The sequence below is a fragment of the uncultured Tenacibaculum sp. genome (genome assembly GCF_947502995.1).
GTDB lineage: Bacteria > Bacteroidota > Bacteroidia > Flavobacteriales > Flavobacteriaceae > Polaribacter.
The window spans coordinates 1-57,671 of sequence record NZ_CANNBW010000026.1; the positions used below are offsets into that span (position 1 = coordinate 1).

Here is a 57,671-nt window from a genome sequence, read left to right on the forward strand (position 1 = left end):
AGTAACTGCAAACTTTGGTCCAATTCAAAGAACATTGACTTTAAATGCAACTAACGGAAGCGTTACTGCGGCTCCAGATCCAGGCACAGGATCTTATGACGATGGGAGTGTTGTAACTTTAACAGCTACACCAGATGCAGGATATGAATTTACAGGATGGAGTGGAGACGCTTCAGGAACAACAAATCCACTAACTATTACTATGGATGCAGACAAAACAGTTACTGCAATGTTCCAGGTAATCCAGTATAGACTAATTCTTGGTTCAACTAATGGAAATATCTCTGTAGATACTGCACCAGATTTTGTTGATCCTGCTACAGGTGTTGGTTCTTATAATGTTGGAACGGTGGTACAGCTTACAGCTACACCTATTTCTGGATATAAGTTTGATGATTGGAGTGGAGATGTTTCTGGAACTAGTAATCCTGTAACTATAACTATGGATGCTGATAAAACTGTTACAGCTAACTTCTCAGTTAATACATTAAGTGTTAACGAAGAAGAGTTTCCAGTACGTTTTAAGTTATATCCAAACCCAGTAACTGATTTCTTAAAGATTGAATCAAAAGAAGATGTTAAAGCAATAAAGCTATACTCTATGCTTGGGAAAGAGATTGAAGTAAAAGATTTTTCTTCAAATGGAATAGAAGTATCTAGCTTAAGTAAAGGAATTTATTTCTTAATGATAAGAACTGATTCAGGAAAAGGAATCAGAAGATTTATCAAGAAGTAGTCAATGAAAAGGAGTAAAGATAAATACCGATTTGAAATAACTTTGGTCGTTTTGTATAGTTTCATTCTGTATCTATTAACAAAGTTATAATCAAAGGGAATTAATTTAACAAAGAGCTTATATTTTATAAGCTCTTTTTTTGATAAACTATGTTTTGTGTTAATTTTTAGTATCTTGATTTTAAATCTGATATATTTGCGAACTGTAAATGTTGCAAATGAATTTTAAAGCCCAAATACTAGCAATAACTTTATTATTTTTAGACGTTGTCTCTTATGGACAAGAAACACTTCCTATTTACCAAGACTATCTTTCTGATAATGTATATTTAGTACATCCGGCTGCTGCAGGAATTGGTGAATGTGGTAAAATTCGTTTAACTGCTAGAGGTCAATGGCTTGGAATTAACAATGCACCGCAATTACAAACTTTAAGTTTTCATGCAAAATTTAAAGAAGATTCTAAAGCAGCTTTTGGAGCTATATTATTTAATGATAGAAATGGTTTTCATTCTCAAAAAGCAGTTCAAGGAACTTATGCTTATCATTTAAATATGAGTAAAGGAAGTGTGTTTAATCAGTTATCTTTCGGTTTGTCTTTATCAGCTGTTCAAAATGAAGTAGACCAAAGTACTTTCAGTGGAGATCCTCAGGTACAGCAAATTATTGAAAGTGATTTTTATTTTAATTCCGATTTTGGATTAGCTTATCATTATGGAGGTTTTTCTAGTTATTTAACGGTGAAGAATATCTTCCTAACAGCAAAGAATAGTCTAAATTCTGAGTTTGATGCTTTAAATCTTAGAAATTATATCATAGGAGCAGGATATTATTTTAGTAAAAGTGAAAAGTTACAGTTTGAACCTTCTTTTATGTTTCAGTTTAAAGAACAAACAGGAGAAAAAGTTGTTGATTTAAATGTTAAGGCATATAAGAAATTAAAAGGTTCCTTACTTTGGGCAGGTATTTCTTATCGTTCTTCTTTTGATGGAAACACTTTTGAAAACGCTCAATATTTTTCTCCTTTATTAGGAATAAATTTCAAGCGATTCATGTTTGCTTATACCTTTACAAAACAATCTGGAGATATAGTTTTTTCTGAAGGAGGCTTTCATCAATTATCTGTAGGAATGAACTTGTTGTGTGCTAAAAGACGATTAGCTGCTTGTCCTAATATCAACGGACAATTATTTTAGAAATTCAATTCTTCAATTAAAGTGTACTTAGAGCCTCTCAATATGTTTTCTAATACAGTTTTATCCTTATTTGTGTAAAATATATTAGAAGCATTGTGTTCAGTTCTATTAAGTAGGTTTTTACTAGCTAAAATCCTTTTCGTTTGTTTAGCAACAGCTTCACCAGAATCAATAATATTTATAGAATCCTTAGTGATTTTTTTAATCGCATCTATTAAATATGGATAATGTGTACACCCTAAAACCAAACAATCTATATTCTCTTCTAACATAGGATTAATATATGTTCTTAAAAGTAGATCCATTTCTGTAGAATCAATTTTACCTTGTTCAATTAACTCTACTAAGCCTTCTCCAATCTGCTCAATAATTTTAATATCATTATCAATTAAAGATGATGTTTTTTCAAATAATTCACTATTTAAGGTTCCTTTAGTAGCAAGAATTCCTATGGTTTTTGTTTTTGTTTGAAGTGATGCAGGTTTTATAGCAGGCTCTATTCCTATAAAAGAAACTGAATAATTAGCTCTTAAATATTTTATAGCATTAGTAGTTGCTGTATTACAAGCAACAATAATAAGTTTACAGTTTTTGTTAATTAAAAACTCTACATTTTTTATTGAAAGATTGATAATGTCTTCTTTAGATTTTTGTCCATAAGGTGCATATAAACTATCAGCTAAATAAATAGTGTCTTCATTTGGTAATAGTTGTTGAACTTCTTTCCAAATAGAAGTTCCTCCAATACCAGAATCAAATATACCAATGGGTTGACTAGAGTTTTCAATCATAATATAAAAACAAAAATAAAAATCCTGCTTAATTTTAAGCAGGATTTTTAATATGATTTGAACTTAAATTAAATAAGCCTTAGAATCCTAATTTAGCTTTTACAGCGTTGAAAATATCTTCTCCTTTTTCAAAAACGATTAATCCTTTACCTGGAGCAGAATCTATTACATAAATAATACCTTTTTCAGCAGCTACAGCTTTAATTGCATCTTCTGCTTTCTTTAAAATAGGAGCTGTTTTCTCTCTATATTTTTTAGCCATCTCTTGGTTCATAGTTTGTTCAGCTTGAGCTATCTTTTGTCTATCTTGTTGAACTTCTTGACCTCTTTGAGCATTTACTTCTTTCGTTTGATTTTTACCATCAGCTTCGTATTTTTTAAACTTAGCTTCTAACGCTTTATACATTCCTTCTATATCAGCTCTATATGTTTTTTGTAATTTTTCTAATTCAGCTTTTAATGCCTTAGTTTCTGGCATTTCAGCTAATAATTTATCGGTATTAATATGTGCAGTTTTTTGTGCATTCACCGCTCCACCTAAACCAATCGTAAAAATTGCAACTAATAATAACGTTTTTAAATGTTTCATGTTTGTTTTAATTTAAAATTTTTGTTCTCTTTTCTGTTGTATAATTAGTTTTTGTCTTTGTTATCGCTCTCTTCTTGTTTTTTCTTTTCTTCTTTGGCTTTCTTTAAAGCTTCTTTCTTCTCTCTTAATAGTCTTCTTTTCTCTTCTCTAGCTTTTAAACGTGCTTGTCTTTTTTCTTCAATTGCTTTTAATTTAGCTTCACGTTCTGTAAGCTTCTTTTGTTTTATAGCTTCTTTTCTAGCTGCTCTTTTTTTAGCTTCATCAGATAATTCATCATTAGCCAATAATTTCTTTTTTGCAGCTATTTTATCACGTTTATCTTGTCTTTTAACATCTATTTTAATTAGCTTCAAAACTAGTGAGCTAATATCGTGCTTTTTATTAGAATATAACATCACTAACTCGCTAGACTTATCAAAGACAAAATCATATTTTTTTCTTGATGCAATAGTTTGTACTGCATTATATACTTGATCTTGAATCGGCTGTATTAATTTCTTACGAAGAATATACATATCACCATCAGGCCCAAAATATAGAGACTCAAGTTTTCTTAATGCGTCTTGCTTTACTTGAATATCTTCTTCACGTTCTTCAATTAAGTCTTGAGTTAAGATAGCTTTCTCATTAGCTAAATCAGTTTTCATGACTTCGATTTGTCTCGCTTCTTTATCAAGATTAGATCTCCATTTTGCTACTTTATCATTTAAAGCATTTTGAGCCTCTATATACTGTGGTATACTCTGAAGAATATAATCCATATCTATATAGGCAATTCTCTGATTTTTTTGTGCAACACTTACACTTACTGCAAAAAGTAAAAGAACGAACGTAAGATTTATTTTTTTCATTGTTTATAGTGTATTTAGAAAAAACCGTGCCAAAAAACCGAAACGTTACAAATGTAGTATTTTAGAACTGTCTTCCAATAATAAAATGTGTTTGCCAACCAGATTTTTGTGTGAAACCAGGTAATGGATCAAACCCGTGAGCAAAATCAATTCCTAGTAATCCAAAAGCAGGCATAAATATACGTACTCCTAATCCAGCTGAACGCTTTAATTCAAACGGGTTAAATGTACTAAAATTGTCGTAAGCATTACCAGCTTCTAAAAATCCTAATGTATAAATAGATGCAGAAGGCTTATCTGTTATCGAATATCTTAATTCTAGTTGGAATTTATTATAAATAGACCCCCCATCTACTGAAGATAAACTATTGTTTTCGTAACCACGTAAACCTACAATTTCTCTACCATCTAATTGTCCTTGAGCAATTCCATCTCCACCTACAAAATAACGTTCAACAGGAGTCAAACCAAGTTCGTCGTTATAAGAACCTAAGTAACCAATCTCAAAATTAGACATTAATACTAATTTCTTAGCTAGTGCAGTGTACCATTTTCCTTTTGCAGATAATTTATAATATTCTAACCACTTAAAACGATCTGCTAAGAAGTCTTGTTGTTCTGTAGGAGTTAATCCGTCAGGCTGATCAGATAAATCTTTTCCATTAATTAAAGAGTAAGGAAGAGTTGCTTTAGCTCTAATAGAAAATTCAGATCCATACGTAGGGAAAATTAAACTTGGTCCAGCAGAGTTTCTACTTAAAACAGCAGTATATGATAAATTATTTAAGTTACCATTGTTTAAAATAGCATTAGAAGAACCAACTCTGTATGGGAAGTCATTTAATCCAATTCTTTGATAACTTATACTTTGAGATAACGAGAAGAAATCATCTGGCCATCTTAAACGCTTTCCTAAACCAATCGTTGCTCCAAAAATATCTAAACTTTGACTTCTATCAACTTCATTAGTTTGGAAGTTAAATCTAAATTGATTTGAATAAAAAATAGAGAACGATAATGATTGAGGTTTTTTACCACCTAACCAAGGTTCTGTAAATGAAAAGCTATATGTACTATTTGTTCTACTTGCTTGTAAACGTAAAGATAAACTTTGTCCGTCTCCCATTGGAAGAGGTTTATAAGCATCTTTATTCAAAATATTTCGGATAGAGAAGTTGTTAAATGATAATCCTAATGTACCGATGAAAGATCCTCCACCAAATCCACCTTGAAGTTCTATTTGACTTCCTCCTTTTTCTACTACAGAGAATTCGATATCAGCAGTTTTATTAGCATAATCAGGTTTTACATCTGGAGTAACATTAGTGTCAAAGAAACCTAATTGCCCAATTTCACGAATAGATCGGATAATGTTTTGTCTACTAAATAAATCTCCAGGTTTTACTCTAAGTTCCCTGTAAATTACATGATCATTTGTTTTATCATTTCCAACAACAGTAACTTTTCCTATTGTAGCTGGTTCATCTTCTCTAATTCTGATTTCAACAGTAATAGAATCATTTTTTACTTTAGTTTCTACAGCATTAACAGAAGAGAATAAATAACCATTGTTGTGATATAATGACTGAATATCTTGAGAATCTGGAGTACCATCACCAGAAATTCTTTCTTTTAATACTTTACCATTATAAACATCACCTTTTTCAATCTTTAAAAATTGATTTAAGAACTCATCATTATATTTCTTATTTCCTACAAAAATGATATCAGCAAATCTATATTGTCTACCTTCTTCAAGTTCTATTTCTAAGTTGATTGTATTATCGTCATTCCAGATTAAGCGATCATTTAAGATTCTAGCATCTCTGTAACCTAATTCGCTATATGTATCTAATATAGTTTCTAAATCTTCTTTGAAATCATCTTCGATATATTTAGAAGATTTCCAAAAACGCCCTAAGAACTTACGCTTTGTGTTTTTCATAGCTCCTCTTAACTTTCCGTCAGATAAAGCTTCGTTTCCAACAAAATCGATGTTTTTAATTTTGATACGGTCACCTTTGTCAATATGAATAAACATATCAACTACATTGGTATCTGTAGTGTCTTTTTTAGTAGTTAAAGAAACTTTTGTTTTAAGAAAACCTTTATCAGTATATTTTTTCTTGAAATAGTTTCTGGTAGTTACAATTAAGTTATCTGTAACTTGAGTTCCTTTTCTAAGTTCAGCTTCTTTTTGAAGATCCTTAGCTTTAGACTTACTAATTCCAGTAATTTTGATATTATTTAACTTAGGTAGTTCGACAACATCAAATTGAAGATATACAGTTTCACCATTAATTTTAGACAGATAAACATCTACTTCACTAAACTGCTTACTTTCATAAAGTTTTTTAATAGCACTAGTTAATTTATCTCCTGGTAATTTAATTGGTTGTCCAATTAAAAGTCCTGTATATACTTTTACAGTTTCTTCACTAAATTTTTGTAATCCAGTAACTGTAATACCACCAAGAATATAATCTCTTCCCCTTTCGTAATCTATTTTACCTTTAGTGTCCTTTGTTGTAGTAGGACTGATCGTATCTTTTGGTGATTCTTGAGCGTTAGCAATTGCCGTTATAGCAATAAAAAAAACTGTAAAAAATAAATTTTTATACATTGGTATCAATCTGTTCACTTGTCTTTCCAAATCTTCGTTCTCTGTTTTGATAGTCTATTATAGCATCGAATAAATGATCTTTTCTAAAGTCAGGCCAAAGAGTTTCAGTGAAATATAATTCCGCATAGGCCATTTGCCATAACAAAAAGTTACTGATTCTTTGTTCCCCACTTGTACGTATCATTAAATCAACGTCGGGCAAATTAAATGTATATAAATGACTATTTATAATTTTTTCATCAATTTTTTTTATGTCAATTTCGTTATTAACAACTTTTTTAGATATGTTTTTGATAGCATTAACAATTTCTTCTCTACTACCGTAACTTAGTGCAAACGTTAGTGTTATTTTAGAATTAGAGCTTGTTTCTGCTATAACTTCTTGAAGTACTTTTTGTGCTTTTTTGGGGAGTTGTTCTGTGGCACCAATGCTATTTACTCGAATACCATTTTTGTGAAAATCTGGTAATTCTTTCTTTAATGAAGTGATTAATAAACTCATTAAAGCATCTACTTCTAATTTTGGTCTATTCCAATTTTCAGTAGAAAAAGCATAAAGTGTAATGTATTTAGAGCCTATTTCGCTTGCAGCAGCTACAGCTTCTCTAACAGCTGTTAAGGCATTTCGATGTCCAAAAACACGTTGCATTCCCTTGTTCTTAGCCCAACGTCCATTACCATCCATAATAATGGCGATATGATTAGGAACTTTATTCAGGTTTATACGTTGTAGTTTTTCACTCATAAATTATTCTGATCGGTCGGCATAACACGCAGGTCTTCCAAAAGTATAAACAATAGAAAAACCTGTAAATGTGTAAAAATCGTTACCATTCCCTCCAAAATCTAGGGCTGGTATTGCATTGGTTGTATAATCTATATCGTCATCAAAAGTTAAACGAACAGCAACTTCTAGTCCGTAAGCTAAATGATCTGATATTCTTCCTTTTATTCCAACTCCTAAAGGAACGGCTAAAGAGAATTTATTTGTCAATAATATATTAGCACCTTCTTGTCTTTTAGGTGTTTGATAAGTATTACCAGCAACTTGTGCTAGAATGTAAGGTGTAAATGATTGTTCTCTTACTCTGATATTGTAATCAAAAAAATTGAACTCAAGTCCTACAGCTAGCTCATGTATAGTATTTGAAGTAGTAAAGTTTCTTTGCTGCCTAAATAAATTATCAGAATCAGCGTCAACTGCTACAGCTGGTAAATAATTATAATTTCCCCTTAGAGCAATTCTAGGGTTTAAATTATACTTATAAACAAGTCCACCAGCAAGTCGATTCGGATACACGTAATTCGTCGCCCCAACGTCTCCAATAATATTAGATCCACCTAGGAAGAAGCCAATTTCGTGAATTTGCGAAAATGAAATACTTGAAATACAAGTTACTAATAATGTTAAAATATACCTTTTCATCTCTTGAAAGCGTGCAAATATATGGAATTGAATTTGCTTTAAAAAGTTAATAATCTGTCTTTTTTGATTAACTTACTTTTTAGAGATTTATTGTGAAAGTTAATGTTAAACAACTTACTTATTTCGAGTGTCTTCTCCCCAAAGTAATTTTTGACGAAGTGTCTTTAAATAAGATTGATTTTCTAATAAAATGGTTTTTACTGTAAAAGGTGCTTTTTGAATTTGAACGATAGTTTCCTGAGGTACAGTAGTTATTCTAGAGTCTAAAGAGATTAAAAAGTCTTTTTCTCTAGCACTTACTTCTAGTTTAATATTTGTTTTTTCAGGAATAATTATAGGTCTAGCATTTAAATTATGAGGAGCAATTGGAGTAATAACTAAACTTGTTGAGTCTGGTAAAATTACAGGTCCACCACAACTTAAAGAATATCCAGTGGAACCTGTTGGTGTAGAAATAATTAATCCATCGGCCCAATAATTAGTTAAATATTCTTCATCTAAATATGTTTTAATACCAATCATAGAAGTAGTATTTCTTCTAGCTATGGTAACTTCATTTAACGCAAAGTTTAATTCAGAAAAAGTTTCAGTTTCTGGATTTGTTCTTATTTCTAATAAAGATCTTTCTTGTAAGCTATATTTTCCTTCAACTATAGAAGCAACAGCTTCTTTAATTTCTTTTTTTTGTACAGTAGCTAAAAAACCTAAACGACCAGTATTAATTCCTAATATAGGAATATTTAAGTTTCTTATATATGTAACAGCTCTTAAAATTGTACCGTCTCCACCAACCGTAAAAAGCATATCAAAAGAATCCGATAAATCATTAAAATGAGCGAAAACAGGATATTTTTTAGATAAAACATCATTTTCAGTAAGAAGATTGTAATATTCTTCTTCAATAAAAATTACAATATTGTGTTTTTCAAGACATTTTATAAGTGTTTTAACCTCTTTTTCTGCATTCAACGAATACGATTGCGCGTATATTGCTACTTTTTTCAATAGTTCTAATGTTATTGTTAGTTTGGGAATTACATATCTAAGTATTTCCTTAGATAATTAGCTCTATCTTTTAATTCTTCTAAATAAGAGTCGTCTTCATGTTGTGAAATAACGTTGTAGTCATACCTTCTAAATGTTTGAATAATTTCATTCATTTCTTCGGAAGATAATTTTATTGTGATTTCAACATCATCTGCACTTTCTTTAGAAACATATAAACCTAATAACTTTGCTTTGTTACTTTCTACAATTTGAGAAACTTGACTCATAGAAAAATCTGATTTTGATTTGGCTACAATTAAAGTTTCATTGTCCTGATGCATAAAAGGACTGTCTGTAAAAACATCTAAAATATCACGTAAATCGTAATAACCTATATAGTTTTGATCTTCATCTAAAACCGGAATAATATTACAGTCATTTTCTGCAAATAAAGTAATTAGTTCTAATAGAGTTGTTTTAGTGTTCGTGTGAAACTGGTGAAGTAAATGTGTGTATTCAGAAAGTACAACGTCTTTATTTTCTATAGTTTGAATATCATCTTCAGCAAAACATCCAATTAATTTGTTGTTTACAACTATTGGAATGTGTGTAATAGGTAAATCTTTACACAAATCATGAGCATTAAACACAGAATCTTCTAGTGAAAGTGCCTTAATTTCTTTGAGGATATAATCGTTTATATTCATTAATACGAATATAGTTTAAAAACTTTTAATACGTTATTTTTGTACTCTTAAAATACAATAATGACAAAGTTAAGCGTAAATATTAATAAAATTGCTACGTTACGTAACTCTAGGGGAGGTGATATTCCTAATTTGTTAAAAGTAGCATCAGATATTCAAGATTTTGGAGCAGATGGAATAACAATCCATCCAAGACCAGACGAACGTCATATTCGATATCAAGATGCTTATGATTTAAAACCTGTAGTTGTTACAGAATACAATATTGAAGGGAATCCGATTCAAAAATTTAAAGACTTAGTTCTAGAAATACAGCCGACTCAAGTAACACTAGTACCAGATGGAGAAGATGTGTTAACTTCTAATGCAGGTTGGGATACTATAAAGCATCAATCATATTTGAGAGATATTATTTCAGAATTTAAAGATGCTGGCATACGAACTTCTATTTTTATAGAAACAGATTTAAATTTAATCGAAGCAGCTGCAACAACTGGTACAGATAGGATTGAGTTATATACAGAGAATTTTGCCGCAGAGTTTGCCAAAGGAAATAGAGATGCCGTTAAACCTTACACAGAAGCTGCTAAATTAGCTAGCCAACTCGGATTAGGAATTAACGCTGGACATGATTTGAATTTAGAAAATATAAAGTTCTTTAAAGAGAATATACCCAATTTAGCAGAAGTTTCTATTGGTCATGCGTTAATATCTGAAAGCATTTATTTAGGGATTGAAAACGTAGTTAATTTATATTTAGATCGTCTTAAATAATGAGTGAAATCTTACATAGTAAAGTAGTTGGAGAAGGAAAACCTTTATTGATTTTACATGGTTTTTTTGGTATGGGTGACAACTGGAAAAGTCATGCAAATAAGTTTGCTGAAGATGGTTTTCAGGTTCATTTGATTGATCAAAGAAATCATGGTAGAAGTTTTCATTCCGATGATTTTAATTATGAGTTATTGGTAGAAGATTTGTTAACTTATATTGAGGATAACAATTTTACTAAAGTAGATTTAATTGGGCATTCTATGGGAGGAAAAACAGCAATGCTGTTTGCTACAGAATATCCAGAATTGATTAATAAGTTAATTGTTGCCGATATTGCTCCAAAAGAATATCCACCACATCATCAAGATATTATTAAGGCTTTAGAGTCTGTCGATTTTGAAAAGCATAATTCTAGAAAATTAATTGATGAAAAATTAAGTGAGTTAATTTCAGAAGTTGGTGTACGTCAATTTATTTTAAAAAATACCTTCAGAAAAACAAAAGATCAATTGGCGTTTCGTTTTAATTTGAAGTCTTTGTCTGAGAATTATCATGAAATAGTCAAACCGTTACCATCATTTACAGTTTTTGATGGAGAAACTTTGTTTTTAAGAGGAGGGAATTCTGGTTATATTTTAGATGAAGATGGTTTTTTAATTAAAGCACATTTTCCTAAAGCTGAAATTAAAACAGTTCCTAATGCAGGGCATTGGTTACATGCAGAAAACCCAAAAGATTTTTATAAAGAATCATTTACTTTTTTAAATAAATAACCTTGGCAAATGCCAAGGTTATTTCTGAAAAGTGCCCAGGGGGCGGACGAGGAAATTACCCTCTGAAATTTTCTCTTCTTTCTCTCTTATCTTCATTCATTTCTTGGTAATCTTCTTTTAATTCTTTTTTTGTAGAAGTAATATCAGCTCGCATAGTTTTTGCAAATTCATTTAATAATTTTGAATTCGTCATTAGTTTACGTTTGCCAGATGCTCTTTTTGCTAAAAAGTTAAAAGCTTTAATTTCTTTATAAATTTCTTTTTGTCGTTCAGTTCTTGCGATCTGAATTTTTAAATCTCTTTTGTCATCAATTAAATCTCTACGATCATTATTTTTATCTCGTTTTTCGTCACGAAACTCTCTTCTGTTTTTTGCTGAGTTTCTTCTTAAGACATCGCGTTTAGATTTATTGAACTCTCTTTTAGAATTTCTTAATTCAGTTTGACTTTGTTTTAATTCAATTCTATCTTGTTCAATTTTACGTTCACTTTGTTTGATTTCTCTTTTCATATCAGAAAGGATATCAATTTTTAGAGCTTTAACACGTTTTGTGTTATGGCTTATAAATGCATCTTCAAAAGCAGTTATCTTTTTTTCAAATGCTTCTAATTGACGAATATCTTTTCGCAATTGCTTCTTTCCAATGGCAATTGCATATTTATTGTCGAGTTTTTCTTTTTTGTCTTTAAGGTTCTGAGCGTTTGTCAAAGAACAAGTAAGGCTTAAAAACGCCACCGTCATGATTTTCAATGTCTTCATAATTCTTTGTTTTATTACTAAGACAATTAAAAATTAAAAAGGTTTAAAAAGAGGATTAAAATTTATTCAATAAAAATATTGTAGATGTTATTTTCAATCTCAAAATCGGTGTTTTCAATCTTAATATTGCTGATTTCTACTGTAGAAGCACAGCAACCTCCTGAATTAATAACTTTTGCGGTTGCAGAAATGTTAAAAGAATCTTCATCAGATAATTTTACAGAGTAATTTAAAGTTTCAGATTCTGAAATATAATTTTCGATATATATTGTGTACGTAGTAGTATCTAAAAAAGTTTCTACAATAGTGTTGTCATTCTCTCTGATGATATTTATATCGTCTTTGGAGATTGTATTGTTTTGAATCAAATTTTCATTTGAATTCTTATCAATTAATTTAAAGCTTAAATTAAAAGAATTAGGACAGTAAAAGACTGCGTCAAAAGTATCGTTACAATCTCCGTTTGGATTGCACGATTGTAAAATTATAACAGTAAATAGTAAAAAAAACTTTTTCATTTTAATAGTGTTTGTAATCTATATTACATAGATAACAAACACATATAAAGGTTGCGTTCTTTTACTGTTAAAAAACGATTATTTAATGTTTTTCTTGAGAAAGTTTCTTTTGGTAACGACCTTGAACAATGTCAGTAATAATTAAAACAGCAATAACAAAATAGAATGTTGTTTTACTCATAGGTTCTACAGGGTTCCCAAATAGTTTAATATGTGCTAAATGTCCTCCTTCGGTAACTAACATAATCCCAACAATTAAAAGAATGAAAAGACCTAGTACTTCGTACATTCTATTTTTTGCTAAGAATTTAGAGATTCTATCAGCTAAAACTAACATTAATAAACCACTAATTACAATAGCAATAGCCATTACAATAAAAGCTGTAGTTGAGTTTTCTATACTGCTAGTTAAACCTATTGCAGCTAAAATAGAGTCAAATGAAAAAACAAGGTTCATGATGACAATACTAACGATGGCTGCATTAGCGGTTTTTTTACCGTTACCTTCTGCTTCTGGATCATGATTTAAATCTTTAATGGAAATCATATGCCATATTTCTTTTATAGCTGTATAAATAATAAATCCACCACCGATTAAAACAATTATACTGTGTCCGTTAAAAGCAAATTCTACAATATCTTTAGCTCCACCAGTTAACCATGAAAATGGAGTTTGAAAAAAATCTATAATTGAAATTAAAACAAAAAGAAGAACAATTCTTAATCCGATTGCAATTAAAATACCTGTTTTACGTACTCTCTTTCTATCTGCTTCCGGAGCTTTTTTAGATTCTAAAGAAATGTATAATAAGTTATCGAATCCTAAAACTGCTTGTAAAAATACTAGCATTAAAAGCGTGAAAATAATTCCCAACATAATAAGAAAATCTTTTTTTAGTTTTTTGGCTAATTTAGAGTAAATAAAAAGAGCTGTCAAATTTAATTTTCTCTACTCTAGTTTGATAATAAGTTTTTGTACGTTAATCATGTAAGTCACATGAAATTCACACTATGTCTTAAGTGTTAAATGTGAGTTGTTTACCTTGTTTTTTTGTTCAAGAAACAAAAATATATGGTTAAGATAGTTTGAAAGCAATAAAACTCTTGGTTCTCAAGAAGAAAAGTGTTAATTTTGCACCCAATTTTTTAAGAAGATAGTCATAACATGAATATTACAAAAGAAAATATAGATGCGTTAAACGCAGTTGTAAAAGTTGATATCGTAGCTGAAGATTACAAAGAAAAGGTTGCTGAAGTTCTTAATGATTATAGAAAGAAAGCAAACATTCCTGGTTTTAGAAAAGGTCATGTACCAATGGGAATGGTAAAGAAGCAATACGGTAAGTCCGTAATGATTGATGAAGTAAATAAGCTTTTACAAGAGAGTTTAAACAAATTCTTAGTTGAAGAAAAGCTAGATATTCTTGGTAATCCATTACCGATTGTTAAAGACGACTTTTCTTGGGATACAGATCAATTCACTTTTGAATTCGAATTAGGTTTAGCTCCTGAATTTAGTGTTGATTTAGAAGGTAAAAACAAAATCAAAGAATATAAAATTGTAGCTACAGAAGAATTAATTGATAAAGAGGTTGAAAATATTCAAACTCGTTACGGAAAATTAATCGCTCAGGAAGTTGCTGAAGAGCACTCTAATGTTACAGGAACTTTTGTTAACGAAGAAAAAGGAATTAACAAAAAGTCGACTTTCTTAGTAAATGATTTAAAAGGAAAGAAAAACGAAAAGAAATTAATCGGAGCAAAAGCTGGGGATGTAATTGAGTTAGATACTAAGAAACTTTTCGAAGAAGACTTTAAATTACAACAAGTTTTAGGTGTTTCTAACGAAGATGCTAAAGACTTAGATGTGACAGTTACTTTCACAGTAGAAGAAGTTAATAAAACTGAATTAGCAGAATTAGATCAAGAGTTATTTGATAAGTTATTTGCTGATGGTAGCGTTAAAACTGTTACTGAGTTAAAAGATAAAATCAAGGAAGATGCTGAGAAGCAATTCCAACAACAAGCAGATCAACAATTATTAAATGCAGTTACTGAGCATTTAATCGAGAATACTAAGTTTGATTTACCTGAAACGTTCTTACAAAAGTGGTTACAAACTGCTGGAGAGAAAGAATTAACTTTAGAAGAAGCTAAAGAAGAGTATACAAAATCTGAAAAAGGTTTACGTTACCAATTAATCGAAGGAAAGATTATGAAAGATAACGGAATCAACTTAGAGTATGCTGAGTTATTAGACTATGCTAAAGGATTTATTAAAGCTCAAATGGCTCAGTTTGGAAACATGAATCCAGAAGAGGAAGAGTTAAATAATATCGCAGGTAGAGTTTTAGCTAACCAAGAAGAAGCACAGCGTTTACAAACACAATTACTTTCTCAAAAACTTTTAGGTTTCTTTAAAGAGAACATGAAGTTTAAGAGTAAAGAAGTTTCTTACGAAGATTTCATTAAAGAAGTTTACAAGTAAAATTGTAACTAGATAAAATCAAAAGCGAGATGTTTTCATCTCGCTTTTTTTATGAGTAAACTTTAATTATAGGAATTCAAAATATAATAAAAGTAATGCTATAGAGTCAAAAAAACCGTGTATAGCGATGTTCAACCACAAATTATATTTGTGTTTATAAAATATAAAAGATAAGATGGCTCCTGAAATTCCTGTTACAATTTGACCTGTGATTCCTTGATAGGAGTGTAACATTCCAAAAAGAATTCCAAATAAAACAATATTAAGAGATATACTTAATTTCCCTTCTCCGAAAAGTTTTACAAATTGCTTCATAAAATATCCTCTCCAAACAATTTCTTCTCCAAAAGCAGCAGAAATCCATATAAAAACTAATGAGATTACTAAAAGAGAAGGGTTGTTTTTAATTGAATCGAAAGCAGAGAAATCTATAGGCTGTTTAGTTATATATGTTACTACAGGAAGTAATATGAAATAATATAAAATAAACAGTCCAAAAGCATATAATGGAGCTTTAATTAGTAAGTTGTTTAATGTGAAATCTTTTTTATTAAAACCTAGCGATTTTAAATAATCAGATTTGAATTCTATATAGCTAACCAGAAATACAAATAATGTTGCTAAAATGATTTCGAAATAATTAATATCTAAAGGAAGTTTCCAAAAAATAAAAAGAAAAATAATTGAAAGAACTGGTAATAATTTTGATTTAAATAGTGAAATGTTCATGATTTGTATTTGTTATTTTCGATGACGAAGTAAAATCAAAAACAGTAACTCAGCTATTGTTTTTATTAGGGTTTTACCGAATGGTAGCAAAATTATTACTGAATAAACACTAACTATCAAGTTTGTTTTCAAACCAAATCATAAACTCTTTCTTTTTATATCTGCTAATAGCTAATTCAGATAAGTTTTTATCAGATAGATTTGGTTTTAAAGACAGGATTAACTTCCCATTTTGTCCAGAAATTATTTCTTGAATAGCATTTATATGAACGATAACTTGTCGATTTGCTCTAAAGAATAATTGTTCATTTAGTAGCTCATCTAATTTTTGAAGTGTAAAATCAGTAATAATAGAATCGTTATTGTTCTTTACTAAATAAACAATCTTCTCTTGACTATAGAAGTAGGCAATGTCTGAGTAAGAAATTATTGAAGTTCTTCCATTTTTCTTTACAGTTAATTGACCTTGAATTACACCAAATTTATGGAGTTTGTATATTTTCTCACCATAAAGTAAAGCAATAGCAATAATACTTAGTAATAAAGTTAAGAGTAATCCAATAAAAAAATAATAGAAAAGAAACTCAGCTTTGGCAATCCATATCGCTAAGAAATAAAAAGGAAGATATGCTAAAGTTATAAAGCCTAAAGTAGAGAAAATATAATGAAAAATTGTTGTCCAATTTACTGTTCTAAATAATTGTTTTCTCTCAAAATATTTGAAATTTCGGTCAGCTATAATTCCAATTACAGTCCCTATTATTATAGAACTTATTGTAGATATTAAAGGGAAACTGTAACCTTCGTCAGGATCATAATCTGTTAAGTGACTTGTGAATAATGATAGTAAAGTGAGGATTAATAAATTTCTAATTAAACTTCCTTTTTTATTAATGAAATTTATTGCATTGTTTTTTAAATTCATGAAGAATAAAAATAACTACGAATTAAAAGATTTATGGATTAGTTGTAAATTACATCAAATTGATATACAGGATCTTCATTGTCGAATTCAAAAATTTTAGAATAATCCATTACATTTTCAATGTTGTCTAATTTACATAAGTAAGCAACTACTGCGCACAAACCGTTAAATAAAGTGTCTTTGTTAGTTGGATTATCAGGTTTCTTATTATAATGACAAAGCGGAACTGTAAAGCCACAAGCTTCTAAAAAAACTTTTTCTGTATATAAAAGTTCTAAAGGACTATAACCATTAAATTTTCTACCTAATTTTTGATGCACTCTTCCTACATAACTTAATTCTGTTGATCCATGATCATCTGATAAATGTTTCCAACTATCATGATTGTCTAGTATGTTACCTACAGCACATGCTGAACAACACTCGGGATTTAATTCGTTATTATGAAAAGCGTTATATAATTTAATTAAAGCTTGTTCTAAACGTTTTGGAGTTTCCATCTGCATTACTATTTATCAACTTTTAAATATACAAAATATTGGTTGTACCTTTGCGGAAATTAAGTTAAATGACAGCTTTCGAAGATTTAGATTTATCAAATCCATTAAGAAATTCAATTGCCGATTTAGGATTTACCCATTCAACACCAATTCAGGCTCAGGCATTTCCTGTAGTACGATCAGGAAAAGATGTAGTTGGAATCGCACAAACAGGTACAGGTAAAACTTTTGCATACATTTTACCAATACTAAGAGATTTAAAGTTTTCTAAACAATTACATCCAAGAGTACTTATTCTTGTACCTACACGAGAACTGGTTTTACAGGTTGTTGAAGAGATAGAAAAATTAGCAAAGTATATTACGTTAAGAGTTTTAGGAGTTTATGGAGGTGTAAATTTAAATAGACACAAACAAGCTGTTGCTGAAGGCTGTGATATTATTGTAGCAACACCTGGTAGATTGTACGATTTAGCAGTAAGTAGAGTTTTAAAATTGAAATCGATTCAGAAATTAGTAATTGATGAAGTTGATGTGATGTTAGATTTAGGGTTTAGATTTCAAATTTTAAATATTTTCGATTTGCTTCCTGAAAGAAGACAGAATATTATGTTTTCTGCAACTATGACTGAAGATGTAGAGGCATTAATCGATGATTTTTTTGTTGCGCCTAAGAAGATAGCTATTGCTGTAAGTGGAACACCTTTAGATAATATTGAGCAAACTACTTATGAAGTTCCTAACTTTTATACCAAGATTAACTTAATTAATTATCTGCTTTTTGATAAAAATGAATACAATAAGGTTTTAATCTTTGCACCTAATAAGAGAAATGCAGATCGTATTTTTAATCTTTTAGAAGAAGAATTTCCAGGCCATAACTGTGTTATTCATTCTAATAAAACTCAGAATTATAGAATTAAATCTATAGAGAATTTTAATGAAGGAAAACATAGAATTTTAATAGCTACAGATGTTATTGCACGTGGTTTAGATTTACAAGAAATTTCTCATGTTATTAACTTTAATCCAACGCTTTTCCCAGAAAACTACATGCATAGAATTGGTAGAACAGGTAGAGCAGAGCATAAAGGAAAATCTATTTTATTAAGTACAACTAAAGAGCAAGAAGCGAAAAATAGAATAGAAGAATTGATGGATTATGTAATTCCAAAGTTCGATATTCCAGAACAAGTAGAAATTTCTAATCAGTTAACAGAAGAAGAAAGACCTAAAGAAGATAAATCGCAGTCAAGAAATAGAAGCTCTCAAGAGTATGTTCCTGGTCCAGCTTTCCACGAAAAGAAGGATAAAAATAAAAAAGTGAATTTAGGAGGAAGTTACAGAAGAGAGATTGCGAAGAAATATAAGAAGCCAAAAACACGAGGAGATAAAAATTTCAATAAGAGAAATAAAAAGAAATGATGCAGGCGCTTACAGATCAAGAGTTACATAATTTAGCAATGAACTTCGTAGGGAAGAAGTTACAAGAAATGGGCTATGAGTTTGTTGCTGTAAATAGTCAATTAAAAAAACACCCACAATTTGTATTATTCAAAAAAGGTGAGCCAACAATATTTGTTTTAGTTAAAGCAACTAAAAATTTACAGAATCCAAATGAATATGATACAATTTGGATGGAAACATTTATAGCACATGCAAAGAAGATGAATGCAAAAGTTTGGTATGCTGGTGTTGGTATAGCAAATGCAGAAAGTGTTGATTTACCGGTTTTTAAAGACCAACCGTACTATTTTGCTTTTAATGATATTATAAAATTATAATATTGATAATCAATGCTATGCAGAATATGTGAATTTTATGTCCATTTATAGCTATTTCCAAACATTTAATACAAAAGAGGGAAAAACCTTAAAAAAAACGCAACCTTCTGTGTATCTTTGTATTGGGATTATTTTAAATTATTAACTATCATGGGGAAATTATTACTTAAGAGAGTTAGTGGTTTTTTTAAAAGTTTATTCGGACTATTAGCAGACTTCGGAAGTGGAGCGAGCTATGCTTTAAGAAATTAAAAGAAAAACCGTTAACGGAGACACTTATTACGGGCTAAGTAATAAGTGTTTTTTTATTCCCCTTAAGATATTAATGAAACAATTACTTCAAGAAATCCATAATTGCACAATTTGTAAAGATTTTATAGAACCTAGGCCAGTTGTGGAAGCTAGTGTAGATTCTAAAATTATAATTATAGGACAAGCTCCTGGAACTAGAGTACATGCTACTGGTATTCCTTGGAACGATCCTAGTGGTAAACAATTACGAAAATGGTTGAATGTTACAGATGAACAATTTTATAATACATCGCTTTTTGGAATAATACCAATGGGGTTTTGTTACCCTGGAAAAGGTAAATCAGGAGATCTTCCACCAAGAAAAGAGTGCGCCTCAGAATGGCACCAACAGTTATGGGATAAAATGTCTAATGTAGAGTTAGTATTATTAATAGGAATGTATGCACAAAATTATTATTTAAAGGATAAAGCAAAACGAACATTAACGGAAACGGTAAACAATTATGAAGACTATTTACCAGATTATTTCGTATTGCCTCATCCATCACCAAGAAATAGATTTTGGTTGTCTAAAAATCCTTGGTTTGAAAAATTTGTAGTTCCCGAATTAAGAAACCGAGTTAGCAAGATTCTGAGCTAAAATCAATTTCGTGTAGTTGGTGTCATTAAAAATTTCAGGAATAAGTATTTCTTGTAAAATACATTTATCTAAAATAAAAGAGAATACTTTTTCTTGTAATTGAGACTCTGTATACGTTTGCTTTATATCTTCATCTTCTAGTAATTGCTTACATAATTCGTTAGTTGAGATTGCTTCTTCAAAGTAGAAAATTAAATTTTCCCAGTCTTGTAATTCTAATATTTCAATTTCATTTATTTGTGGACTATTGAATTCTAAAAAAGAGACTTCATCTTTCTCAGAGAATTTAACTGTAGGATTTAATTTGAATTTTGTTTTGTATAGCGTATTTATATCATGAGATCTGAAATGATCATAAACTGCAAATAAATATTCTTTTCTACGTTCAGAAATTTCAAATCGTTTTTCCCAAAGTGAATTTTCTAGACCTTTCTGAGTAATATCTTTATAAACTTCAGGATATTCATACATTAATAAAGCTTCTATTTGTTCACATGCATGTAAAGATCTTTTTGCATATCCAATAGCATGCACATAGTTGGTTTGAAAACCTGCGAGATGAAAGTTTGTTAATTTGGCGAAATTCGGATCAACATTTTCTAGTAAAGGACTTATACCGATGTCATTTTTACTAGCTAAGGCATGACCTAATAACTGTTCAAAAATCATATTAAACATACCAACATCTATTTTAGGGAATAAATGTTCGTTCTTATCGATCATTTCTAATGCTTTTGAATATAAATTCTTGTAAAAGTTTAAATCATTCCCACCAATAACACCAGCATTAAAAGCTAATACTTTTTGATTTTGATACAACGAATTCACAATTTCTGTAGGAACAAAATCAAAAATTTTTAAAATGGCATCTAATGTTTCTTGATAAATAGGATAGTTATCTTCTATATTCTGACAAAAAATAGGACTGTTTACTTTTGATTCAGGAAATTTTTCCCAAATAAAAACATCAGTGTCTACATGAATGAATGGTTCTTCTTGTAAACTATAAGTGTGAAGTTTTGGAAGTGCCCAAAGGTTAGGGTTATAATTGTCTAAATCATCTAAAGTAGTGTGGATTTCCGTGTACGGTAGATTTAAAATATCACCTAATACTTTTTTACCATGTTGATCTGTATAAAGTGTAATTTCAGAATAATGCTCTTTAAATTTTAAACAACTTAATGCTGTACTGTAGTAAAAGTATTTTTCATCAAGCCAACCTCCTTTAAATCTAGCGTTAGGATGGTTGGAGTTTTGTAAGAAAGGTTTAGACCAAAAACTTTGTATAATCATAATAGGTTAGGTTTGTTAAAATGAGATGAGTAAAAGTTACTCATCTCAAAAAAATGATTTGCTTAACAGCTTACACAATAGTTAGATGCAAACTGTGGAGCATAATATTTGTAACGTCTATCGTTTTGACATCCATTTACATTAATTACCCCGTAGTTTTGAGGAACACTGCTTGGACAGCAAACGAAGAAACAGCTGTATGTATTAGTATAACCAGGATCATATCCACCAGAAATAGTTTTAGCTTCTTCTTTAGATAAAAGAATAGCCCCTTTTACTTTCTTTAAAAAATTATTTTTCATTTTTATTTGATTTAAGTTTATACCTACTCGTAAGCTTTTCGGTTTCCGCTATGTAAGACAAAAGTGATCGTTTAAAGACATTAACTTTTATCGGTCTGGATTGCGCAATCTATTTTTGAATTGGTGTGATTGAGTTAACAATACATCAATTTTGGAGTGTTAATAAATGAGAGTGAAAATGAAATTCCCTAGCAATTCATGTGAAATCAAAACTTCATAAAACTTTTATAACTCTTTTAGGTTTTTCAAAATAAAACCTATGTGTTTTTAAAATTACAAGAAAAAAACACTAGAAAATACAAGGATTTCTTAAAGTTGGGTACTATCACGATTTCGTGTTGATAACTTTTAGCTAGTTTGAGTTAATGAAGTATAATTCCATAAAAAAAAGCTACTCAGAATTTCTGGTAGCTTTAATTTATATCATGTTTTAAGAGTTTTTAATGTGCCTCTAACCAATTTTCTCCTAAACCAATTTCAACATCTAAAGGAACTGCTAGTTTAAAAGCATTTTCCATTTCATGTTTAATAATTGGTTTAATCGTTTCTAATTCGTCTTTATGAGCATCGAAAACCAATTCATCATGAACCTGTAATAACATTTTTGATTTAAATCCTTCTTCTTTAAATCGTTCATGAATGTTAATCATGGCTAATTTGATAATGTCTGCCGCACTACCTTGAATTGGAGCATTTACAGCATTTCGTTCTGCTGCACCTCGAACAATTGCGTTTCTAGAATTAATATCTTTCAAGTAACGTTTTCTTCCAAGAACAGTTTCTACATAACCATTATCACGAGCAAAGTCTACTTGTTTTGCCATGTAAGCTTTTAGCTTTGGATATGTTTTGTAATAAGCTTCAATTAATTCTTTAGATTCTGAACGAGTTAAATTTGTTTGATTACTTAATCCGAAAGCAGAAACACCATAAATAATTCCGAAGTTTACAGTCTTTGCATTACTACGTTGTTCACGAGTAACTTCATCTAGTGCTACATTAAATACTTTTGCGGCTGTAGAAGCGTGAATATCTTCTCCGTCTTGGAAAGCTTTGATCATAGTTTCTTCTTCACTTAAAGCAGCGATAATTCGAAGTTCTATCTGACTATAATCGGCAGCTAATAACGTATAATTTTCGTCTTTTGGAATAAAAGCTTTACGAACTTCTTGTCCGCGTTTTGTACGAATTGGAATATTCTGTAAGTTCGGATTATTAGAACTTAGCCTTCCAGTTGCTGCTACAGCTTGTGCATATACAGTATGAACTCTATTTGTTTTCGGATTTAATTCATTCGGTAACGCATCAACATAAGTACTTTGTAGTTTTTTACATTGTCTGTACTCTAAAATATCAGCAACAATTTTATGTTCTTTTAAAGCAGACAATACATCTTCCGCAGTAGAATATTGTCCTGTTTTTGTTTTCTTAGGTTTGTCTACTAATTTTAATTTTTCAAATAAAATCGGACCTAATTGTTTTGGAGAGGCAATATTGAATTCTTCTCCAGCTTGTTCGTAAACAGATTTTTCTAAGCTTTCAATATCACTAGAAAGTTCTTTAGAGAACGAACCTAAATATTCAGTGTTTAAGTTGATTCCTTCAATTTCCATAGCGGTAAGTACAGAAACTAAAGGTAATTCTACAGTATTAAAAAGATCAGTAAGTTTTCCTTCTGCTAATTCTTTAACAAAGTGTTCTTTTAATTGTAACGTAATATCTGCGTCTTCTACAGCGTATTCTGTTTGTTTTTCTAATTCAACAACACGCATAGAAAGTTGATTTTTCCCTTTTTTACCAATTAAATCAGTAATAGGAACAGCTTGATAATTTAAGTATGTCTCAGCAAGTATATCCATACCGTGACGCATATCTGGATTAATCAGATAATGAGCAATTATAGTATCAAATAATTTTCCTTCAACAGAAATATTGTAATTAGATAATACTTTAATGTCGTATTTTATATTATGACCAATCTTTTCAATCTTTTCATTTTCAAAGAATGGTAAGAACTCAATTAAAATAGTTTGAGTTTCTTCTTGATCTTCAGGAAAAGCTACATAATAACCTTTGCCAGCTTCCCAAGAAAAAGCAATACCAATCAATTCTACTTCTAAGGCTTTTAAACCTGTAGTTTCTGTATCAAAACAAACCGAAGTTTGCTGTAATAATTTAGAAAGTAACAATTTCCTTGAAAGTGGTGTATTCACCAATTGGTAGAAATGAGGTGTATTGTTTATGGTTTTAAAACCATTGATTTCTTCAGTTTTATTTCCTCCTCCTGGAGTAGCAAACAAATCAAATTGAGCTGGATTTGAAGCTTTTGTCGCAGTCTTTGTAGTTGTAGTATTATCTGCTGCAGGTGTAGCTCCAAAAGTTTTTAAGAAATTATCTGTTAATCTTCTAAACTCAAGTTCAGTAAAAATTGCTCTTGTTTTTTCTATATCTGGTTGCTCAAAGATTAGTTTGTCCTGTTCTAATTCAACAGGAACATCGAGCATAATTGTTGCTAGTTTTTTAGAAAGTAAGCCTAATTCTTGATTAGCTTCTACTTTCTCTTTCATTTTACCTTTTAACTCATGAATGTTTTCAAATAAGCCTTCCATACTTCCATAAGCGGCAAGGAATTTTTTAGCTGTTTTTTCTCCAACACCAGGTAAACCAGGAATGTTGTCGACAGAATCTCCCATCATTCCTAAAAAGTCAATTACTTGCTCTGGTCGTTCAATTTCAAACTTTTTTTGAACTTCTTCTACGCCCCATTTTTCATAACCATTACCCATTCTTGGAGGTTTGTACATGAAGATGTTTTCAGAAACTAACTGTGCATAATCCTTATCAGGCGTTACCATATAAGTAACTAAATCTTCCTTTTCAGCTTTTTTAGCAAGTGTTCCAATAATATCATCAGCTTCGTAACCTTCTTTTACAATAGCAGGAATGTTCATTGCTTCTAAAATTTGTTCTATATACGGAACAGCAATGCGAATTGCTTCTGGAGTTTCTTGTCGGTTCGCTTTATATTCTGGAAAGATTTCATTTCTATCTACACTTCCTCCACGATCGAAACACACAGCTAAATAATCTGGTTTTTCTCTCTTTATAACATCCAATAAAGAATTCATAAATCCTAGTATAGCTGAAGTGTCTAATCCTTTAGAATTTATTCTTGGGTTTTTAATAAAAGCATAATATCCTCTAAAAATAAGTGCGTATGCATCTAATAAAAAAAGTCTTTTTTTGGTATCCATATGGTTATAAAATTGAAGAATGTAAAACTACAAAATATATATTCCATGTATAAAAAAACCTCTTAAAGTTTATTTAAGAGGTTTGTTAAATATAGGTTGTTTACTTTTTACCACCAAGGCCAAGCACTATATTGCTCACAGTAAATAGAGTTATCATCACCCGCTAGGTCTCTCTTTGGATTTCCGATGTAAGAAGGGTTCATAACATTTACAGGTGAAAACTGTAAAAATTCTCTATCAGGTCTTCCGTTTTCGTCTACAGATGCAATTAAGACACCAGAATGTCCTAACCCTAAAGAATGTCCGAATTCATGTAAAGCAACAGAAGCAATATCAACAGAACCTGGTGCTAATCCATCAGTACTCCAATTTACAGCATCGTTAAACCAAGTTTCAGTATGTGATAAATCGATTTTTCCATCACCATTTACATCAGTAAAGTCTCCATTTTCATCTCTAAATCCGAAAGAGAAATTTACGGCTAAAGTACCTGTAGATGAAGCTCCAATTAAATCGAAAATAAAAGCAGGAACATATCCAATAACGTTATGGTCTGCAACTGGTCCTGAAGGTAAATCTCCAAAATTTAAAATAGTACTAGGAAATCCATCTGTAGCTAAAGAAAATGCTTGTTTATCTATAGCTACTGAATTACAAACAGATTCATTTTCCCAAACATCATACATGTCGTCGAAAATTTGTTCTGAAGGAATTCCATTTGGAGATGTAGATAATTCAGAAACTACCACATATGTTAAATTGTCTCTACTTTCTCTTCTTGGATCATTTGGAATAAATCTAAAACCTGTTCTGTATTCATTTGAAGCGTCAACAATTGGGATGATTGTTAAAGCATCTTTGCCTTCAATATTGTGTATTTGGTTGTAGATTTCAATTTGAGCGATTCCATAACCTTTAAGCTTTTCATTAATGTCTTTAGCTAAAGTTAAGGTTTCAATATTGCTGTTTCTACCTTTTAAGCTATTTCCGTATTTAAAGCTTAATTCTTTTTTGTTAATGGCTGATGAAGTTTCATTGGGAGTTGTTTCTTCGTTGGTGCTACATGATGCTAATAATAAACTAGCAGACACCATCAACATTGAAATTGATTTAATGGTTTTCATAATATATAATTAATGGTTTAAAATTTTCTTACAAGAAATACTACTTTACAATTTTTAATGATTAAAATAGGAGTTATAAGTATTCATAGCAATGGGTTTAAAATTACAGAATAGATTTTTTTTTAGTGTTAAAAAAAGATTGACTTTCGATATGAAATCGACAAAAATTTCAAAAAAAAACACAAAATTTGAAACAGAGAATTATTGTTAGCGTCAGATATATAATTGTAAAAAAATGAATTAATGAAACTTATTTGGAAAATTATACTTGGACTTGTGTTGTTTGGTATTATAGCTTTTATTGGGTTAAGCTTTTGGGCATATAACAAAGTTGCAAAAATTGATGATTTGATAATTCTAGGCAATGAAACTCAAATAGAGAAAATTAAAAAAGCAGATGAATGGTTAAATAAATTACAAAAGGATAATAAGTTTAATGGTGCTGTACTTTTAGTAAAAAATGATAGCGTGCTTTTAAAAAGTACGTACGGATTTATAGATCATACCAGAATACAAAAATTAAATAATGAATCTTCTTTCCGATTAGCGTCGGTTTCTAAGCAGTTTACTGGAGTTGGAATTATGTTATTAAAAGAGAAAGGAAAATTAGATTTTGATGATTCAATAACAAAATTTCTTTCTTTGCCATTATATAAAAAGGTTACAATAAGACATTTACTAAATCATACTTCTGGAATTCCAGATGTTTATATGAATTTTCCTGAAAAGTATCAATCAGAAATAGGAGAAGCTCTAACAATTTCAAAAATGATAGAGCTTTTAGGTAAAGAAAATTTGCCGCTTAATAATGTACCTAACGATATTCATTCTTATAATAATACGGGTTACGTTTTATTAGCTGGAATTATTGAGAGTGTTTCTGGTGTGTCTTTTGAAGAGTTTATGCAAGTAGAATTGTTTGATAAATTAAAAATGGATAATACTAGAGTTTGGAATTTAGTGTCAAATGATAAAGATTTTGAAAACAAAACATCCTCTTTTGATAATGTTTTAGGAGATGTCGTTGAGTTAAAACCAGATGTTTTAGATGGTGTTGCTGGTGATGGAGCTGTGTTTAGTAGTATAAATGATTTTGTTGTTTGGAATCAGTTTTGGAATGGAAATGAGTTGTTATCTCAAGAAACTATGGAAGAAGCTTTTAAGAAAACGATTTTAAACGATGGTACAATTATTAATTACGGTTTTGGATGGTCTATTTTTAGTGATTATGCTCATGGCCACAATGGTTCTTGGTTAGGAGCTCGAACAAGTATTGTTAGAAACAAGAAATTAAAAAACTGTATTGTGGTATTGGATAATTCGGCAAGTATGAATGTAGATAGGATAGTAAAACAATTGGTTAAGGTTTTAAAATAATTTCGACTAAACATCCGTATTGAAAAACTATATAGATAAAGTTTGTTAACATATTTTTATAATATTACATAATTCGAATAGATATAAATTGTTGATTGATAGCTGTATCTTTGCCCTCACTTAAAAATAAAAGTATATGCCACGTTGGTTAATTCCATTAATTATTATCACAACTTTAATTGTAATTTTTGAAGCTTATACATTCCAAGCAATAAAAATGGTGACTAAAAACACCTATATCAAATATGTTTGGCTTGGATTAAGTTTAATTGCTTACATAAACTTTTTTTACACGATTTTTTCTTCTGACAGAAGTTCTGGTCAAACAAGACAATTTCAATGGGCTGCTGGTTTTATGTTGTTAGCATTGTTGCCAAAAATTATAATTGTGCTTGTAATGTTTGGAGAAGACATTGTAAGACTTTTTCAAAAAGGAATTTCTATGATGTCTAATGAAGAAACAAAACCTCTTGCAGGAAGGAGAAAATTTATTTCTCAGTTAGCTTTGGGTTTGGCAGCGATTCCTTTTGCTAGTATGTTGTATGGAATTTTTAAAGGAAAGTACAATTACAAAGTTTTAAAATATCAATTAGCTTTTAAAGATTTGCCTGAAGCTTTTGATGGTTTTACAATTACACAAATCACAGATATTCATTCTGGAAGTTTCGATAATAAAGAGAAAATTCAATATGGTGTTGATTTAATTAATGAGCAACAATCGGATATGATTTTATTCACTGGTGATATAGTGAATAATTTCGCTCATGAAATGGATGATTGGATAGATGTGTTTAAGCAATTAGAAGCACCCCGAGGTAAGTATTCTATTCTTGGAAATCATGATTATGGAGATTACTCTTCTTGGAAAACTGATGCAGATAAAGAAGCTAATTTTCAAGCGATAAAAGATATTCATCCAAAAATTGGCTTCGAACTTTTATTGAATGAAAATAGATACATAGAGAAAGATGGCGAAAAAATAGCTTTAGTTGGAGTTGAAAATTGGGGGAAAGGGTTTAAAAAAGAAGGCGATTTAAAGAAAGCTTCAGAAGGAATACAAAAAGAAGATTTTAAAGTATTGATGAGTCACGATCCAACACATTGGGAGTTAAAGGTAAAAGAAGATGATTTCAATTATCAATTAACTCTAAGTGGTCATACTCATGGTTTACAATTCGGAATTGAAATCCCAGGTTTTTTACGTTGGAGTCCATCTCAATATGTGTATAAACAATGGGCAGGATTGTATGAAGAGTTCGGACGTTATATTAACGTAAATAGAGGTTTTGGATACCATGCTTTTCCCGGTAGAGTAGGAATTTGGCCAGAAATTACTGTTATAGAGTTAAAAAAAGCTTGATTTCTAGCATTTTTATAGTGTTTTTATGGCTTCTTAATAAAAAAATAGTAATTTTAAGCACTATATAGTTAAAATTTGTTAATACAATGACAAAGTTTGGAGAAATCATTAATATTCAAAAACCAGTATTGATCGATTTTTATTTTGACTGGGATGATACCGAAAATAATCTTGATACTCTTCGAGATGTAGCTGCTGCTTTAGGAGATAAAGCTAAAGTGATTAAAATTGACATTAAGAAAAATGAAATTTTAGCATCTGCATTAAAAGTAAAAGGAAATCCGACTTTTATGATATATAAAAATGGAGAGATGATGTGGAGAAAAACCGGAGAGCAAGATGCTAATACCTTAATAGGTTTAGTTCAACAATATGTTTAAAATTTAAATAAAAAATAAAAGGAAGTCACCAATAGGTGGCTTTTTTGCTTTTATGATTTAATGTAGTTCGAATAACTTTTCTTTTTGTTTTAAGTACTCATTAAAAATAACATACATTTTATCTTGGTATTCTTCTAGGCTTTGAAGATTACCGTGCATATAGTTTTCAATTGTAATTGCAGCTTCTTTAGCTGTGTAAATTGCGTTTGAAATTCCGTGAGAAGAAATAGGATTAAAAGCCATAGCTGCATCACCAATACTTAATATATTCTGAAATGAAATTTTTGATGGAATTGAAGAATTTGCTTGTTTTCCAAAAACTTTAAAATTGCCTTTTGCAGGAATACAGTATTTTAAAAAAGCTGTTTCACTAAGTAATTTATTCCAGTTTTTATAATCTTTAAAACTCTTGTAAAGTCTGTTTTCTTTTGTTGTGTATAAAGAAACAATTCTTGTAGTTTCATTTAAATCAGAAATTGTCCCCCAAGCATTATTAAAAGATTCGGTAAAAAATCCGTATTTTAAATTAGGTCCCGTTTTGGGTAAATAACATAAATAAGCCAAGTTATTATCATATTCGATATTATCGATATTGGCTTGTTTTAAGATATGCCTTTTTCGTCCTGTGGCGTCTACGATTAAATCACTATTAATAGTTATGGTTTTATTATTAAGTTCTCTAATTGATATACTGTTTGTTTTCTTATTTACAGTTACTTCAGTAATGTCTTTAGCATGAATAATATGTTTGCTTTTTTCTTCTAAAGCAGTAATGATTTTCTGTTTGTTGATTTTTAAACCGTTATTATATTTTCTTTTTAAGAAGAAATTTTCATCACTAATTTGTGAATTGTTCCATTTTGATTGATAACCATATGTCTTTGTTGAAAAAGCCTCAAAAACTGATAAAAGATCAATTTCATGTAAAAGTTCTAAAGTACTAGGAGGAATAGTTTCTGCTAAAGGTAAATTTTGTTTTGAATTTACTTTATCAATAAGAATACTATTGATTCCCTTTCTTTCTAATAATAATTGTAAAATGAGTCCTGAAACTCCTTTTCCAATAATTAGAACATCGGTTTTTAATTGTTCAGGACTCATTATAGTATATTATTTGAAGATTAAAAAGAATTCTGAAGAACCTTCAGATCCTCCACATTTATCAATGTAATTCACTTCTATAGTAACAAAGGAATTTGCAAATTCTTGTAAGTTTGATGTGATGTCAATTGGAGCTTCAGGAGTAATTCTTCCGCTGCAATTATTACTGAAATCATGAGTAAAAACAGTTTTTCCATTAATTTTCATTTCAAAAACATCGTCAACATAAACATTACCTGTTCCTTCAAGATTAGATGATAGGAATGCTGATAAGTCTTCTGGAATCCAAACCATTTCTCTAGTGTTTGTGTAGAATACACTTGGCGGAGCTAATCTCACAGGTTTAGCAGGAACAGCTTTTCCTAAAAATACCGAAGTTATGTTTTTTACATTTTTACTTTCTGAAGCTACATAAACCAGTTCTGGAATTCCGTTTACATTAGATTTTCTACCAGCAACTACACCAACATTTTTCCATTTGTACACCATATTAATTAAGCCGTTCATGTATCCGCCTTCCGCATGATAACCAACATAACCAGTATCTGTAGTCATCAGCCAAGGAAGTCTGTTTGCATAAACATATTGAATAGTTTCAGGTTTTAATTCAGAATTACGCATAGCAACTAAACTTTCTTCAGTAAGTACATCTACAGGTAAATTTGCAGCCCACCAAGCAGGAATTGGATATTGACTATCTAAGAATACTTTTTGGCAACTACCAGCATCCGATTGCCAAGGAATTCCCATCCATTTTGTTAAATCACCAGGTGTACTTTTCCATAACCAACCCTTATTGCTATTTCCACTGATAGATTCTTTAACATCATCAGAATTCATTTGAAATCCAAAATCGTTATAAAATATTTGACTTTGCTCTTCTGGAGTAGCTGCACCAATTCTTACTTCACGTAATCCGAAGAAAGAATTCCCAGGAGTAACGTTTGCATACGCTAAAGAGTTTTCAGCATACATTTGTGCATGTCGCATTGGCCATGTTAATTCTACACCAGGGTGGAATCCTCCACCATATAATGTCTCTAAAACGGCACGAGTCATTAATAAAGCTGTTTTAGCTGGATCTTTAGCTGCTTCTAAATATTGATTTTGATAATGTTTACCAAGCTCGTCCATGGTAGTATAATCTCCTTCTAATGAAGTAAAGTTTCCATCTCTCCATTTTCTTAATTCATCGTATAAAACTGGTGGAATAGCAAACCATTGCGCTGGACTTCCAGGGTAATTAATTCCATCTCCAGGATAAAACGGATATTGTAATTCTTGAGTTCCACTACCGATATTTGTAATATCTGTTTTACTTTTACTAGGAATTATTGGTTCGTTATTATAGTTGTATAATGGATCTCTAAATAATTGAAAAATCTTATTACGAACAGGTTGTGCAGCTTTAGAATTACTGTATAAAGCTTTAAATTCTTCAGTTGTCAATTCATCTATAGTTTCTCTAAAAGAAGGCGCAAGGAAATCACTTAAATTAACCCATTGCATTCTGTATAATCTGTAAAGTACAGGAAAGATCAAACTAAAATCTGTAGTAAAACTTTCGTTAGCGATACCACAAATAAGATCGTACATTGTTGCTAAAGGTTGAATTTGCGGAGCATAATCTGGCGGGGCAGAAGCAACCCAAGCAGCAGAATCAGCATCATTAAGTTCGTAAGTTGTTCCATTTATGGTTACTTTAGCAGTAACTTTTCCGTCACAAATATCATCGTACCAGTTTGAGTTATCAGCAAAATCTGTGTTTAAATCAGAAGGATTTAATGCTGCTGAAATTCCGTCACCCGGATAAAAAATAAGCGATCCTTCATCGTATTCAATAGCTCCTAAGTTTACATCTCTAGCATTTAAGTTCATTGCGTTTGCAATAAAACTATTGTTTTGTCCTTCTAAAGGAAAAGGAAATTTACCGCCTAATGCTACTGGTGATGTATTTTTAGAAGTAATAGTTGTAGGAGCTGGACTGTTGACCAATTCCTTTCTGTAATCATAATCTTTACCGTTAATTAATTGTTCGTTAAGAACATTCGGATTTCTTCTAGAAGTACTTATTCCTGGAGCGATTTTTTCAGTGAAAAAATTTGGACTTAAATTGTGATTATCTGTGTTTACAGATAAATCTAAACTGTTATTAAAATCGTACCAGAAAGGCTTTTTGTTAGCAACTTCAACTGTCCATTCGATATCGCAAGAAGCCGGATCTATTTTTTGAATAGGTTTTCCGTTATCGTCACATTCATAAATATAAAAACGTTGTGCTTGTTTTTTTAAGGCTCCGTCTTTGGTATGAAATTCTAAGTTTTCTTCATATAAGTTTGCCCATGGAACTTCTGGTGTAAATACTACATCAGCTTTATTGGTTGGGCCATTTCCTAGTCTAGCAATTCCTATAGATGGATAAATTCGTAGTTTCATTTTTATTTGATTTAAGGTTCGTAATCAAATTTAGTTTTAGAAACTAGGAGAATAGGAATAAATGTATTAAGGTGTTAAAAAGAAGGAATAAGAATAGCTTTTTTGGGGATAAAAGCTTTTTGTTCGAATAACTTATAATGATAGGGTAAAAAAAAGAGTATCTATTTATAGATACTCTTTTAAATTTTATTCAGCACTTATTGAATCTAAGAGCTTTTGTTGCATCATTTCTAATGAGTCTAACATTTGTAACTCTTGTTGTTTTTCTTCTTCAGGCATTTGTATTAAATGATTTAGTAAGAAAAGCTTGCTGTTAAACATTTCTTCAATTGTTTTCTTGTAAGTCATATCATTGTCAAAACGTCTAATTTGGGCCATGATATTTTGATACATAAATATTGTAGTTTCTAAATCATCTGCAATATAAGCAATATCGTCATAAGTGCTATAATGTTCTAATTGCTGGTTGAAAATATCTAAAAGAGTTTCAGCAGTTTGTCTTGCTTTGTTTTTATCTCCAATTCTATAATAAAGTTCAGGGTATCCTAAAGATATACTATAGTGACCGAAATCTTTAATTGGCATTTTATGAATTGATAAATCTAACACTTCTTTTGCTGTTGCTGTATCTCCTTTAATTAAAAACTCTTCAGATAAACGCATTAAGTTATTACGTAAAGAAATGGCATTACGCTTTGCTTGCTCATCTAAATAAATTTCACCGTTATTTATAGTTTTCCAATCCCATTTTTTAACATTATTGTACATTTTTTCAGGATCAATTCGTCCCATGTCAAACATAGATCTACCTGCGATTGGAGTTCTAATAGGAACAAGTTTATAGGCCATTCCATCTAATTGTAAATAATCTTTCAGCCAGATATATTCTTCGTCCGCACCAGCACCACCAGTAAAGTAAATTGGTCGTTTCCAGTCGAAGTTATTTAAAATATCTAACATTAAAATTCTATTTTTAGTGATAGCTTCATCAATATTTATATCAATGTAGTCTAACATTTTATCCGCATCTTTAGGAGCTACAATTCCATATTTTAATGCATTTTCTTTATTAACAGGAATACGAATTCTTGTTGTAGGGAATAATTTTTCTTTCAATCCGCTAGGAGATTCGAAATATGTAGCTTCATGATCAGTAGCAATCCAGTCCATAAAAGATTTGATAGGAATTACCGAATCTTTTAATTTAGGATGTGGGAAATGATAAGCGATATCTAAAGTCCCGTATTTATACTGATGATGTTGTAATTTAGATGGAATAGGATCTGCATCGTATGTTTTTTTCTTCATCTGGTCAATGTACCAGTCTGTAGCAAATAAACTCGTATTAATGATTTTAATATCTCTACGAACTCCTTCAATTTGTTGCATGTACCATAGAGGGAAAGTATCATTATCTCCAATGGTAAATATTATAGCGTTAGGATCACAGCTTTCTAAATAGGTTTGAGCGTTTAATTGAGCAATATAACGATCAGCTCTATCGTGATCATCCCAGTTTTGGAATCCCATTAGTGCAGGAACGCTTAGTAAAGATACTATAGAAATAGCTAAAGCTACTATTGGTTTTTTGCCGTAAGTTTTTAAAGCTTCGTATAAAGCTAAAACTCCAAAACCAATCCAAATAGCAAACACATAAAACGATCCTACGACAGCATAATCACGCTCTCTAGGCTCAAAAGGTTTAGGGTTTGTGTAAAAAATAATGGCAAAACCAGTAAATACAAAGAATAAACCTAAAGTATACCATCTTTTCTTATCTTCTTTTACATGGTATAATAAACCAATGATTCCTAAAATTAAAGGTAAGAAGAAATAAGTATTCCTACCTTTATTGTTTTTTACGTCATCTGGTAATTTTTCTTGAGGAATTCCAAAGAATGCATCAACAGGTTTAATACCACTTAGCCAATTACCATTATTATCTAAATGTCCTTGAATGTCATTTTGCCTACCTACGAAATTCCACATAAAGTAACGACCATACATGTATCCGAATTGATAGTTAAACATAAATTTTAAGTTTTCAACGAAAGTAGGTCTACGTTGACTTCTTAATGGGATTCCTGCAATTTGCTTATAATATTGCTCGGCTCCAGGATCAACCATTCTTGGTATAAATCCTTTATGTTTGCTCGACCACTTTGGAATAACGTTTTTATATTGATTTACAATTTCGTACTTCCCGTTTATTTTCTCGTATTTAGGTTTATCATCTACGTAAACATCTTCTCCGTTAGAATCTTTATCTAATGCTTTTTGGAAAGCAAATGAATAATATTTATCATAAAAAACATTAGCATCTCCGTATTGTTCACGATTATAATAAGCTAATAATTCTCTGGCACTAGAAGGATTATTTTCGTTAATAATTGTATCGGCATTAGCTCTAATAGGTAACATTAACCAAGTAGAAAAACCAATCATTATAAATAAGATAGATAATATGGCAGTGTTAACCCAAACTAAATTTTTCTGACGTGTGTATTTTAAACCATAAACAAATAAACCAATTAAAAGAAGTGCAGCTATAATTGTTCCTGAGTTATATGGAAGTCCTATAGAATTGATAAAGAATAATTCAGATGCACTAAAGAATTTTAGTGTAAAAGGAAATAAAAATTTAAAAACAAAAGCTAATACTAGTATAGAAATTACTGTAGCTATACTTGTAGTTTTGATATTAATATCCTTATAATTCTTAAAGAAATATAACATTACGATTGATGGGATAACCAAAAGCGATAGAATATGAACACCAAAAGATAAACCAACAACATAACTAATCACAATTAACCATTTATTACCTCTTGCCAGGTGCATTTCGCTTTCCCATTTTAATCCTAACCAAAATAAAATAGCCATTAAAAATGAAGACATGGCGTATACTTCACCTTCTACAGCGCTAAACCAAAAACTATCAGAAAATGTATATGCTAAAGCTCCTACTAGACCACTTCCTAATACAGCGATTTTTTCTCCAAGAGTAAAATTATTGTTTTTATCGACTAATCTTTTTGCAAGATTAGTAATAGTCCAAAACATAAAAAGAATTGTAAAAGCACTTGCTAATCCAGACATAAAGTTCACTAAATAAGCCCAATTACTCGGATCGCTACTGAACATTGCAAAAAATGCACCTAACATTTGGAATAAAGGAGCTCCTGGTGGGTGACCTACTTCCAAGTTTACAGCTGTAGATATATATTCTCCACAATCCCAAAAGCTAACAGTAGGTTCTAATGTTAAAGTGTAAGTAATAAGTGCAATACCAAATGAAACCCATCCTAATATTACGTTCCATTTTTTGAAACTAAAGTCTTTCATAATTTGAATAAAAAATCAATGCGAATGTACTAAATATTTTATGTTATAAAATATAGTATTTATCTCTTGTAATCAAGAACAAACAAAAATAAGATAAAGCCAATGTTTCAATAATAAAGTTGTGTTAAAAGAAAAAAAAATTTGCAGAATTGAAAAATAGTTATAAATTTGCAGCCGCATTAATTATTGGCCTATGGTGTAATGGCAACACACCGGTTTTTGGTACCGATATTCTAGGTTCGAGTCCTAGTAGGCCAACTTTACAAAAGCTTCTGCAATTCGCAGAAGCTTTTTTGCATTTCAAAGTTTTGTAAAATTAGCTAGGCTTTTTGTGAGGTCAGTTAATCTATAGTTAAAAACGATTAAACGATAATTTTATAGTTAGGTCTTTAGTTGGTAGTAATTTAGTCCATGTAAAAACCCCGTAATCATGAAAAAATTATTACTATTATTATTCGTTTGTTTGTCACAAGTTGCAATTTCGCAAAATTACAATTACTTAGGATCTTATACTTCTAACGGTACTCCAAACTATCTTGTAAGTCCAGGAGATAATGTATCTGTTGAAACTTTAGAGATGATCAGTAATGCTTTACCAGAGTCATACCCTGTTCCAGATTATAATCCGCAATATATTACAGCAGGTTATGATACTAATGTTGAATTAACCCAAGCTGCAGATGTTTTTGTAACTTTTGTTGCTGAAGGTGCTGGTTACAGAAATGTATTAGGTTTTTATACTTATGATTTAGATAATCCACCAACTTCTGCGCCTTCAGAAGAAGATATTACGATAATTTTTCCTAACGCATCTGCTTTGGGGAGTGGAGGAGGGCTTCAAGTAGGTGATAAAGTAAATATTGGAAGTTTTCCAGCTAATACTGGTATTGGTTGGGTGTTATTAGCTAACGCCTGGAGTTCTTCTCAGCAAAAAGTAGGTTATGGTCATTGGACAGTTTTTTCTAATCCAGATTTTAATCCTGAAGCTAATCCAGATTTAAGACATCACAATGTGTTATTGTCTGATGCTGAAAATGAAAGAATAATTTTAGGTTTTGAAGATATAAGAAGAGACTATGGAAGTTGTGATAATGACTTTAATGATGCTATATTTTATATAACAGCAACGCCTTTTTCTGCAATGAGAATTAATAACGTAGCTGACGTTAGTTCTGCTAGTAATGTAACATCATCTTATGACGGAGGTTTAGAAAGTAACGGAAAGTTAGCGCAATTAATAGCTAAAAGAAATTTAGAAAGAAGTAAAAATAAAACTCACAGAAATTTAAAGCAGTTTCAAGCTAAATTTGAGAAAGAATTGTTGATGAGTAGAGGTAATAGAAATAGTTTAATGAACTATTTGCCAGATACAGGTATGTTTGGTGTAGAAACTGCTTCAATATCTAGTCCAGATGACTTAATTGGTGTTACTAATGCTCAAGAAGTATTTGCTGCAGATTATTATAATGGTAATGATAGGGTTTCAGCTATTTTAGCAACAAAAACAGAAGGTTCTGTTTACGATCATTCAAAGGCAATTTGTGATCGTCTTAATAGTTCTTCAATAGAAGACATTAGAACAATCACTACTAGAGGTCATAAAATGGTGAGCTCTAAAATTAGAAGAGCTAATGGATTAGTAGAGTATACTGTAAGTTTTTCGATAAAAATAGGAACAGAAGAGAATGAATTATATAGTTACTGGAATATAGAACAATACCCAATAGGTGATTATTATAATTTCCAAGTATGGGGAAGTACATATTCTCAAGTTTTTTCAAACGTTAATTATATACTAGATACTTTCGCAGATCAAAAAAAATTAGTTAGCGATGGTTCTAATACAGAAATACCTTCGGTATTTGTAAGCTCTGGTAGATATTCAAATGGACAATTATTTTTAGAAGTAATTAATAAAAATGAAACTAAAGAAGTGTTATTTAATGGTAATATTCAAGATACAGAAGTTTCTAACGTTAGAAATTATTCGGAAACGTTAAGTCTAACAGGGAATTGGAATGAGACTTTAATCGTAGATACAGGAGTGTTGTTTGATATAGGTTTTTCTTTAAGTACATCAACTTCTTCAGCGATTGACGGATTGTATTTAGCTGATGGACCATGGGGAGTTGACTATTTAGAAGATTATGCTTCTGTTCAAAGCTTTAGTGTAACAAACGAAGACGTGTATGATGAGGAAATGGAACATGAAGTGAATAGAAATGTATCTATTCAAGGTCAAGTTAAAGGAAATGTAAACATTTTCAGACATGTGTTGCCGGGTGATCAAACATTAAATGTATCAGAATATAACTTCATATCTTTCGAAATGGAAACTAGTAATGAGATAGAGTTAGTGTTAATGACTGAAGATTTAGAAAATTGGGATAATAGATTAAGGTATGTGATTCCTGCTAATTCTGAAAAAAGATTATATGAGATTGCATTCAATGATTTTAAAGATGGTGAAGGAAATAGCGGAAGCATTAGAGATGTAAAAACAATAGTCTTTTCAATAATTGGAGATTTTACAAATACGGTACAATATGATGTAAGTGTTAATAATGTTAAATTTAAATCTGCTAGTTCAACATTATCTGTAGATGATTTTGAGGCAACTAATCAAGCTAAAGTTTTTAATTATCCAAATCCATTCAAAGGTGGTACTACTATCATGTTACCAAAACAATCAGATGTGGTGGAATTAAAGGTTTATGACTTATTAGGAAGACAAGTTTTTGCAGACGAGGTTACTACAATAGGAATAGATCGTAGAAAAGTTTTCTGTAATCCACAGATTAATATTAAAGGAGTTTATAAGTATGTTGTTTCAGATGAAGAGGGGAATACATATAAGGGTACCTTTGTTTCTAAATAAAGAATTTTAAAAATTCTTAAAAAAAATAAAGTTTGTGTTTTTTAATACAAACTTTGTTTGTATATTTGCACCCACAAAATTGGCCTATGGTGTAATGGCAACACACCGGTTTTTGGTACCGATATTCTAGGTTCGAGTCCTAGTAGGCCAACATAAAACCTTCAAGTTTATTCTTGAAGGTTTTTTTGTGTTCAGAATTCAAATGAAAGTTCTTTTCGTTTTGTTTAAGTGAAGTCTTAAATTTTTCTTAAAATAATGTTTTTGTAATAGGTAAAATGTGGTAAAATTCACTTTTATTTAAAAACTAAGGGTTTTGTCTACAAATTAATTTAATCTAGCTCGTTATATTTGTTATACATTTAAATTAATTAACCTCCGACTGTATTTCTTGCAGTAATAAATTTAAAAGAAAAATGAAAGTATTTATAGCTGACGATCATGAGCTAATCATAGATGGTATAAAAGCGATTCTAAAAACCTCTGTTCATCAAGTAGTGGGTTCCGCTAATACAGGAGCTGAACTAATTCAATGGTTAGATGTCAATGAATGTGATGTAGTTATTTTAGATTTAAAACTTCCTGATATGAATGGTATTGAAGTTTTAAAAGCTTTTTTTGGAAAAGAAAACGCTCCGAAATTTTTAATTGTATCAGGTTCTTATGATGTTAAACAAATTCAGGAAACTATATTGTTAGGTGCTTTAGGTTATGTTTCTAAAGTTGAATTAAGTAAAGAATTAGAAGAAGCTTTGTTTAAAATAGATCAAGGAAAAAGGTTTTATACAGATTGTGTTATCGATGTAATAATATCTAAACAATTAGAGCAAGATAGTTTGGTTACTTTACAGAGTATGTTGTCGCACAGAGAAGCGCAGGCGTTACAGATGCTTAGTGAAAATATGGAGACATGCGATATTTGTGATGAAATGAGAATAACTAAAAGTTCGTTCAATACGCTGATTTCTAGAATGACCAAGAAATTAAAAGTTAAGAAAAAAATCGGATTAGTCGTATTAGCGATTAAACATAAATTCAATGTAGGATAAGCAAAGCTATAGGTGTATAAATTTTTTAATTTTAGTGGTTTATAAACTCAAATCACATAATTATGAAAAATTTATTCAAAATCGTAGTATTAGTAATCGTAGTAAGCTTTGTTTCTTGTACAGAAAACCAAGAAATAGTAACAAGCAATGGGCAAATCATTGAAACAGAACAATTCGGTACAGAAAAAGAAGATGCAACCGCACCTGATTCAGAAACAGAAAATCCAGACTTGGAAGAAGACTAGAGCTATATTGTTTTATATAGGTTTTGGTGGAATTGTAGCGTTTTTGTTTTTTGCTTTCGAATTTTTAGAAAAAGAAAGTGAAGCTACTGTAATTTCAAGAGAACAAGCAGTTGTTAAAAGGAAAGCCAACACTAAAGAATTAAATGAATTAAAGGCTTATGTAAAACAAAATAATCCCGAGTTATATGCTAGATACATATATGTAAATAATCAATTTAAAAAATCTAAAGAAGTTTATAATCAGGCAGTGGAAGATGATAAGTTTTTAGGTTTTAAAAGTTTTAAAATTTTTGCATATCAGTTTTTTCCAACATTACTCTTTTTTTTATATGTGCTGTATCATTTGTATTTAAGTGTGCATGAAAGGAAAAAAAAGTTTGGGATTAAAATAATACACTTGGTTTTTCTTTTATTTTCAATAGTGAAGATTTATTGGGTGTTCCAATCATCTGCAGATTTAAGTAAGGGGGAATATTATATTTTGGCGATAATTACAACCATTTTGGTTTCTTTTTCTGTATGGTTATTTCATAAAAAAGAGCTTACATGGAATAGGAAAGTAAAGAAGAAATTAATGAAAGTGTCTTATTATGCCATGGTAAATTGCGATGAAGATAAAGCAGAAGATATGGCTAAAATAATAGAACAACCCATAAAATAAGATAAGATAAACCGGCTTTAATTCGTGCCGGTTTGTTGTTATATAATGTTTTAGCGTTGTAGTAGTTCTGTTATTTTTGATGATTACGAAATTAAATATCGAGCAGAATTAATCACTTTGAAAAATCTTCAAAATATTTAAAGATAATTCTTCAATAAAATAACTTAAAAGCTAATGTTTTTCTTTACTTGTTTAGTATATTATAAGTTACTATATTTGCACAGAAATTCTCGATAAGATAATTGCAGGGGACAAACAGTCCCCTCTTTTTATACCTAAAATGAATCAAGACAAAGTAAAACAGTTATTACAAGAAGCATTAGATGAGAATCCAACATTGTTCCTTATCGAATTACAGTTTCTAGCTAATAACAAGATAAAGGTAATAGTTGATGGAGATTCAGGTATTCCTTTGAGTGAATGTGTTAGAATCAGTAGAAATATTGAACATAACTTAGATAGAGAAGAGGAAGATTTCTCATTAGAAGTAACCTCTCCAGATATATCTCATCCTTTAAAAGTTAAAAGGCAATACAATAAAAACCTAAATAGAACTTTAAAGGTAAAAACAGAAGATAAAGAATTTGAAGGCATATTGTCTGAAGTAAATGAAGATAGTATTGTCTTAAAATGGAAGACAAGAGAACCAAAACCAATAGGTAAAGGGAAACATACAGTAGAGAAGGAAGCAGAAATACTGTATAAAGATATTAAAGAAGCAAAAGTGAAGATTATATTTTAACAGCAAGAAAATGGAGAACATTGCATTAATTGAGTCATTTTCAGATTTTAAAGACAATAAAAGTATAGACAGGGTTACCCTTATGTCTATATTAGAGGAAGTATTTCGTTCAGCATTAAAACGTAAATATGGTTCTGATGACAATTTCGATATCATTATCAACCCAGATAAAGGTGATTTAGAAATTTGGAGAAATAGAGTTGTTGTAGCAGACGGAATGTCTGAAGATGATAATGAAGAGATAGAACTTTCTGAAGCAAGAAAAATTGAGCCTGATTTCGAAATTGGAGAAGATGTTTCTGAAGAGGTGAAATTAATTGATTTAGGAAGAAGAGCAATTCTTGCGTTACGTCAAAATTTAATTTCAAAAATACATGAACACGACAGTACTAATGTATTTAAGCAATTTAAAGATTTAGAAGGTGAAATTTATAGTGCAGAAGTACATCATATTCGTCATAATGCCGTAATTTTACTCGATGATGAAGGTAATGAAATAGTATTGCCAAAAACAGAGCAAATTCGTTCAGACTTTTTTAGAAAAGGAGATGCCGTAAGAGGAGTAATTAAGAAAGTTGAGCTTAAAGGAAATAAACCGGCAATAATTTTATCAAGAACATCACCAAATTTCTTAGTAAAATTATTTGAACAAGAGATTCCTGAAGTTTTTGATGGTTTAATTACAATAGAAGGTGTAGCAAGAATACCCGGTGACAAAGCTAAAATAGCTGTAGATTCTTACGATGATAGAATTGATCCTGTAGGAGCTTGTGTTGGAGTTAAAGGTTCTCGTATTCACGGTATAGTGAGAGAATTAGGAAACGAAAATATTGATGTAATTAATTACACTAAAAACGAACAATTATATATTTCAAGAGCATTAAGTCCTGCAAAAGTGACTTCTGTAGAAATTATTAAGTTCGATGAAGAAAAAAATGGTAAAAAAGGACGTGTAAATGTACTTTTAAAACCAGAGGAAGTTTCTAAAGCAATCGGTAGATCGGGAGTAAATATTCGTTTAGCAAGTCAGTTAACAGGATACGAAATCGATGTGCAAAGAGAAGGAATAGAAGAGGAAGATGTTGAGTTAACAGAATTCTCTGATGAAATAGAAGCATGGGTAATTGAAGAATTCAAGAAAATTGGTCTTGATACAGCGAAAAGCGTATTAGAAAAAGATGTTGTAGAGCTTGTAAAAAGAACCGATTTAGAAGAAGAAACAATTGTCGATGTTCAAAGAATTCTAAGAGAAGAATTCGAAGAGTAGATAAATAATAAGGTTTGTTGATTCCTTAAAAATTAACAGCATGTTTTCTAAAAAAGAATTTGAAAACATGATCAATATAAAGTATAATAACTATTTATGGCTGAAGCTAAAAAATTAAGACTAAACAGAGTTTTAAGAGAATTAAATATCTCTTTAGATAGAGCGGTTGAGCACTTGTCTAAAAACGGACATGAGATCGAAGCACGCCCTACTACTAAGATTTCTGATGCTGAATACCAAATTTTATTAGATGGTTTTCAGACTGATAAATCTAAAAGAGTAGCTTCTCAAGAGGTAAGCGAAGAAAAGCGAAAAGAAAAAGAAGAAATTCGTAAAAGACTTGAAGCAGAGCAAGAAGCTAAGCGTTTACAAGAGGAGGCAAAAAAACAAGAAGTTTTAAAAGCTAAAGCCGAAAAACCACAGCTTAAAACTGTTGGTAAAATAGATATTGATAAGCCAAAAGCAAAACCAGAACCGGTTAAAGAAGAGCCTAAGGTTGTTGCAGAGGTAAAGAAAGAACCTGTTAAGGCTGAGGTTGAAGTTAAGGAAACTCCTAAGGCAGTTGTCGAAGAGAAAAAGCCTATTGAAAAGAAAAAAGAGGAGCCAGTGAAACCAATACCTCAAAAGCCAATAGATAAAGCTTCAAACGCAGCTTTTAAGAAAAATGAGCCAAAGAAAGACTTTGCTAAAAAGCAAGAGGCTAAAAAAGAAGCTCCAAAAGAAGTAACTCCTGAGAATGCTGAAAAGATAAAAACTAAGTATCAGAAGTTAGATGGTCCTAAAATGACAGGTCAGAAAATTGATTTAAAACAATTTGAAAGGCCTAAAAAGAAAAAGCCAGAAAACAAAGACGGTAATAATTCTAATAATAACGATAAGAGAAAACGTAGAAGAATTACTAAGCCTGGTACAGGAAATAATAACCAACAAGGAAACAACAATAATAACCGAGGTGGTCAAGGTAATAACCGTGGCGGACAAGGGAATAACCGAGGTGGTCAAGGAAATAACCGTGGCGGACAAGGTGGAAACAGAAGAGGTGGAAACCAAAGAGGTAGAGGAAGAAGACCAGAGGTTAAAAAGGAAGAGCTAACAGAAGCTGAAATCCAAAAACAAGTTAGAGAGACTCTTGAAAAACTTCAAGGGAAATCTAACAAAGGTAAAGGTGCAAAATACCGTAGAGAGAAAAGAGATCAACATCGTCAACAAGCTGAAGCAGAAATGCAAGCAGCACAAGAAAAAGTACTTAAAGTTACCGAATTCGTAACTGTAAGTGAAGTTGCTACGATGATGGATAAACCAGTTACTGATATTATTTCTGCATGTATGATGTTAGGAATGATGGTGACTATGAATCAGCGTTTAGATGCGGAAACACTTAAGATTGTAGCAGAAGAGTTTAATTATACAGTTGAATTCGTAGGGGCTGAAGTTGAAGAATCAATCGAAGAAGTAGAAGATAAAGAGGAAGATTTATTACCAAGAGCTCCGATTATTACAGTAATGGGGCACGTAGATCACGGTAAAACATCTTTATTAGATTATGTTCGTAAAGCAAACGTAATTGCCGGAGAAAGTGGAGGTATTACTCAGCATATTGGTGCATATGGTGTTACTTTAGAAGATGGTCAAAAGATTGCATTCTTAGATACACCAGGTCACGAGGCCTTTACAGCAATGCGTGCACGTGGTGCTCAAGTAACAGATTTAGTAATTATTGTAATTGCAGCAGATGATGACGTAATGCCACAAACTAAGGAAGCAATTTCTCATGCTCAGGCAGCTAACGTACCAATTGTTTTTGCAATTAATAAAGTTGATAAACCAAACGCAAATCCTGATAATATTAAAACGCAACTTTCTACTATGAATTTATTAGTAGAAGATTGGGGAGGAAATATTCAATCACAAGAAATTTCTGCTAAGACAGGTCAAGGTATCGATGAATTATTAGAAAAGGTATTATTAGAAGCTGAAGTATTAGAGCTTAAAGCAAACCCTAATAAGAATGCTATAGGTACTGTTGTTGAAGCTCAGTTAGATAAAGGTAGAGGTTATGTTTCTACAATTTTAGTACAAGCAGGAACATTAAGAATTGGTGATTACTTATTAGCTGGTAAACACAGTGGTAAGGTAAGAGCTATGTTTGATGAGCGTGGTAATAAAGTAAAAGTTGCCGGTCCTTCTACACCAGTTTCTATCTTAGGTTTAGATGGAGCACCACAAGCAGGTGATAAGTTTAATGTATTTGAAGATGAAAGAGAGGCAAAACAAATTGCTGCTAAGCGTTCTCAATTACAGCGTGAGCAATCAGTTAGAACACAGAAAACATTAACACTAGACGAAATTGGTCGTCGTATTGCTTTAGGAGATTTCAAAGAGTTAAATATAATCTTAAAAGGAGATGTGGATGGTTCTGTAGAAGCATTAACAGATTCTTTCCAGAAATTATCTACTGAAGAAATCCAAGTAAATATCTTACATAAAGGTGTAGGAGCAATTACAGAATCTGATGTATTATTAGCTTCTGCCTCTGATGCAATCATTATTGGATTTAATGTACGTCCTCAATCTAATGCTAGAGTTGTTGCAGATAGGGAAGAAGTAGATATCAGAACTTATTCTATTATCTATGATGCTATCAACGATCTTAAAGATGCAATGGAAGGTATGTTATCTCCTGAAATGAAAGAAGAGGTAATTGGTAATGTTGAAATCAGAGAAGTTTATAAGATTTCTAAAGTTGGAAACATTGCAGGATGTATGGTAATGAGTGGTAAGATCACCAGAGATGCTAATGTTCGAATTATCCGTGAAGGAATCGTAGTACACGATGGAGAATTAACTTCATTAAAACGTTTTAAAGATGACGTTAAAGAAGTTACTAAAGGTTACGATTGTGGATTACAAATTAAGAACTTCAATGACATTAAAGTAGACGATGTAGTAGAAGTTTATATTGAAGTAGCAGTTAAAAAGAAATTGAAGTAATCAATTTTTTAACTTTATAATATTTAAAAGGTCTTATGTTTTCATAAGGCCTTTTTCTATATCTCTACTATGTAAAACTTTCAAGACTATTAAACTTGATAATAAAGCTACCGCATAATAACATTTAGGAGTTCCTTTGATAATAGTTTTAGGGCAAACAAAATCTCCTGTTATATGAAGTGTAGATGCAGTTATAGCGATTGCAAAAGTGATTCCTATACTTATGTAGTAAATAATAGTGTGCTTGTTTAAGATATGAATTATTAATCCAATTAGTAATAGCGTCAATATTAAATAACACATTGGGAAATTTCTAATTTTCGGACATGCATCTCCAGTTTTAACTTCTTCAATAACGACTCTAGTAACCGATAAAATTCCCACAGTAAAGAATAAATAGATAGTTATTGAAATTAAATTTCGAAATGCTTTCATTAATTAATTTAGTTTACAATAGTTACTTTAATTAATTTTTTAGAAACTATTATTCATTAGTTGATGCAGTAATTAATGAATGGGGATTCACAACATTACTTTTATATAGTACTTAGCTATGTTCTGTATTTGTATAAGAACATAAACAATTAATAATAAGATAAATCTACATAATTTTCTGTAACAATCAAATCTTGAAGAGTATGATTGTTAATAAAGAATCATAATTGAATTACTTTAAATTCAATATGTTATAAATAATTTGATTTTATTAAGAAATCGAACTATATTTGAAAAAATAGTTCGATTTATGAATTCAGAGCCCAAAATTCAAATAGCATATCCAACAGTTTTATTGTTTTTAGGATTATTACTTTCTTACTTACTTTTATATTACTTGTTCGATAACAGAATTATAAATGAAAGTTTAACGGTTATAATTGGCGCTTTTTTAGCATACAGTATGTTTACTGTAGTTCACGAAGCCAGTCATGGGAATATTTCAAGAGGAAAATCAAAATTCATAATTTTTGAAAAGTATATAGGTTGGATTTCAGCTAGTTTTCTTTTCTTCCCATTTAGCGCTTTTAAGATAATTCATTTGAAACATCATGCACATACAAATGATTCAGAAGAAGATCCAGATGGTTATGTTAGAGGAAAAAATATGCTAACTATATTCTTTAAATGTTTGACTTTAATCGGACATTATTACGTAGTTTCTCTAGGAACTGAGAGTAAGAAGAATGAAGCTATAAGAAAAACAAGAAATCAAACTCTGACTTTTATTTTATTAATATCAATTATCATAATTGGAGTTATTGTATTTAATTTTTGGTATGAATTTATAATGGTATTCTTGTTGCCAGCTTTGGTTGCTGCACCTATTTTAGGTTTTACTTTCGATTGGCTTCCTCATTATCCACATCATAATATGGATAAACATCATAACACAAGAATTGTAACAATACCGGGTTTAGAGTTTTTATCATTTTTCCAGAGTTATCATTTAATACATCATTTGTATCCTCGTGTTCCTTTTTATTTATACAAGAAAAAATATCAATTAGTAGAGCAAGAGTTGAGAAATGAAAAATCTCCAATTGAAGGTTTTGGAGTGAACGAATTAAAAGTTTTAAAACCCAAAAATACGTATACAGATGTTCAAGAAGGTAAAACTTGGAGATATTCTTTAGAAGTAGCTCAAGTTCGAAAATTAACGCATAATAGCGCAAAAATACAATTCAAAAATTTAGCAAATATTCCATATCAATTTAATGCAGGACAATATGTGGTGATTTCAATGTTGGTTGACGGAGAAAAAGTGAGCCGATGTTATTCGATTTGTTCTAATCCTAATTTAGGGGAACTAAAAATTGGAGTGAAACGTGTTTCCGGAGGAAAATTATCTAACAGGATATTAGACCATGTATCGGAAGTTAAATATGTAAATGTTGCTGGTCCGTTTGGAACTTTTAAATTCAAAGATGAAACAGATATAGAGCATCATGTTTTTATTGCTGGCGGAAGTGGAATAACACCAATTATTTCAATACTCCAAAAAATACTTCAAGATGGAATAACTAATGTGAGTTTGATTTATGGTTGTAAATCGGAAAGAGATGTAATGTTTCATGAAGAATTAATTGATCTTCAAAACAAATATCCTAATCAGTTTTCATTAAAATTGACTTATGATTTATTAACCAATACTTATCAAACTGAATTATTGAGTCATTTCGAAAAAGCAAATTATTATATCTGTGGACCAGCTCTAATGATGGAAGCTTCTAAAGAAGTTTTAGTAAAGAAAGGAGTTACTTCTGATCATATTATTATTGAAGAATTCTCATATCAAGAAGCAAAACTTTTTGGAAATTCTTACAAGGTTTCAATAAATAACAAGCACTTCTCAGTTTACGAATCTGAAACAATTTTAGAAGGCGCAAAAAGAAATAAAGTTGCAATTCCTTATGCATGTAATATGGGACAATGTGGAACTTGTAAATGTGAGTTACAGAAAGGAAAAGTAGCTTGGAAAACGGAGGAACAATCTGTATTGTTAGAAAACGAAAAGAAAGAAGGTTTTATACTAACATGCATGTGTAAACCTAAATCTGATATTAAACTCAACTCATAATATATGACGAAAGATAAATACGATTATGTAATCATTGGAAGTGGTTTTGGCGGTTCGGTGAGTGCCTTACGATTAGCTCAAAAAGGATATTCTGTTTTGGTAATCGAAAAAGGAAAATGGTTTAAGCCAAAAGATTTCCCGAAAACAAACTGGAATCTAAAAAAGTGGCTCTGGGAACCTCGATTAAGGTTGTTTGGTTTTTTTAAAATGACGTATTTGAATCATGTGAGTATACTTTCTGGAGTTGGAGTTGGTGGAGGTTCTTTAACGTATGCTAATACGTTGCCTATTCCTAAAAAGGAGTTTTTTACCTCAGGAAGTTGGAACGGACTTAAAGATTGGGAAACAGAACTTGCGCCGCATTATAAAGAAGCGTATCGAATGTTAGGTGCAGAAGAGAATCCTTATTTCGGACCAGCTGATCATTTGATTAAAGATTTGTCGAAAGACTTAGCTAGAGAAAAACATTTCTCAACGACTAAAGTTGCAGTTCATTTTGGCAAACCTGGAGAAAAAGTAAAAGATCCATATTTTAATGGCGAAGGTCCAGATCGAGCTGCGTGTAATTATTGCGGAGCTTGTATGACAGGTTGTAGATTCAATGCTAAAAATACATTGGATAAAAACTATCTCTATTTTGCTCAAAAGCTAGGCGTAGACATTATAGCGGAACATGAAGTGTTAGATGTGTTGCCTAAAAATAATGTAAATGGAAAATCTGGATATGAAATTCATTTCAAAAAAAGTACATCGACATTTTCTAAAACAAAAAAAGTTGAGGTAAACGGAGTCGTATTTTCAGGTGGAGTATTAGGGACAGTGCCTTTATTGTTAAAATTGAAACAAAAGAAATCATTACCCAATTTATCTGAAATGGTTGGTGGAAATATTAGAACAAATAATGAGTCGTTATTATTACTAACATCAACAGAGAAGAAATCAAAAGATTATTCAAAAGGAATAGCAATAGGTTCTATTCTACATATCGATAAAAATAGTCATTTAGAACCTGTTCGTTATGGCAAAGGTTCTGGTTTTTTTAGAACACTAACAATTCCTTCAGTTCAACATAAATATGCAATAGTTCGAATTTTAGGAGTTTTTGGTGTATTGTTTAAATCACCTGTTCAGTTATTTCAAACAATATTCACAAAAGCTTACAGCAAACGAACAACAGTATTGCTTTTTATGCAGACTTTAGATAGCACATTACGATTGAAGTTAGGAAAAGTAACACAGTTGAAAACTGAAAAAGAATCTAACGAAGCACCAAGTGGTTTTATTCCTGAAGCATCTAAACTGGCAAAAATATTAGGTCAAAAAGTAAAAGCAATTCCATTTTCTAATTTTGCAGACGTGTTATTAGGAACACCTACAACAGCTCATATTTTAGGTGGAGCAGTAATGGGAGAAACTAAAGAAGAAGGAGTTATTGATAAAAATAATAAAGTGTTTGGTTACGAAAATATGTATGTATGCGATGGGGCAATGATTTCAGCTAACCCTGGAGTAAATCCTTCGTTGTCGATTACAGCTATTTCAGAATTAGCTATGTCTAAAATTCCAAATAAAATTGAAACTCAACTAACAAAATAAATAGTATTGAAAGCAAAACCGATTTTAGAAGAATTTGAACTTCCTTGTGGAGTTATAATTAAAAACAGAATTGCAAAAGCAGCAATGACCGAGCGTTTAGCAAATAAGAAACAGCATGCTACTAAAGCGATTTCTGATTTATATCAACATTGGTCTTCTAATGGAGCAGGATTATTAATTTCAGGAAATATTTTGGTAGATAAACGTTACAAAGAAGCTTCTGCAAATATTGTTCTAGAAGATGAAAGTGGTATTGCAGCTTTACAAGAAGTAACAAAAATAGCAACGCAAAATAATACACAGTTTTGGGCTCAAATTAATCATGCAGGACGACAATCGTCTATCTTTTCAACTTTTAAACCGATAGCTCCATCTGCTATTCAGCTTAAAAAATTAATGCTGTTTGCTAAACCAAAAGCAATGTCTTTAGATGAGATTAAAGACGTTGAAAACCGTTATGTAAACACTGCTATTTTAGCAAAAAAAGCAGGTTTTACAGGAGTACAAATTCATGCTGCTCATGGATATTTATTGAGTCAGTTTTTATCTCCAAAAACAAATAAAAGACAAGACGGTTATGGTGGTCATATTGAAAATAGAGCCAGATTACTTTTCGACATAGTTAAACGAGTTCGTCAAACTTTAGGAGGTGATTTCCCCATCTCAGTTAAATTGAATAGCGCCGATTTTCAACGAGGCGGATTTAACGAAGAAGACGCAATGTTTGTAATTAAAAAGTTAGAGCGTTTAAAAATTGATTTGCTTGAAATATCCGGCGGAACATATGAAAATATTGTCTTTCTAACTGAACGATATGAACGTGAATCTACTCGAAAAAGAGAAGCTTATTTTCTAGATTTTGCAAAAAAGATCAAATCAGAAACAACACTACCAATAATGGTTACAGGCGGATTTCGATCTCAAAAGTTCTGTAATGATGTTTTAGCTAATAAAGAATTAGAAATGATTGGGTTTGCACGTCCGTTTATTACAGATTCAAATTTTCCAAAGGCATTTCTAGAAGATGAGAGTTATAGAGTATCAGATGCCACTTTTGATTTTAAAATTAAGAAGATGAAAGATTTTGCTGAGGCTGGTTTTTACGATTATCAAATACATCAATTAGCGAAAGGAAAATCATTAAAGCCAAACTATAATCCATATCTTGCCGTGCTTAGATTAACTAAGAATGAAATGGTAAAAGGCTGGTTTTAAGTTATGGGGAGAAAAGCAATAGACAGAGAAAGAAAACAGCTATCTAAAAAAGCAGAAGTTTGGGTAAAAGAACTGTTTTACAAAGTGCAATATGAAAAACTTAATAAATTAACGTTAGATGATTTAGCGACTCTTATTCAAAAAAGTAAAAGTACAATTTATACTTATTTTAAAACCAAAGATGAGATTTATCAAACTATGGTAGCTATGGTTTTGAATGATATTCAAGAAGTAGTTTTTGATGAGTTACCTAATGATTCCAACCTAGTTGTTTTGTATGAATCCATTCTATTAAAAATAAGCGACGCAGTAGAAGGTATTTCAATTCATTTTTTAGACGAAATTCAAACTAATTTCCCGCAGATTTGGACTGAAATTAAAAGCGTTACAGATAAAGTTTTAATTACTTTTTCTTTGATTTATGAAGAAGGTATGAAAACAGATGTTTTTACGAATTTCAATATTACTCTATTATTAGCTATGGATAACACTTTTATTATGAGCATAATGACAGATCATGAGCGCTTTAAAAATGAAAAATTAAGCTTAAAAGATATTGTTTCACAATATTTACAATTGAGAATTAAAGCTTTAACAAAATAAAAAAGGATCAAACACCGTTTGATCCTTTTTTATTATAATCGAAGTTTTTAATAAGGAATAACAATTGCTCCCGAAAACTTTTCTTTAATTTTATTTAAAGCTCTATCAGCTTCCAATTTGGTATTAAAACGACCAACTTTTACTTTCCATTCAGGTAATTCATAACTCATTTTTGGTTTTCCAAACTCAGAAAACTTCAACATAAAGTTATGTTTAATGTTTTTTGCGCGTTGTTCGTTACCATTATACAACTGAATTCTATATCCAGTTCCATTCTTTTTATTGTACTTTCTTTTTTTAGCTAAGAGTGAATTAATACTTTGATCACTAGTGTAATTAGATTGTGAATGACCAATGCAAAATCCTAAAATTAAAAACAATATAAATGCTAAAATTTTACCGTTTATCATATTTCGTTTATAGTTTTTACAAAAGTAACGACTTGTCATCTAATAGATTGCTAAAATTATTTATTTAGAATCGATATAAATTGCAAATTAGGAATCTCTTAACATTTCACATTTTAAAGAGAAGTAGTAATTTTGTCCGAGTTTAAGCACCTGGTAATTTTTTACCACAAGTGTAAACGTTATACAAAATAGATACGAAATATATATTTTTATAGTATGAAAAGTGTGAATTATCACAGTAAACTTAGTCGAGTACTACTTAATAGCCTTACTTTCTTATTCGTTTTTTTAGTAAGTATTTCTATAAATGCTCAAGATGTCGATAAGGATCGACAAAAAGCTGGTAGAAAATTATTTAATGCAAATTGTGCTTCTTGTCACAAACTTAATAAGGATGCAACAGGTCCTGCTCTAGGTGGTGTTGAGAGTCGATTGGAGAATGCATGGTTAAAGAAGTGGATCCGTAATAATGCTCAGTTGAGAGCTTCAGGTGATGCTTATGCAAATGAGATTTATAACAAATGGAAGCAGTCAAATATGACAGCTTTTCCTCAGTTTAGCGATGAGCAAATTGATAATATTTTATATTATACGACTGTTGGTGATCCAGTAAAGGACAAGGTTGTTGTAGATAATAATGGGGGCGGTGATCAAGGAGGTTCTGCGCCAACATGGGTGCTGTGGATATTAGCAGCGGCTATTATCGTTGCTTTCTTAATTATTGCAAACTTACTTAAAACCGTAAGCGAATTAAAAGGCGCGCCTAAGACTCCAGGTTTAATGGGGCAAGCTGCAGAATTATGGGAAGGGATTAAGAAGAATACATTCTTACATGTGTTGTTTGTAATCTTCGGAGCATTAATTACTGCTTATGTGTTATTTGGTACTTTATTTAAAGTTGGTGTAGATCAAGGTTATCAGCCAGTACAGCCAATTTTATTCTCACATAAAATTCACGCAGGAGATAATAAAATCGAATGTCAATACTGTCACTCTGCTGCTAAGCATAGTAAGCACTCTGGTATTCCTTCTTTAAATGTTTGTATGAACTGTCATAAAAATATTTCTGAAGTAGCTGAAGATACTAAAGTAGTTTTAGAAGATGGAGGGCGTATAGAAGGTAAGAAATATTTGGATGGAGAAATTCAGAAGATCTATGATGCAGTAGGTTGGGATCCTGAAAAATTAGAATATACTGGTGAGCAAAAACCAATTGATTGGGTTAGAATTCATAACTTACCAGATTTTGCATATTTTAACCACTCACAACACGTAACTGTTGCAGGTGTTAAATGTCAGAAATGTCACGGTCCAGTAGAAGAAATGGAAGAGTTGTATCAACACGCTCCATTAACTATGGGATGGTGTATCGATTGTCACAAGGAAACAAATGTTGACTTGAAGGGTAATGAATACTATGCTAAAATCCATAAGGAATTAGCTGAAAAGTATGGTGTAGATAAAGTTACCATCGCTCAATTAGGTGGTAAAGAATGTGGTAAGTGTCATTACTAAAAATAATTAATTAAGAATTCTATAATTGAGAGTGTAAAAGCTCTCAATCATTTAATAAAAACAAATAAATGGCTTCAAACAAAAAATACTGGCAAAGTGTTGAAGAACTTAATGAAAGTTCAGTTGTTGAAACGTTACGTGGTAAAGAGTTTGTTCAAGAGCTTCCTACAGACGAGTTCTTAGGAGACAAAGAAACTCTTGAAAATTCTTCAACTTCTCGTAGAGATTTCTTGAAATATGTAGGTTTCACAACAGCAGCAGCTTCTTTAGCAGCATGTGAAGGTCCAGTAAGACAATCGATTCCTTATGTAGTTCAACCTAATGATATTGTAGTTGGTGTAGCAGACTGGTATGCAACAACAATTTCTGATGGTTTCGATTTTGCCAACGTATTAGTTAAAACTCGTGAAGGTCGTCCAATCCAAATTATGCCAAATAAAGAGGCAGGAGGAACTACTACAGCGAGAGTTCAGGCATCAGTTTTATCATTATATGATGAGAAATTAAGAGTTAAAGAACCTAGAAAAGGGGAAACTCAAGTTTCTTGGGCAGATGCAGACAAAGAAATTATAGCAAAGTTAGAGAGTTTAAAAGCTTCTAACGGATTAGTATATTTAATGACAGGTACTTTAGCAAGTCCATCTACTGAAAAAGTAGTTGCAGATTTTATTGCTAAATATCCTAATGTAAAGCATGTTGTTTACGACGCAGTTTCAGAAAGTGGTACTGCCGATGCTTTTGAAGCAATGTACGGTAAACGTGCTTTACCGAGTTACGATTTAAGTAAGGCTGAAGTAATCGCATCTTTTGGTGCAGATTTCTTAGGTGACTGGCAAGGTGGTTACGAGAAGTCTTATATTGAAGGAAGACAAGTAGATTCTGGTAAGATGTCTTACCACGTGCAAATTGAAGCAAATATGTCTTTAGCTGGCGCAAATGCAGATAAGCGTTTAGTAGCTAAGCCATCAACTCAAATGCACGCTTTAGTTAATTTATATAATGCAATTACAGGTGGAAGTTTACCTTCTAAAGAAACTCCAATTGATGCAGAAATTAAAAAATTAGCTAAAGATTTAAAGAAGGCTGGTAAAAAAGCAGTTGTTCTTGCAGGTATTAATGATAAAAATGTACAAACTATTGCTTTAGCTATAAACAAAGCTTTAGGAAGTGTTGTAATTGATACTGAAAATGTAAATTTATTACGCCAAGGTAGCGATGCTAAAGTTGCTGAGTTAATTAAAGATGTAACTTCTGGTAAGGCTAAAGGTTTAATTACTTACAATGTAAATCCAGCGTATTCTGTAGCTGGTTTTGGTGATGCAGTTAAAAAGTTAGGTTTCTCAGTTGCATTGTCTACTCAAGATGATGAAACAGCAGCAACTACTCAATTTACTTTACCTGCTCCTCACAATTTAGAAAGTTGGGGAGATGTTATGGCAACAGTAGGAAAGTATAGCTTAATGCAGCCAACAATTGCTCCATTATTCAATACGCGTCAAGTACAAGATGTTTTATTGAAGTGGACTGGAGCTACTAAAAATTATTATGATACTCTTAAAGAATTTTGGAGTACTAACATATTAAATGGTGCTTCTTGGAATCAAGCGTTACACGATGGATTCTTTGCAGCGTCAGTACCAGTTGTAGATGCTGTTGAAACTGCTACGGAAACTCAATCTACTGAAGAAGAAGATGAGGCTAACGCAGTAACTTCAGGTCTTTCTGTATTAGATGCAGCTAAAGCAATTGCTAAAGTTCAAGGTTCAGAGTTTGAATTAAACTTATATACATCTGTTGCACTAGGAGACGGTAATCAAGCAAACAACCCTTGGTTACAAGAGTTCCCAGATCCAATTACTCGTGCTTCTTGGGATAACTATTTAACAGTGTCTCCAGCAGATGCTAAAGCATTAGGATTTAAGAATCCTGTAAAAGATAATGGGGCTATCGACGGTAATTTTGCAGAAGTTACTTTAGGAGGTCAAACATTAAAAATTCCTGTAATTATTCAGCCAGGACAAGCAAAAGGTTCTGTAGGTTTAGCTTTAGGTTACGGTAGAACTCAAAACTTAAAAGAAGAAATGCAAGTTGGGGTAAATGCTTACCCATTATATCAAAACAGAAATAACGTTCAATTAGGAGTATCTATTAAAAACGTTGGTGGATGGTATAAGTTTGCTTGCTTACAAGTTCAAAGTACTTTAGCTGGACGTCATGATATTTTAAGAGAAGCATCTTTAAAAGATGTTAATGATAAATCTTTAGTCCCAAAACATACTTGGAACAAGCCTTTCATGGTGTCTTACGATCACCAAGAAATAGAAGGAAGTGCAAAGAAAATTGATTTATGGGATGAGCATGATAGAAGTTTAGGTCACCACTTTAACTTATCTATTGATTTATCTTCATGTACAGGTTGTGGAGCTTGTGTTATTGCATGTCATGCAGAAAATAATGTTCCAGTTGTAGGTAAAGATGAAGTACGTGTAGGTAGAGATATGCACTGGTTACGTATCGATCGTTATTATTCTTCAAAAGTTCAAGGAGATATGACTATCGACGAATTCAAAGCTAAATTTAAAGCTGAATTAGTTAAGAAATACGAAGGTCTTGGGAATAATCCTGATGAGGCTAAGAAAAACGCTGAAACTGAATTTAAGAAGTTCGCAGATCAAGAGTTAGAAAGAAGATATGCTACAGAAGCTTTAGGATTAAGTAAAGGTAAATTATTTGATGCTTTAGAAAACCCAGCAGATAACCCTCAGGTTACTTTCCAACCAATGATGTGTCAGCACTGTAATCACGCACCATGTGAAACAGTATGTCCGGTAGCTGCAACTTCTCACGGTCGTCAAGGTCAAAACCAAATGGCTTACAACCGTTGTGTAGGAACACGTTATTGTGCAAACAACTGTCCATATCGTGTACGTCGTTTCAACTGGTTCAACTATGCTGAGAACGAAGAATTCGATTTCAACATGAATAACGAATACGGAAAAATGGTGTTAAATCCAGATGTAGTTGTTCGTTCTCGTGGAGTTATGGAGAAATGTTCTATGTGTATCCAAATGACTCAAGCTACTATATTAAAAGCTAAGAGAGAAGGAAGAGCAGTGAAGAAAGATGAATTCCAAACTGCATGTTCTCAAGCTTGTTCTACAGGAGCAATGACTTTCGGAGATTTAAATAACTCTGAGGATACAGTGAGTAAATTAAAAGAAGATAGAAGAGCTTTCTACGTGTTAGATTACATTGGTACAAAACCAAACGTAGTGTATCAAGTGAAAGTAAGAAATACAAACGAAGCTTAACAATTAATATAAGTAAATAGATTATGTCGGGTCATTACGAATCGTCTTATAGAGAGCCTTTAATATTAGGAGATAAAAGCTATCACGATATTACAGAGGATATAGCAAGACCAATTGAAGGTAAAGCCAACAAAAATTGGTACATCGCATTCTACATTTCTTTAGCAGCAATGTTATGGGGATTTGGATGTATTTTCTACACAGTAGGAACAGGTATTGGAGTATGGGGGCTTAGCAAGAACATTGGTTGGGCATGGGATATTACCAACTTCGTATGGTGGGTAGGTATCGGACACGCCGGAACATTAATATCTGCGGTATTATTATTATTCCGTCAGAAATGGAGAATGGCAATTAACCGTTCTGCAGAGGCAATGACAATTTTTGCCGTATTCCAAGCAGGTTTATTCCCAATTATTCACATGGGACGTCCATGGAATGGTTACTGGGTTTTACCTATTCCAAACCAATTTGGATCATTATGGGTAAACTTTAACTCACCACTTTTATGGGATGTATTTGCGATCTCTACGTATTTATCGGTTTCATTAGTTTTCTGGTGGACTGGTTTATTACCTGATTTCGCTACTATACGTG

General features: G+C 31.1%; 48 protein-coding genes and 2 tRNA genes (1 of these 50 running past the window's edge). 27 read left to right on the forward strand and 23 right to left on the reverse strand.

Annotated features, from left to right (window positions below):
• On the forward strand, window positions 1-736 hold a 736-nt coding region (locus tag Q1A46_RS18140), incomplete at its 5' end, for a T9SS type A sorting domain-containing protein (protein WP_299682338.1).
• Between the two features lie 217 nt (window positions 737-953).
• Window positions 954-1,931, forward strand: coding sequence for a type IX secretion system membrane protein PorP/SprF (locus tag Q1A46_RS18145; protein ID WP_299682341.1), 978 nt, complete (start codon window positions 954-956; stop codon window positions 1,929-1,931).
• Here the strand turns inward: Q1A46_RS18145 and murI are convergent.
• From murI to Q1A46_RS18185, 8 genes are all read right to left on the reverse strand, one after another.
• Window positions 1,928-2,722: a glutamate racemase gene (gene murI, locus Q1A46_RS18150; RefSeq protein ID WP_299682344.1), complete on the reverse strand. Its 795-nt coding sequence runs from the start codon at window positions 2,720-2,722 to the stop codon at window positions 1,928-1,930. The genes Q1A46_RS18145 and murI overlap by 4 nt on opposite strands.
• A gap of 79 nt (window positions 2,723-2,801) precedes the next feature.
• The gene (locus Q1A46_RS18155) at window positions 2,802-3,311 is read right to left on the reverse strand and encodes an OmpH family outer membrane protein (protein ID WP_299682347.1); all 510 of its coding nucleotides are present in this window, start codon (window positions 3,309-3,311) and stop codon (window positions 2,802-2,804) included.
• 44 nt (window positions 3,312-3,355) lie between these two features.
• Complete coding sequence (locus tag Q1A46_RS18160) at window positions 3,356-4,162, reverse strand: OmpH family outer membrane protein (protein ID WP_299682350.1); 807 nt, start codon at window positions 4,160-4,162, stop codon at window positions 3,356-3,358.
• Window positions 4,163-4,223: 61 nt separating this feature from the next.
• Complete coding sequence (gene bamA, locus Q1A46_RS18165) at window positions 4,224-6,785, reverse strand: outer membrane protein assembly factor BamA (RefSeq protein WP_299682353.1); 2,562 nt, start codon at window positions 6,783-6,785, stop codon at window positions 4,224-4,226.
• Complete coding sequence (locus Q1A46_RS18170; protein WP_299682356.1) at window positions 6,778-7,530, reverse strand: isoprenyl transferase; 753 nt, start codon at window positions 7,528-7,530, stop codon at window positions 6,778-6,780. Before Q1A46_RS18170 ends, bamA begins: the two co-directional genes overlap by 8 nt.
• 3 nt (window positions 7,531-7,533) lie before the next feature.
• On the reverse strand, window positions 7,534-8,211 hold the full coding sequence (locus Q1A46_RS18175; protein ID WP_299682359.1) for a DUF6089 family protein: 678 nt from the start codon (window positions 8,209-8,211) through the stop codon (window positions 7,534-7,536).
• Between the two features lie 114 nt (window positions 8,212-8,325).
• Window positions 8,326-9,216: an NAD kinase gene (locus Q1A46_RS18180; protein WP_299682362.1), complete on the reverse strand. Its 891-nt coding sequence runs from the start codon at window positions 9,214-9,216 to the stop codon at window positions 8,326-8,328.
• 29 nt (window positions 9,217-9,245) lie between these two features.
• Window positions 9,246-9,905, reverse strand: a complete 660-nt coding sequence (locus Q1A46_RS18185) for a CBS domain-containing protein (protein ID WP_299682366.1) — start codon at window positions 9,903-9,905, stop codon at window positions 9,246-9,248.
• Window positions 9,906-9,965: 60 nt separating this feature from the next.
• Between Q1A46_RS18185 and Q1A46_RS18190 the strand changes: the two genes are divergently transcribed.
• Both Q1A46_RS18190 and Q1A46_RS18195 read left to right on the forward strand, forming a co-directional pair.
• Window positions 9,966-10,679 (forward strand): pyridoxine 5'-phosphate synthase, encoded by a 714-nt coding sequence (locus Q1A46_RS18190; RefSeq protein WP_299682369.1) that lies wholly within the window; start codon window positions 9,966-9,968, stop codon window positions 10,677-10,679.
• Window positions 10,679-11,452 carry an alpha/beta fold hydrolase gene (locus tag Q1A46_RS18195; protein ID WP_299682372.1) on the forward strand — a complete coding sequence of 258 codons (774 nt, stop codon included), beginning with the start codon at window positions 10,679-10,681 and terminating at the stop codon, window positions 11,450-11,452. The genes Q1A46_RS18190 and Q1A46_RS18195 overlap by 1 nt, the downstream gene beginning before the upstream one ends.
• A 55-nt stretch (window positions 11,453-11,507) precedes the next feature.
• On the opposite strand, the gene Q1A46_RS18200 is transcribed toward Q1A46_RS18195, so the two are convergent.
• The 3 genes from Q1A46_RS18200 to Q1A46_RS18210 form a co-directional block, all read right to left on the reverse strand.
• Complete coding sequence (locus Q1A46_RS18200; RefSeq protein ID WP_299682376.1) at window positions 11,508-12,212, reverse strand: hypothetical protein; 705 nt, start codon at window positions 12,210-12,212, stop codon at window positions 11,508-11,510.
• Between the two features lie 62 nt (window positions 12,213-12,274).
• Window positions 12,275-12,730 carry a hypothetical protein gene (locus Q1A46_RS18205; protein ID WP_299682379.1) on the reverse strand — a complete coding sequence of 152 codons (456 nt, stop codon included), beginning with the start codon at window positions 12,728-12,730 and terminating at the stop codon, window positions 12,275-12,277.
• Window positions 12,731-12,812: 82 nt separating this feature from the next.
• Window positions 12,813-13,607, reverse strand: coding sequence for a TerC family protein (locus tag Q1A46_RS18210; protein ID WP_299682382.1), 795 nt, complete (start codon window positions 13,605-13,607; stop codon window positions 12,813-12,815).
• A gap of 288 nt (window positions 13,608-13,895) precedes the next feature.
• Between Q1A46_RS18210 and tig the strand changes: the two genes are divergently transcribed.
• Window positions 13,896-15,218: a trigger factor gene (tig, locus tag Q1A46_RS18215; protein WP_299682385.1), complete on the forward strand. Its 1,323-nt coding sequence runs from the start codon at window positions 13,896-13,898 to the stop codon at window positions 15,216-15,218.
• Between the two features lie 66 nt (window positions 15,219-15,284).
• Here tig and Q1A46_RS18220 read toward each other — a convergent pair whose 3' ends face one another.
• The 3 genes from Q1A46_RS18220 to Q1A46_RS18230 all read right to left on the reverse strand — a co-directional run bounded on the left by Q1A46_RS18220 (window position 15,285) and on the right by Q1A46_RS18230 (window position 17,372).
• Window positions 15,285-15,947, reverse strand: coding sequence for a CPBP family intramembrane glutamic endopeptidase (locus tag Q1A46_RS18220; protein WP_299682388.1), 663 nt, complete (start codon window positions 15,945-15,947; stop codon window positions 15,285-15,287).
• Window positions 15,948-16,056: 109 nt separating this feature from the next.
• Entirely contained in the window at window positions 16,057-16,872 is an 816-nt protein-coding gene (locus tag Q1A46_RS18225) for a LytTR family DNA-binding domain-containing protein (protein WP_299682391.1), read from the reverse strand.
• 38 nt (window positions 16,873-16,910) lie between these two features.
• A complete protein-coding gene (locus Q1A46_RS18230) occupies window positions 16,911-17,372 on the reverse strand; it encodes a Na(+)-translocating NADH-quinone reductase subunit F (RefSeq protein ID WP_299682394.1) in 462 nt (153 codons plus the stop codon).
• Between the two features lie 68 nt (window positions 17,373-17,440).
• Between Q1A46_RS18230 and Q1A46_RS18235 the strand changes: the two genes are divergently transcribed.
• The 3 genes from Q1A46_RS18235 (at window position 17,441) to Q1A46_RS18245 (ending at window position 20,047) form a co-directional block, all read left to right on the forward strand.
• Window positions 17,441-18,796 carry a DEAD/DEAH box helicase gene (locus Q1A46_RS18235; protein ID WP_299682397.1) on the forward strand — a complete coding sequence of 452 codons (1,356 nt, stop codon included), beginning with the start codon at window positions 17,441-17,443 and terminating at the stop codon, window positions 18,794-18,796.
• Window positions 18,796-19,155, forward strand: coding sequence for a Na(+)-translocating NADH-quinone reductase subunit F (locus Q1A46_RS18240; RefSeq protein ID WP_299682527.1), 360 nt, complete (start codon window positions 18,796-18,798; stop codon window positions 19,153-19,155). Before Q1A46_RS18235 ends, Q1A46_RS18240 begins: the two co-directional genes overlap by 1 nt.
• A 325-nt stretch (window positions 19,156-19,480) precedes the next feature.
• The gene (locus tag Q1A46_RS18245) at window positions 19,481-20,047 is read left to right on the forward strand and encodes a uracil-DNA glycosylase family protein (RefSeq protein WP_299682400.1); all 567 of its coding nucleotides are present in this window, start codon (window positions 19,481-19,483) and stop codon (window positions 20,045-20,047) included.
• Here Q1A46_RS18245 and Q1A46_RS18250 read toward each other — a convergent pair.
• The 4 genes from Q1A46_RS18250 to Q1A46_RS18265 form a co-directional block, all read right to left on the reverse strand.
• Window positions 20,015-21,340, reverse strand: coding sequence for a DUF6734 family protein (locus tag Q1A46_RS18250; protein ID WP_299682403.1), 1,326 nt, complete (start codon window positions 21,338-21,340; stop codon window positions 20,015-20,017). The two genes, Q1A46_RS18245 and Q1A46_RS18250, sit on opposite strands and share 33 nt — an antisense overlap.
• A gap of 62 nt (window positions 21,341-21,402) precedes the next feature.
• On the reverse strand, window positions 21,403-21,642 hold the full coding sequence (locus tag Q1A46_RS18255) for a hypothetical protein (protein ID WP_299682406.1): 240 nt from the start codon (window positions 21,640-21,642) through the stop codon (window positions 21,403-21,405).
• A 440-nt stretch (window positions 21,643-22,082) separates the two neighbouring features.
• The gene (polA, locus tag Q1A46_RS18260; protein ID WP_299682409.1) at window positions 22,083-24,896 is read right to left on the reverse strand and encodes a DNA polymerase I; all 2,814 of its coding nucleotides are present in this window, start codon (window positions 24,894-24,896) and stop codon (window positions 22,083-22,085) included.
• Window positions 24,897-25,003: 107 nt separating this feature from the next.
• The gene (locus tag Q1A46_RS18265) at window positions 25,004-26,020 is read right to left on the reverse strand and encodes a matrixin family metalloprotease (RefSeq protein WP_299682412.1); all 1,017 of its coding nucleotides are present in this window, start codon (window positions 26,018-26,020) and stop codon (window positions 25,004-25,006) included.
• A 243-nt stretch (window positions 26,021-26,263) separates the two neighbouring features.
• On the opposite strand from Q1A46_RS18265, the gene Q1A46_RS18270 reads away from it, so the two are divergent.
• The 3 genes from Q1A46_RS18270 to Q1A46_RS18280 all read left to right on the forward strand — a co-directional run bounded on the left by Q1A46_RS18270 (window position 26,264) and on the right by Q1A46_RS18280 (window position 29,137).
• The gene (locus tag Q1A46_RS18270) at window positions 26,264-27,397 is read left to right on the forward strand and encodes a serine hydrolase (protein ID WP_299682415.1); all 1,134 of its coding nucleotides are present in this window, start codon (window positions 26,264-26,266) and stop codon (window positions 27,395-27,397) included.
• 136 nt (window positions 27,398-27,533) lie between these two features.
• Window positions 27,534-28,757, forward strand: coding sequence for a metallophosphoesterase (locus tag Q1A46_RS18275; RefSeq protein ID WP_299682419.1), 1,224 nt, complete (start codon window positions 27,534-27,536; stop codon window positions 28,755-28,757).
• 86 nt (window positions 28,758-28,843) lie between these two features.
• Window positions 28,844-29,137, forward strand: coding sequence for a co-chaperone YbbN (locus Q1A46_RS18280; RefSeq protein ID WP_095069585.1), 294 nt, complete (start codon window positions 28,844-28,846; stop codon window positions 29,135-29,137).
• A 57-nt stretch (window positions 29,138-29,194) separates the two neighbouring features.
• Here the strand turns inward: Q1A46_RS18280 and Q1A46_RS18285 are convergent, their stop codons facing one another.
• The 3 genes from Q1A46_RS18285 to Q1A46_RS18295 all read right to left on the reverse strand — a co-directional run bounded on the left by Q1A46_RS18285 (window position 29,195) and on the right by Q1A46_RS18295 (window position 36,019).
• On the reverse strand, window positions 29,195-30,238 hold the full coding sequence (locus Q1A46_RS18285; RefSeq protein WP_299682424.1) for an NAD(P)/FAD-dependent oxidoreductase: 1,044 nt from the start codon (window positions 30,236-30,238) through the stop codon (window positions 29,195-29,197).
• Between the two features lie 9 nt (window positions 30,239-30,247).
• Window positions 30,248-32,674: a LodA/GoxA family CTQ-dependent oxidase gene (locus tag Q1A46_RS18290; RefSeq protein ID WP_299682427.1), complete on the reverse strand. Its 2,427-nt coding sequence runs from the start codon at window positions 32,672-32,674 to the stop codon at window positions 30,248-30,250.
• A gap of 186 nt (window positions 32,675-32,860) precedes the next feature.
• Window positions 32,861-36,019, reverse strand: coding sequence for a DUF2723 domain-containing protein (locus tag Q1A46_RS18295; protein ID WP_299682430.1), 3,159 nt, complete (start codon window positions 36,017-36,019; stop codon window positions 32,861-32,863).
• Between the two features lie 187 nt (window positions 36,020-36,206).
• Between Q1A46_RS18295 and Q1A46_RS18300 the strand changes: the two genes are divergently transcribed.
• From Q1A46_RS18300 to infB, 9 genes are all read left to right on the forward strand, one after another.
• Window positions 36,207-36,277, forward strand: a tRNA-Gln gene (locus Q1A46_RS18300).
• Between the two features lie 172 nt (window positions 36,278-36,449).
• Complete coding sequence (locus tag Q1A46_RS18305; protein ID WP_299682433.1) at window positions 36,450-38,897, forward strand: DUF4114 domain-containing protein; 2,448 nt, start codon at window positions 36,450-36,452, stop codon at window positions 38,895-38,897.
• Window positions 38,898-38,977: 80 nt separating this feature from the next.
• Window positions 38,978-39,048: transfer RNA gene (locus tag Q1A46_RS18310), tRNA-Gln, on the forward strand.
• 262 nt (window positions 39,049-39,310) lie between these two features.
• Entirely contained in the window at window positions 39,311-39,943 is a 633-nt protein-coding gene (locus Q1A46_RS18315) for a response regulator transcription factor (RefSeq protein ID WP_299682436.1), read from the forward strand.
• Window positions 39,944-40,005: 62 nt separating this feature from the next.
• Window positions 40,006-40,188 carry a hypothetical protein gene (locus Q1A46_RS18320; RefSeq protein WP_299682439.1) on the forward strand — a complete coding sequence of 61 codons (183 nt, stop codon included), beginning with the start codon at window positions 40,006-40,008 and terminating at the stop codon, window positions 40,186-40,188.
• On the forward strand, window positions 40,136-40,849 hold the full coding sequence (locus tag Q1A46_RS18325; protein WP_299682442.1) for a hypothetical protein: 714 nt from the start codon (window positions 40,136-40,138) through the stop codon (window positions 40,847-40,849). The genes Q1A46_RS18320 and Q1A46_RS18325 overlap by 53 nt, the downstream gene beginning before the upstream one ends.
• Before the next feature lie 280 nt (window positions 40,850-41,129).
• Window positions 41,130-41,591 carry a ribosome assembly cofactor RimP gene (gene rimP / locus Q1A46_RS18330; protein ID WP_299682446.1) on the forward strand — a complete coding sequence of 154 codons (462 nt, stop codon included), beginning with the start codon at window positions 41,130-41,132 and terminating at the stop codon, window positions 41,589-41,591.
• A 10-nt stretch (window positions 41,592-41,601) separates the two neighbouring features.
• Window positions 41,602-42,858: a transcription termination factor NusA gene (nusA, locus tag Q1A46_RS18335; protein WP_299682449.1), complete on the forward strand. Its 1,257-nt coding sequence runs from the start codon at window positions 41,602-41,604 to the stop codon at window positions 42,856-42,858.
• Window positions 42,859-42,954: 96 nt separating this feature from the next.
• On the forward strand, window positions 42,955-45,849 hold the full coding sequence (gene infB, locus Q1A46_RS18340; RefSeq protein ID WP_299682452.1) for a translation initiation factor IF-2: 2,895 nt from the start codon (window positions 42,955-42,957) through the stop codon (window positions 45,847-45,849).
• Window positions 45,850-45,882: 33 nt separating this feature from the next.
• On the opposite strand, the gene Q1A46_RS18345 is transcribed toward infB, so the two are convergent.
• Window positions 45,883-46,284, reverse strand: a complete 402-nt coding sequence (locus tag Q1A46_RS18345) for a hypothetical protein (RefSeq protein ID WP_299682455.1) — start codon at window positions 46,282-46,284, stop codon at window positions 45,883-45,885.
• 310 nt (window positions 46,285-46,594) lie between these two features.
• Between Q1A46_RS18345 and Q1A46_RS18350 the strand changes: the two genes are divergently transcribed.
• From Q1A46_RS18350 to Q1A46_RS18365, 4 genes are read left to right on the forward strand one after another with little or no spacing between them, the layout of a single operon-like run.
• On the forward strand, window positions 46,595-48,424 hold the full coding sequence (locus tag Q1A46_RS18350; RefSeq protein WP_299682458.1) for a fatty acid desaturase: 1,830 nt from the start codon (window positions 46,595-46,597) through the stop codon (window positions 48,422-48,424).
• 3 nt (window positions 48,425-48,427) lie between these two features.
• Complete coding sequence (locus Q1A46_RS18355; RefSeq protein ID WP_299682461.1) at window positions 48,428-50,020, forward strand: GMC oxidoreductase; 1,593 nt, start codon at window positions 48,428-48,430, stop codon at window positions 50,018-50,020.
• A gap of 6 nt (window positions 50,021-50,026) precedes the next feature.
• Window positions 50,027-51,235 carry an NADH:flavin oxidoreductase/NADH oxidase family protein gene (locus Q1A46_RS18360; protein ID WP_299682464.1) on the forward strand — a complete coding sequence of 403 codons (1,209 nt, stop codon included), beginning with the start codon at window positions 50,027-50,029 and terminating at the stop codon, window positions 51,233-51,235.
• A gap of 3 nt (window positions 51,236-51,238) precedes the next feature.
• Window positions 51,239-51,838, forward strand: a complete 600-nt coding sequence (locus tag Q1A46_RS18365; protein ID WP_299682467.1) for a TetR/AcrR family transcriptional regulator — start codon at window positions 51,239-51,241, stop codon at window positions 51,836-51,838.
• A gap of 47 nt (window positions 51,839-51,885) precedes the next feature.
• On the opposite strand, the gene Q1A46_RS18370 is transcribed toward Q1A46_RS18365, so the two are convergent.
• Window positions 51,886-52,248: an SPOR domain-containing protein gene (locus Q1A46_RS18370; protein WP_299682470.1), complete on the reverse strand. Its 363-nt coding sequence runs from the start codon at window positions 52,246-52,248 to the stop codon at window positions 51,886-51,888.
• 216 nt (window positions 52,249-52,464) lie between these two features.
• On the opposite strand from Q1A46_RS18370, the gene Q1A46_RS18375 reads away from it, so the two are divergent.
• The 3 genes from Q1A46_RS18375 to nrfD all read left to right on the forward strand — a co-directional run.
• Entirely contained in the window at window positions 52,465-53,763 is a 1,299-nt protein-coding gene (locus Q1A46_RS18375) for a cytochrome c3 family protein (protein WP_299682473.1), read from the forward strand.
• 68 nt (window positions 53,764-53,831) lie between these two features.
• Complete coding sequence (locus Q1A46_RS18380; RefSeq protein ID WP_299682476.1) at window positions 53,832-57,074, forward strand: TAT-variant-translocated molybdopterin oxidoreductase; 3,243 nt, start codon at window positions 53,832-53,834, stop codon at window positions 57,072-57,074.
• Between the two features lie 23 nt (window positions 57,075-57,097).
• Window positions 57,098-57,671 carry the 5' end (the start) of an NrfD/PsrC family molybdoenzyme membrane anchor subunit gene (gene nrfD, locus Q1A46_RS18385; RefSeq protein ID WP_299682481.1) on the forward strand. The gene runs 827 nt beyond the window's last position, so 574 of the gene's 1,401 nt are visible here — the first part of the coding sequence; it begins with the start codon at window positions 57,098-57,100; its stop codon lies beyond the right edge, outside the window.

Excerpts from the sequence above, each read along its gene's own strand:
- Q1A46_RS18145 (WP_299682341.1), top strand. The coding sequence starts at position 954 with ATGAATTTTAAAGCCCAAATACTAGCAATAACTTTATTATTTTTAGAC.
- murI (WP_299682344.1), bottom strand. The coding sequence starts at position 2,722 with ATGATTGAAAACTCTAGTCAACCCATTGGTATATTTGATTCTGGTATT.
- Q1A46_RS18155 (WP_299682347.1), bottom strand. The coding sequence starts at position 3,311 with ATGAAACATTTAAAAACGTTATTATTAGTTGCAATTTTTACGATTGGT.
- Q1A46_RS18160 (WP_299682350.1), bottom strand. The coding sequence starts at position 4,162 with ATGAAAAAAATAAATCTTACGTTCGTTCTTTTACTTTTTGCAGTAAGT.
- bamA (WP_299682353.1), bottom strand. The coding sequence starts at position 6,785 with ATGTATAAAAATTTATTTTTTACAGTTTTTTTTATTGCTATAACGGCA.
- Q1A46_RS18170 (WP_299682356.1), bottom strand. The coding sequence starts at position 7,530 with ATGAGTGAAAAACTACAACGTATAAACCTGAATAAAGTTCCTAATCAT.
- Q1A46_RS18175 (WP_299682359.1), bottom strand. The coding sequence starts at position 8,211 with ATGAAAAGGTATATTTTAACATTATTAGTAACTTGTATTTCAAGTATT.
- Q1A46_RS18185 (WP_299682366.1), bottom strand. The coding sequence starts at position 9,905 with ATGAATATAAACGATTATATCCTCAAAGAAATTAAGGCACTTTCACTA.
- Q1A46_RS18190 (WP_299682369.1), top strand. The coding sequence starts at position 9,966 with ATGACAAAGTTAAGCGTAAATATTAATAAAATTGCTACGTTACGTAAC.
- Q1A46_RS18195 (WP_299682372.1), top strand. The coding sequence starts at position 10,679 with ATGAGTGAAATCTTACATAGTAAAGTAGTTGGAGAAGGAAAACCTTTA.
- Q1A46_RS18200 (WP_299682376.1), bottom strand. The coding sequence starts at position 12,212 with ATGAAGACATTGAAAATCATGACGGTGGCGTTTTTAAGCCTTACTTGT.
- Q1A46_RS18205 (WP_299682379.1), bottom strand. The coding sequence starts at position 12,730 with ATGAAAAAGTTTTTTTTACTATTTACTGTTATAATTTTACAATCGTGC.
- Q1A46_RS18210 (WP_299682382.1), bottom strand. The coding sequence starts at position 13,607 with ATGTTGGGAATTATTTTCACGCTTTTAATGCTAGTATTTTTACAAGCA.
- tig (WP_299682385.1), top strand. The coding sequence starts at position 13,896 with ATGAATATTACAAAAGAAAATATAGATGCGTTAAACGCAGTTGTAAAA.
- Q1A46_RS18220 (WP_299682388.1), bottom strand. The coding sequence starts at position 15,947 with ATGAACATTTCACTATTTAAATCAAAATTATTACCAGTTCTTTCAATT.
- Q1A46_RS18225 (WP_299682391.1), bottom strand. The coding sequence starts at position 16,872 with ATGAATTTAAAAAACAATGCAATAAATTTCATTAATAAAAAAGGAAGT.
- Q1A46_RS18230 (WP_299682394.1), bottom strand. The coding sequence starts at position 17,372 with ATGGAAACTCCAAAACGTTTAGAACAAGCTTTAATTAAATTATATAAC.
- Q1A46_RS18235 (WP_299682397.1), top strand. The coding sequence starts at position 17,441 with ATGACAGCTTTCGAAGATTTAGATTTATCAAATCCATTAAGAAATTCA.
- Q1A46_RS18240 (WP_299682527.1), top strand. The coding sequence starts at position 18,796 with ATGCAGGCGCTTACAGATCAAGAGTTACATAATTTAGCAATGAACTTC.
- Q1A46_RS18245 (WP_299682400.1), top strand. The coding sequence starts at position 19,481 with ATGAAACAATTACTTCAAGAAATCCATAATTGCACAATTTGTAAAGAT.
- Q1A46_RS18250 (WP_299682403.1), bottom strand. The coding sequence starts at position 21,340 with ATGATTATACAAAGTTTTTGGTCTAAACCTTTCTTACAAAACTCCAAC.
- Q1A46_RS18255 (WP_299682406.1), bottom strand. The coding sequence starts at position 21,642 with ATGAAAAATAATTTTTTAAAGAAAGTAAAAGGGGCTATTCTTTTATCT.
- polA (WP_299682409.1), bottom strand. The coding sequence starts at position 24,896 with ATGGATACCAAAAAAAGACTTTTTTTATTAGATGCATACGCACTTATT.
- Q1A46_RS18265 (WP_299682412.1), bottom strand. The coding sequence starts at position 26,020 with ATGAAAACCATTAAATCAATTTCAATGTTGATGGTGTCTGCTAGTTTA.
- Q1A46_RS18270 (WP_299682415.1), top strand. The coding sequence starts at position 26,264 with ATGAAACTTATTTGGAAAATTATACTTGGACTTGTGTTGTTTGGTATT.
- Q1A46_RS18275 (WP_299682419.1), top strand. The coding sequence starts at position 27,534 with ATGCCACGTTGGTTAATTCCATTAATTATTATCACAACTTTAATTGTA.
- Q1A46_RS18280 (WP_095069585.1), top strand. The coding sequence starts at position 28,844 with ATGACAAAGTTTGGAGAAATCATTAATATTCAAAAACCAGTATTGATC.
- Q1A46_RS18285 (WP_299682424.1), bottom strand. The coding sequence starts at position 30,238 with ATGAGTCCTGAACAATTAAAAACCGATGTTCTAATTATTGGAAAAGGA.
- Q1A46_RS18290 (WP_299682427.1), bottom strand. The coding sequence starts at position 32,674 with ATGAAACTACGAATTTATCCATCTATAGGAATTGCTAGACTAGGAAAT.
- Q1A46_RS18295 (WP_299682430.1), bottom strand. The coding sequence starts at position 36,019 with ATGAAAGACTTTAGTTTCAAAAAATGGAACGTAATATTAGGATGGGTT.
- Q1A46_RS18305 (WP_299682433.1), top strand. The coding sequence starts at position 36,450 with ATGAAAAAATTATTACTATTATTATTCGTTTGTTTGTCACAAGTTGCA.
- Q1A46_RS18315 (WP_299682436.1), top strand. The coding sequence starts at position 39,311 with ATGAAAGTATTTATAGCTGACGATCATGAGCTAATCATAGATGGTATA.
- Q1A46_RS18320 (WP_299682439.1), top strand. The coding sequence starts at position 40,006 with ATGAAAAATTTATTCAAAATCGTAGTATTAGTAATCGTAGTAAGCTTT.
- Q1A46_RS18325 (WP_299682442.1), top strand. The coding sequence starts at position 40,136 with ATGCAACCGCACCTGATTCAGAAACAGAAAATCCAGACTTGGAAGAAG.
- rimP (WP_299682446.1), top strand. The coding sequence starts at position 41,130 with ATGAATCAAGACAAAGTAAAACAGTTATTACAAGAAGCATTAGATGAG.
- nusA (WP_299682449.1), top strand. The coding sequence starts at position 41,602 with ATGGAGAACATTGCATTAATTGAGTCATTTTCAGATTTTAAAGACAAT.
- infB (WP_299682452.1), top strand. The coding sequence starts at position 42,955 with ATGGCTGAAGCTAAAAAATTAAGACTAAACAGAGTTTTAAGAGAATTA.
- Q1A46_RS18345 (WP_299682455.1), bottom strand. The coding sequence starts at position 46,284 with ATGAAAGCATTTCGAAATTTAATTTCAATAACTATCTATTTATTCTTT.
- Q1A46_RS18350 (WP_299682458.1), top strand. The coding sequence starts at position 46,595 with ATGAATTCAGAGCCCAAAATTCAAATAGCATATCCAACAGTTTTATTG.
- Q1A46_RS18355 (WP_299682461.1), top strand. The coding sequence starts at position 48,428 with ATGACGAAAGATAAATACGATTATGTAATCATTGGAAGTGGTTTTGGC.
- Q1A46_RS18365 (WP_299682467.1), top strand. The coding sequence starts at position 51,239 with ATGGGGAGAAAAGCAATAGACAGAGAAAGAAAACAGCTATCTAAAAAA.
- Q1A46_RS18370 (WP_299682470.1), bottom strand. The coding sequence starts at position 52,248 with ATGATAAACGGTAAAATTTTAGCATTTATATTGTTTTTAATTTTAGGA.
- Q1A46_RS18375 (WP_299682473.1), top strand. The coding sequence starts at position 52,465 with ATGAAAAGTGTGAATTATCACAGTAAACTTAGTCGAGTACTACTTAAT.
- Q1A46_RS18380 (WP_299682476.1), top strand. The coding sequence starts at position 53,832 with ATGGCTTCAAACAAAAAATACTGGCAAAGTGTTGAAGAACTTAATGAA.